Below are 57,671 nucleotides of genomic sequence, written 5' to 3'. Positions count from 1 at the left end.
CCTCGGCTCCCATGACGGCGATCTCGCCGGTCGGCCACGCCACGTTGTAGTCGCTGCGGATGTGCTTGCTGGACATGACGCAGTAGGCGCCGCCGTAGGCCTTGCGCGTGATGACGGTCAGCTTGGGGACGGTCGCCTCGCAGTAGGCGAAGATGAGCTTGGCGCCGTGCTTGATGATCCCGTTCCATTCCTGGTCGGTGCCGGGAAGGAATCCGGGCACGTCCTCGAAGGTGATGAGCGGGATGTTGAACGCGTCGCAGAACCGGATGAAGCGGGCGCCCTTGATCGAGGAGTCGATGTCGAGGACGCCGGCGAGATGGTTCGGCTGGTTCGCGACGATGCCCACCGAATGGCCGTTGAGACGGCCGAACCCGACGACGATGTTCTGGGCGTGATCGGCCTGCACCTCGAAGAACTCCCCGTCGTCCACGATCAGGTGGATGGCGTCCTTGATGTCGTATGGCGCGCGGGGATCCTCGGGGACGAGTTCGTTCAGGCGCGGCTCGACGCGGCCCGGATCGTCCGTCGGCTCGAGGTAGGGGGGATCCTCCATGTTGTTCTGCGGCACGAAGGAGAGGAGTGTCTTGATCATCTCGATGCAATCCTCGTCGTCGGCCGCCATGAAGTGCGCCACCCCGCTCTTCGTATTGTGGGTGAGCGCGCCCCCGAGATCCTCCTGGCTGACCTCCTCGTGCGTCACCTGCTTGATGACGTTCGGGCCCGTGATGAACATGTGGCTCGTCCGGTCGACCATGAAGATGAAGTCGGTGAGGGCTGGGGAGTAGACGGCGCCGCCCGCGCAGGGACCCATGATCGCGGAGATCTGCGGGATGACCCCCGATGCGAGTGTGTTGCGCAGGAAGATGCTCGCGTAGCCGGCGAGGCTCTTCACGCCTTCCTGGATGCGGGCGCCCCCGGAATCGTTGATCCCGATGAGGGGCGCGCCGTTCTCGAGCGCCATCTCCTGCAGCCGGATGATCTTGCCGGCGTTCGACATGCTCAGCGAACCGCCGATCACCGTGAAATCCTGCGCGAAGGCGTAGACCGTCCGGCCGCGGACGAGACCGTGGCCGCAGACGACGCCGTCTCCGACCGGCTTGTTGTCCTTCAGCCCCGGCCAGTCGGAGTCGTGCGTCACGAAGACGCCGAGCTCCTGGAAGGTTCCCTCGTCGAAAAGGATGTGGATGCGCTCGCGGGCGGTGAGCCGCCCGGACTCGTGGATCTTCTCGATGCGCTTGCGCCCGCCGCCGAGCAGCGCCTGTTCGCGTTTCCTCGCGAGGTGCTCGAATTTCTCGTTCCTGTTTTTCATCGGATCATGCTCCTTCGAACGAAGACAAGGGAGACGGTGCGGGGGGCAACGCGCCGGCCGGATCGGGTGCGATGAAGTCGATATTTCATCTCTTTGCCGGATAACGAGATGCGGAGTGCGGCCGGCGGCCCTCCTCCCACGTCGATACTCGTCATAATCTATGTAATCGCCGTGGGGGCGTCAATCGGAAATGCACCGATATTCATTGTCAAACAAACGGTTGAAGGCTATCATGCCTGCGTCCAGGCTTGTGCGCCGGAACCCGACGTTGCATCTTTACGACAAGGGGGAGAAGGATGAACGTATTTCGGATCACCGTGCTGTCCCTGTTCGCGGCGGCCTGTTTCTGCGGAGCCCTCTCGTGCGCGAAGGAGGAGCCCGCGAAGAAGGAGGAGCCCGCCATCACCAAAGACGACGGTCTCATCTCCTACGTGAACGAGAACGTGGTCTTCGGCGTCTACTTCGACGCCGAGGGGACGAAGCGCACCATCAAGCTCGACCGGGACGTGCGGGAGTTCGACGTTCACGTCATCGTCCACTTCCCCGAGGAGATGCAGATCGCCGCGACCGAGTTCAAGCTGATCCTTCCCGATGGCGTCTCCATCGTCAACGACAAGTACAGCCAGGATCGCGTGATGTCGCTCGGCACGTTCGATGGCGGCCTGAGCGAGCGGTTCCCCTGCCGCCCCGGACCGATGATGGTGGTCCACACCCTCACCCTTCGCGCCGACAAGCCGCTCGAGAATGCGATCATCGGTCTCGGCCCGTCCGAGAACGCGCAGTTCATCGGCGTGGCCGAATGCGAGGAAGGGTACCCCCGGGCCCGGGCGCGCGCGTATCGTGCAGTGATCAACCCGACGGAATGAGAACAAGGCGTGCGTGACAGGACGGCATCACCTGGCCGGCGGCGTATCGTCGCCCCGGCCGTTCTGGCGGTGCTGCTTTTCGTCGCAGGCTCCGCCGGCGGTGGTATCGTCCCGCCCAGGGGCGGTGGCCCCCTTCCCGACGCCTACCGTCGACTGCGGGAGAAGAACCGGTCCGCCTTCACCGTCTCGCACGGATGGGTCGCGCGCGCCCGCCGGGCACGGTCCTCCAACGCGGATGTCTCCGCCATGGCCCTCGATCGGGTCATCCCGGTCGCCGGATCGCTTCGCGTCCCCGTTCTCTCCGCGCGCTATGCCGACACCGACGAGGTCGTCTCCACCGCGGCCCTGCGTCGCGTCCTTTTCGAGGGACCGATGAGGTACGGCACCGTCGCGGACTACTACGACGAGGTCTCGCGCAAACGCTTCGGCGTCGCGGGAGAGGTGTCGGGCTGGTACGATCTCGATAACGCGGAGTCCTTCTACGTCGGATTGTTCAACGGCCTCGACCCCGTCTATTCGCGCACCGGCGAGCTGATACGCGAGACGGTCTCCGCGGCTGATCCCGGCATCGACTTCGGGCGATTCGACAACGACGGCCCCGACGGAGTACCCAACTCGGGGGACGACGACGGTTTCGTCGACGTCCTCATCATCGTCCACTCGACGCGGGGAGGCGAGTGCGGCGGCACCTCGCTCTGGTCGCACTCGTGGGGCTACAGCAACTGGAACGCATCGGGGGGCGAGCCGTACCCAACCGACGATGCGGCCTTCGGGGGCGGGACGATACTCATCGAGGACTACATCGTCGCGCCCTCCCGCTCGTGCGACGGCGAAACGATCGAGATCGCCGTCTTCTGCCACGAACTGGGGCACACCCTGGGGCTTCCCGATCTCTACGATTTCAACGGGGGCGGATACGGGATCGGCCACTGGGGTCTCATGGGGTCGGGGAACTGGAACTCGCCCGATTCGCCCGCCCATCTCTGCGGGTGGAGCAAGAACCAACTCGGATGGGTCGAAACGATCGACGTCGGGGCCGACCCCCTCTCGCTCGATCTCGCGCCGGTGGAGGAAGGGGGAGCGATCCTGCGGCTCGACCTGCCCGGCGAGCGGTTCGGCCGGGCGCGCGACCCGGAGAATCTCGCCGACCACGCGCTCGCCTGTTTCTACGACGAAACGGCTGCCGGGATCCGGAACTGGCCCGGGGGGGCGGGGTACGGGAACGGCTGGCACGAATCGGTCTACCGCGATTTCACCCATGCGGGGGGTGGCGCCGCGGTGTCCGTCTCCTACGTCTACGAGGTGGATCTCGAGGAGGGATACGATTTCGCGCGGCTCCTCCTCGAACAGCCGGGCGGAACGGACACGCTGCGCGTCTACACGGGCGAGACGGTATTCGCGAACGATTCCGTCGATCTCGGCCTTCTGCTTTCGCCGTTTGGCGGCGTGTTCAGGCTGCGCTTCGAGGTGACGAGCGACTACAACTTCAGTGACGAGGACGGCCGGTACGATTCGGGACCTGGGGCGCCCTTCCTCGTGGACGACATCGTCGTCTCCGGTTTGCCGGAGGGAACCGTCGTGTGCGGATTCGACGAACACGACTGCGGCTGGCGCGGCGGCGGCGAACCCGCCGAATACTTCGTCGTCGAGCATCGCCGGCGGATCGGGTTCGACCGCCACCTCCACGGGGAAGGACTCGTCGTCTGGCACGCGGAGAACAGCACGGCCTTCACGGCGCTCGGCAATTCGGGGGGATTTTCCAACGTCCAGGCGCGGGGCGTGGTCCTCCAGGAGGCCGACGGCCGGTACGATCTCCTCGCGGGGGCGAACAGCGGGGACGCCGGGGATCCCTTTCCCGGCAGGGCCGGCAACATCCTCTTCGACGCATCGACCCTGCCGTCGAGCAGGGACAACGGGGGACGGGCGACTCCCGTGCGCATCGACCGGATCTCCGAGGGGGGGCGGAACATCGAGGCGCGTTTCGTGGCGGGGGCGTGGCCGCCGGAGATCGCCGCGGTCCGCCCCGATTCGATCTTCGGAGAGGGCGGCGACGTCCGCCTCGACGTTCGCGGCAGGCACTTCCAGCCGGGAGCGGCCTGTTTCCTGCGCAGACAGGGGATCGAGACGGCGGCTGCGGTCGAGTGGCTCGGCGGTGAGGCGCTCCTCGTCGATCTCGCGACCGGTCCGCTCACCGCGGGCGCCTACGATATCATCGTCCGGAACCCCGACGGCCAGACGACCTCGGCAAACGGGGCCGTCGTCGTCTTGTCGCGTTTCACCGTGGCAGGCGTGAAGATCGGACGCTCCTTCGTCCGGATCGACTGGGGCGTCTCGCCGGCAGGGCTGATCGGCTGCCTGCTCCGCCGCGGCGCGGAGGACGGCGGATGGACGCTGCTGACGCCCGACACGCTCCGCGACGAATCGGGAGTGTTCTCCTTCACCGACAGGACGGCGGCGCCGGGGGAGGCGTACGCCTACGGGATCGAGGCTTTCTTCTCCGGCGGGGAGCGGGGGGCGCTGGCCCTGCCGGGTCCCTGGACGGTCCCCCCATTGCCCTTCCTCGTGGAACCGCCCCGGCCCAATCCCTTCAACGGGGCGGTAACGACCTCCTTCTTCGTGCCCGAGCGGCGCCGCGTCTCGATCGACGTCATCGACGTCGCCGGGCGCCTCGTCGCTCCGCTCGGCGAGCGGTTCTACGATCGCGGGACGCACGAGGTCTCGTGGGAACCGTCGCCCGGCGAGGCCGCCCCGGGCGTCTATTTCCTCGTCTTCCGCGCGGGCGACCTGTCGCGGACGGTCAAGCTCGTTCTCGTCCGCTGACCGGGCGCGTGCCGTTCGTTTTGCACAAACCGGCGCTAGAAGACGTAGGAGACGCCGAGGGAGATGCCGAGGTGGAAGAACTGGCGGGGATCATCCTCGACCCGCTGGCGATCGAACGAGTAGACCCGGTACTTGTAGGGCGTGATCATCGCGTCGACGGCGAGTTCCGCGGCGAAATCCTCCTTGAAGGATCGCACGACGCCGGCGCCGGCGACGAGGTAGACGGTCGTCTGGGCGGGCCTGAAGGTGTCGATGGGGGTCACGGTCACCGGGTCGGCGGTGAGGAACGCGAGTCCGCCGCGGACGAGCGGCCGCCACGGGATGAAGTAGGGAAGGATCGCCGTCATGCCGAACTGGTAGGAGAGAACGTTGACCGAGAGGCCGTCCTGCGAGGTGCGGATGGCGCCGAGCCGGTTCTCGAAGAAGACATTGTCCTTGAGCTCGTACCGGAAGGACGCGGCGAGCCCCGGAGCGTCGTCGAGTTTGAAAAAGCCGCCGTCGAACAGGTAGTACTCGAAGCGGAGCGTGCCCCCGATGCGGCGGGCGTTTCCGGCGAGCGCCGGGGCGGGAACGAGGGACGGCAGGATCAGGCACGACACGGCGAGGGCGACGAGCGCGGACGCGACATGGCGTTCCCGGCATTCGACCATGATCGGTTTCCTTTTGTGTTGGATGATCGCCTGTTTCACTCCCCGGTCGGTCTTCGCCCGTAATATACAAAAAGGCAAAGGGGTTAGAAAGCGTATTGTGATCGACAGCGGATTTTGCCATCATTAGGCTCGTCTGAATCCTGGACGGAGGCATCATGATGATCGAACGGAATCGCTCGCTGCACGACCCCGTCGAAGAGGCCCTCGAGGCGGTCTGGGTGCTCGACGAGGAGGGGAGAGCGGCGACGCTCGAGACGGTGCGGATGACCTGCATCGACGACCGGGCCGACGCCGGCCTGCTCGCACGGCTCGTCGAGGACGGCCTGCTCGAGCGGACGGGCGACGTCTACTCGATGACGGCGAAGGGACGGGAACTGGGCGAGGCGGTCGTCCGGCGCCACCGTCTGGCCGAACGGCTCATGGTCGACGTCCTGCAGATGCCCGACCCCGATCTCGAGGACAACGCCTGCCGTTTCGAGCATTTCCTTTCACCCGAGGTGACCGATCATATCTGCACACTGCTCGGGCATCCGAAGGTCTGTCCGCACAACAAGCAGATTCCACCGGGACCGTGCTGCCGCGGCGCGGGTCGGACCGTCGAGACGGCGGTCGGGCCCCTGCGCGGGCTCAGGTCTGGCGAGCGGGGACGGATACGGTACATCGCCACCGGCCGGCATCAGCGGCTCGACCGGCTCACCGCCCTGGGGCTTTTTCCGGGCCGCATCGTGAGGGTCCACCAGCGGGAGCCGCTGTTCGTCGTCATGCTCGACGAGACGCAGATCGCCCTGGACAAGGACATCGTCGACGACATCTACGTTGTGAAGGTGTGAAGGGACGGCGTCGCCGCCGCCCCGCCCGCAGTGAAAGACACAGGCTCGAACAGCATCCTCCTCGTCGGCAATCCCAATGTCGGCAAGAGCGTCATCTTCGCCTTCCTCACGGGGCGGTACGCCATCGTATCGAACTACCCCGGGACGACGGTGGAGGTCTCGACCGGCTGGTTCGGCCACGACCGTTCCCGCGAGGTCATCGATACGCCCGGCGTGGACTCGCTGATCCCGCGAAGCGAGGACGAACGGGTCACCCGTGACATACTGCTGCGATACCCCGAGGCGACGGTCGTGCAGGTGGCCGACGCGAAGAACCTCTTCCGCGCGCTGGTTTTGACCACGCAGCTCGCCGAGATGGGACGCCGCGTGATCCTCGTGCTCAACATGATGGACGAGGCCCGGCAGCGGGGGCTCGGGATCGACGCGAAGCGCCTGTCGGGGGAACTCGGGATCGAGGTCGTCGAGACGGTGGCCGTCGAGAAACGGGGCCTCTCCCGGCTCGATCGGGTCCTCGAGGAGCGGGGAGAGGCGACGCCGCGGACCGTCGTCGAGTACACCCCCGACGTCCGTTCGGCGATCGCCGCTTGCGACGAGGCGGCGGGGGAGGCGAACCGGCACGGGATCTTCGGCGCCCTGACCGCCCTGAGCGGCGAATTCGATCTGCTCGAGAAGGCGGGCGCCCCGCCCGGCACCCTCGAGGCGGTCTCGTCTCTCGTCAGGGAACGCGGCGCGCGGCGGCCGAATCCCTTCTCCTACGGCATCGCTTCGGCGCGCAAGGAGACGGCCGAGAGACTGTTGTCGCGATCGCTGAGGCGCGGCGCCGCGAAAAGCGAGACGGCGCGTTGGCGCGCCTTCGCGCCCGCGGCGCTCGTGACCGGCGCCGCGATCCTCCTCTATCTCGTTTTCGGCCGAGAGGCGCTCGGGACGGTCGGCCTGCACCCGACCCTTCTCCTCCTCGCCGCGGTTGTCTGGGGCATGGGGGCGGCCGGAGCAGACCGAATGAACCGCTTCACCTTGCACCCGGTCACCGGGACGTTCTTCCTGCTGTTCGTCCTCTGGCTCGTCTACCGGTTCGTCGGCGTCTTCGCGGCCGGGGCGATCGTCGACCTGCTCGAAACGCGGCTCTTCGGCGATCTCGTCATCCCGGCCGTCTCGCGTGTCGCTCCGACCGGCTGGATCCATGCGCTGCTCGTCGGCGATTACGGGCTCGTGAGCATGGGGCTCAACTACTCGATCTCGATCGTTCTGCCGATCGTCGTCGTCTTCTTCCTCGTCTTCGGCCTGCTCGAGGACAGCGGTTACTTTCCCCGCCTCACCGTGCTGACCAACAACATCTTCCGCGCCGTCGGCGTGAACGGGAAGGCGACGCTTCCCATGGTGCTCGGGTTCGGGTGCGTGACCATGGCCGTCCTCGCCACGCGCATACTCGAGACGAGGCGCGAACGGATCATCGCCGTGACGCTCCTCGCGCTCGCTGTGCCGTGCTCGGCGCAACTCGGCGTGATCCTCGCCCTGATGTCCACCGTCTCCGCCGCGGCGGTCGCCGTGATCGCCGGCATCATCACGGCCGAGTTCTTTCTCGTCGGCGCGCTCCTCTCGCGCATCCTGAAGGGGGGCACGACCGATTTCATTCTCGAACTGCCCCCGCTGCGGACGCCCCGGGCGGGCAACATCCTCATCAAGACGGGCGCCCGGGTGAAGTGGTTCCTCCGGGAGGCGCTGCCCTTCTTCCTCCTCGCCACCTTCATCCTCTTCCTCCTCGACACCACCGGCGCGCTGCGGATACTCTTCCGCGCCGCGGAGCCCGTGACCGGGACGCTCCTCGGACTTCCTTCCGAGACGGCGGGCGTCTTCATCCTCGGGTTCTTCAGGCGCGATTACGGCGCAGCGGGGCTCTACAAGCTCTGGGAAAGCGGCGCGATCGCGGGCAACCAGATCGTCGTGGCTCTCGTGGTGATGAGTCTCTTCCTGCCGTGCCTCGCCACCCTGATCGTCATGATAAAGGAACTCGGTCTGCGGTGGGCCCTCTCGATCCTCGGCTTCGTCCTCGCCGTCTCGCTTCTCACCGGGGGAGCGCTCAATCTCGTCTTGTCCCTGACCGGCGCGAGGCTGTGATCCGCTCTCAGCGGACGACGAGCACCGAGTTGAATCCCCCGAATCCGTCGGGTTCGGAGCGTTCGCACGCGGGATCGGTGATGCGGAGCCTGCCGTCGACGACGAACTTGTACTCGTACCGTCCGGGAAGCAGGGGGATGCTTGCCGACCATGCCCCGTCGTCTGAACGGGACATCGGCGTCGCCCCGGGGTCCCAGTTGTTGAACGTGCCGACGAGGTGCACCGAGGCGGCGTCGGGTGCATGGAACGAGAGCGTCGTCTCACGCGGCCTGTCGGGCTCCGTGACGACGCCGGCGGGCGCCGCGGGCGCCGCGAGGAGTTCGAAGCCGTCGATCAGCCGATCGAGATCGTTGCCGAGATCGGCCACGGGATAGCCGTTCTCGTCGGTGATCGTGAAGAGGAGCGGGGCGGGGGAGCGTTCCCATGCGATCGCCACGAGGATCGCGTTCGCTCCCGAACGGAACAGCGTCGTGCCGCCCGCTCGTCCCGCGCCCGATTCCGCCGGTTCGAGAACGCGGTCGCCGTTGATCCAGACAGCCGCCCGGTCGGGCGTCTCGATCCTCCAGACGACCGTCGCGGCCCTGGGCGCGTCGAGGAGGGAATAGAAGATCATGCCGCCGTCCGGCGCCGTGCCGGAGAGGCGGCCGGGCAGGATCGATCCGGCGGCGTCGCAGGCTCCCGCGGGGACTTCCCGCCACCGGAGTTCGTTTCCGTCGGTCGTCCGGTGGATCCGCAGGAGGTCGTCCTGGAACCCCGGCGCTCCGCGGAGGGCGGAGGAGGCGTCGGGGAGGGGTCCGAGGTAGAAGAAGGACATCGGACGCACCAGCTCGTCCTCGAAGCGCGCCACGGTGCGTCCGTGCAGGCGAAGAAAGACGGCGATCGGGTAGACGCCGGGCGGCAGGGTGCCGGCGGGGCGCACGAGGAGCGGAAGCGTTGTGAGCGGCTCGCCTGCCCGGACGTGGAAGCGCGCGGGCAGCTCCGGATCGGTCGCGAGCTCGCGGGGCAGGACGCCTTCGATCGTGCCCTGGATGTCGCTCGCGGAGACGTGGCGGAGCGTGACGGTCACGGGCACGCCGTCGCCGGCGATGAGGCGCCCCCGCGGCAGGTCCATTGTCGCGGCGCAGCCGCGCGAGAGGGAGAGCGTCTCCGTGCCGTGCAATTCGATCCGTCCGTTCTCGCCTCGCGCGTCGACGAACCACGGCACGACGAGCAGCCCCGGCTCCGTGCCCGGCGGGACGGCGAAGGGGCGGGTCGTCTTCCACGGCGCGCCGCCCGCCTCGGACAGGATCCCGCCGGCCGCCTCGTCGAGCCGCCAGCGTTTCGTGCCGACCTGGAGGTAGACGTCGCGGAGCGGCAGGGCAACGCCCCCGCCGCGGAGGAACAGCTCCAGCTCGACGGGCGAGCCGAGGGGGATCGGTCCGTCCGGCAGACGGAGTTCCGCCGCGATACCCGTTCCCCTTTCCAGGCCGTCGGTGAGCGCCGCCTTCGCCGCCATGAGCTCGCCCCTGGCGGCGTCGATCGCGGCGACGAGGAGCTTCCGCGTGCGCGGCGAGAGTCCGCGCCAGGCGTTCTCGTCCATCGCTTTCCAGATGCGCGTCTCTTCCTCGATCACCGCCGAGAGCCGCGATACGGCGGCGAGCAGCCTGTTGGCCGCGGAGACGGCCTCGAGGTAATCGTCGAGGTCGAGCGCGCCGGCGTCGAGCCGGGCCTCGAAAAGGCCGATATCCTGGCCGAGCGGCCCGGCGGTTCCGGGAAGGAGGAGGGATTCCCGGAGGGCGATCCGGTTGAAGAGCTCGAGGGAGGCGATCGTGACCGCCGCCGGCCGGAGGCGTTCGACAGGCGCCTCGCGCCAGAAGTCGATCCAGGCGCCGTGCGCCTCGTCAAACGGTTTCCCCGGCCCGGCAAACGCGGCGATGCGCTTGGCGGTCATTCCGGGGACCGCCTCGAGCAGCCTTTTGACGAGGGGGCGCGAGGCCGGGTCGTCCCACAGGCCCCCGCCCGGGGGAGGCGCCGCACGCACGGCGGCGGCGAACCGGTCGGCGAGGCGACCGGCCGCACGAGGCGCGAGTTCCGTCGTCACGAGGGGAAGCAACTGCTCGGGACGGTACGCGAAGACGAACGTGCCGTCCTCGCGGCGGGGAAAGAACCCCTCGCGATCGGGATCGAAGCAGGCGTTCCGGATGGCCGTCGCGTAGTCTCTCGACCACGCGAACAGTTCGAGGGCGTCCTCGCTCTTGTCGATCCGGCCGGCGATGAGGGCGAGGCTGCGCAGTTCGAGCGCGAGGAGCCCGTTGACGGCGGGAGAGATCGCCGCGCCGTCACCCGGCGCGAAGCTGCCGGTCAGCAGGCCCGTATGTATCTCGGCACCCCGCTCGAACGGAGCGGTGACCATCCGCGCGAGAGACGGGTAGATCGCTCCGAGCGCCGCCGGGTCATCCTCGAAAAGCAGCCAGACGGTCGTCGCGAGGACGGGCGTGCGCCGGAGCGGATGGAGAGCGTTCGAGGGAGGCAGGTCGGCGAGGGTCGTGCCCCCCTGGAAGAATGCGGCGATCCGGTTCCGGAGCTCGATCGCGGCCGCCGTGCCGTCGGACGTCGCCGGAGCGGTTGCGACAGGCGACGCGGAGGACGTGGAAACGACTCCAAGCAGAAGCGATAATCCTATGATAAAATGAATAATACGTGCATGCATGGTGCGTTGTCCGCCGCGGTCGTACGTCTGTCCCGGCTCCGGGCGCGGCGACCCGTCTGGGGCCCCTTTTCTGTTGACATCCCCTCGCCGCGCGGCTTTCAATAGGCCGCGTGCACGGGAAAGGAGAGGGAAATGCCCTTCGAATACGTACTTATGCAAAAAGAGGGCCGTATCGCGAAAATATCGATCGATCGGCCCGACAAGCTCAACGCGCTGAACATCCAAACGATCAGCGAGCTGACCGCCGCGTTCGAGGCGGTTCGCGACGACGACGAAACGGCCGTCGTCATCCTGACCGGCGCGGGCGGCAAGTCCTTCGCCGCGGGGGCGGACATCGGCGAACTGGCGGAACTCGACGCGGCGGGCGGGAAGGCGTTCGCCGAGCGGGGCCACCGGCTCTGCAACCTCATGGAGAATCTCGGCAAGCCGATCATCGCCTGCGTCAACGGCTTCGCGCTCGGCGGCGGATGCGAGCTGGCGATGGCCTGCGACATCCGCATCGCAGGCGAGAAGGCCAAGCTCGGGCAGCCGGAGATCAATCTCGGCACGATCCCCGGCTACGGCGGCACCCAGCGCCTGCCGCGGCTCGTGCCGCGCGGCATCGCGATGGACCTGCTCCTCACCGGGAGGATCGTGGGGGCCGAGGAGGCGCTGCGCATCGGTCTCGTCGACCGGGTCGTTTCGCAGGCGGAGCTCGAGGAAGAGACGATGAAGCTCGCCGAGTCCCTTGTCCTCAAGCCGGCCTTCGCACTGAAGGCGATCATCGAGGCGGTGAACCGCGGCGGGGACATGTCCTTCGAGGACGCGTCCCGCCTCGAGGCCTCCCTGTTCGGCCTCACCTGCGGCACGGCGGACATGAAGGAGGGAACGGCGGCCTTCCTCGAGAAGCGGAAGGCGACATTCACCGGGCGATGACGGGCGGCCCGCCCGGGACGCGGGATCGCGGGCGAGAGTGGCGGAACTGGCAGACGCGTCGGATTTAGGATCCGGTGGGGAGACCCGTGGGGGTTCGAATCCCCCCTCTCGCATTACCTATCGTCGAAGCCGTTACCGGAACCCGTCCCGCGACGGGTCCCGGTACCCGGGACGGCAGGTCGTTTCGTCATCTCGATACGACGGGCCTGAATCCGAGCAGCCAGATGGTGTCCGACGGCGGATTCCAGCTCCTCGTGGCCGAGGTGCAGTTCGACGCCTGGTAGCTCCAGCTGCCCCCGCGCACGATGCGGTAGGCCCCGCTGGCGGCGCCCGTCGGGTCGGTCTCGTCGCCCGCGTAATCGGCGTACCAGTCGTTGCACCATTCCCAGAGATTGCCGTGCATGTCGTACAGGCCGAACGCATTGGACGCATAGCCGCCCACGGGGACGATATCGCCGACGAACGGCCCGGCGGGGCATCCCGTGTAGGGCCGTGTGCCGTCGTAGTTCGCTTCCGTCGCGGCATCGAGGCAGTCGCCGGTATTGAACGTGGTCTGCGTGCCGGCGCGGCACGCGTACTCCCATTCCGCCTCGGTCGGCAGGCGGAATCCACGGGCGTCATATGGGTCGTTCCCGTTGCACTGCCAGGTGGCGTGGTCGTAGGCGCGCGGCAAGCCCTCACGCAGGCTCAGCCAGTCGCAATAGGCCGCAGCCCCGTACCAGTTCGCGCATCTCACCGGGTGCTCCTCCCTGCCCGCGTCCACGGTGAACGTATCCGCGCCGAAGGAGATCGCACAGGAGGAATTGCTGAAGGACATCAGCACTTCTGTGGAACCGTCCATGGCGTCCAGCAGGCTGGCGGCCGACGCGGTGCAGTGGCCGTGGTCGTACGCCCACTGGGCCAGTTCCGCGAACTGGCCGTTCGTCACCTCCGTCTCGGAGATGCAGAACGGCGTCGTCAAGATGACCGTATGCTGGACGACGCCTCCCATCAGGAAGGTGTCCGCCGGGATCGCGGCGAAATAGCCGGGCGGCGTGTACGGTCCTGGGTGGGGGCGGGCGACGTCGTCATCCCCGCAGCCCGCGAATATCGCGGCGACGCCCATGACGAACACCGTCAGGCATCGGGATCCCGTTTTTGTCTTGAAAAGATCCATTGCATCCTCCGATGCGTTCGGAACGGTATGCCTGCGGGACCTTCCCGCAGAAGCGTATACTGCACCAGCGTGGATACGGAGGCAACCCCTATTCAGGCGGTTCGAGGCGAAAGCGCTCCCGCCGGCAGGCGTGGAATCGTCCTTGCACATCGGCGGGTGGATGGTTTACTTTGTCGGGTGCATCCGCCGGAAGCGGCCCGATAACGACCGCGCCGGCGCGCCGGGAGAATCGATCGCAATCCATTCTCCATATTGAGGATATGAACATCCCGGCGTCACGATCCTCACACCCGGAACGGCGGCGACGGGTCGCCGCGCGGCGCGGCGCCGTTCCGGCCGACACGGCCCGACCGGCAAAAATCAACCGGTCCGTGGAAAATCCATCCACCACAGACAGCGAGGAAGACATGCAGGGCAAGCTCGACGAAACCGACATTACCATCGATATCAGCCACGAAAAGGAGTGCAGGAAGGTCGTCTCCGTCGAGGTCGCCCGGGAGCGGTTCCTCGGCGAGAAGGAGACGGTGGCGAACTCGATCGCGAAAGAAGCCGCCCTCCCCGGTTTCCGCAAGGGGAAGGCCCCGAAGGATCTGATTTACAGCCGGTACGCCGACGCGATCCACGCCGAGGCGATCAAGTCGATCCTTCCGATCGCCTACGAGCGCATTCTCGCCACGGGGAAGCTCCGGCCGCTCGGCGAGCCGGTCTTCAGCGGGATCGAGGCGAAAAACAACGAGCCGCTCCGGTTCACCGTCGAGATCGAGACGGTTCCGGAGATCGAAATCGAGGACTACCGGGAACTTGACGTTCCCGTCGAGCCGGTCGATGTCCCGCCTGCCGAGATCGACGATGTTCTCGGGAACATACGGGAACGGAACGCCGATTTCGTCGACGTCGAACGCCCGGCGGCTGTCGGCGATGTCGTTGTCATGGACTACGCTCCCGTCGGGCTCGACGACAAGCCGGACGAGGAGAAGCGCGTCACCGAGTACGCCGTCCAGCTCGGCGCGGGGCAGCTCATGGAGGAGTTCGAGCTCGCCCTGACCGGCGCGGTGGCGGGAAAGACCGGACGGGTCGATCTCGTCTATCCGGCGGACTACAAGCCGGAGCATCTCGCCGGCAGGACGGTGCCCTACGAGTTCACCGTGCGCGCGGTGAAGGAGAAGCGCCTCCCCGCTCTCGACGACGCGTTCGCCGCGAAGGTCGACGAGAAATTCACCACCCTCGACGAGCTCCGCGCCGACGTCGGCAAGCGGCTCCGCGAGGAGAAGGAGAAGGAGGCCCGACGCGTCCGGCAGGAGAAGGCGATCGATCTCCTGCTCGAAAAGCACCCCTTCGAGGTGCCGAAGAGCATGGTCGAGCGTTTCACCGCCGAGCTCCGGTCCCAGGAGGAGCGCCGCCGCGAGGCCGCCGGCGTCGGTGCCGAGGAGGACGAGGAGCGCAGGAAGCAGCTCGAGGAGATCCTCGGCCGGATCGCGCTCAGGAACATCAGGCGCTATTTCCTGATCGAGCACGTCGTCGACCGCGAGAAGGTCGACGTCGCGCGCGAGGACCTCGAGCGGGAGTACGAAACGATCGCCGAAGAGGCGGGGCGCGACGTCGCGGAGGTCCGCAAGGCCTTCGCCCCCGGGAGCGAGAACCTCAACGGACTCAGAAACCACCTCCGCGAGCGGAAGGTGTTCGGGATACTGCTCGGAGAAACCGGCGCCAGCGCCGAATGAACACGAAGGAGTGGCGATGAGCGACAAGACCGCATACATGCCCATCCCGACCGTCATCGAGCAGACGGGGCGGGTCGAACGGGCGTACGACATCTATTCGAGGCTGCTGAAAGACCGCATCATATTCGTCGGGACGGCGATCGATGATCACGTGTCCAACCTGATCATCGCCCAGCTCCTCTTCCTCGAGGCGCAGGAACCGGAGAGGGACATCTTCCTCTACATCAACAGCCCCGGAGGCGTCGTCTCCTCGGGCCTCGGGATCTACGACACGATGCAGTACATCTCCTGCGACGTCGCGACGATCTGCATGGGACAGGCGGCGAGCATGGCGGCGGTCCTCCTCGCGGCGGGAACGGCCGGCAAGCGCTCGATCCTGCCTCACGCACGCGTCATGATCCACCAGCCTTCGGGCGGTTCGCAGGGACAGGCGTCGGCGATCGAGATCTACACGAAGGAGATCCTCAAGCTGCGCGAGCGCCTGAACCACATCCTCGCCCGGCACAGCGGCCAGACCCTCAAGAAGATCGCCAAGGACACGGACCGCGACTTTTTCATGTCGGCCGATGAGGCCAGGGACTACGGGATCGTGGACAACGTCCTCGTCTCGAAGAAGGAATTGAAAAAATAGCGAAAATCGGTGAACCTTGTCGTCCGGGGTTGTATATTCGAAGTGGGCCCTGGAGTCAGGAGACGTCATCGCATGAAGAAGAAATCTCAATCACCGCGGCCGATCAAGTGCTCGTTCTGCGGGCGCGGCCAGGACGAGGTCGCGAAGCTCGTCTCCGGGCCTTCCGTGTACATCTGCAACGAGTGCATCCGTCTCTGCATGGACATCCTCGAGGAGGAGATGGCGGGGACCCTGATGTACGAGATGGAGCATTTCCCGAAGCCCCGCGAGGTGAAGGAGAATCTGGACCAGTACGTCATCGGGCAGGAGCAGGCGAAGATCACGCTCGCCGTCGCCGTCTACAACCACTACAAGCGGATCCGGCACGAGCGGAGCACCGACGACATCGAGATCGAGAAGAGCAACATCCTCCTCGTCGGGCCGACCGGCGTGGGGAAGACCCTGCTCGCCCAGACGCTCGCGCGCTTCCTCAAGGTCCCGTTCGCGATCGCCGACGCGACGAGCCTCACCGAGGCGGGGTACGTGGGGGAGGACGTCGAGAACATCCTCGTCCGGCTGCTCCAGAACGCCGAGTACAACGTCCAGGCGGCCGAGCGCGGCATCATCTACATCGACGAGATCGACAAGATCGCCCGCAAGAGCGAGAATCCCTCGATCACGAGGGACGTCTCGGGCGAGGGTGTCCAGCAGGCCCTGCTCAAGATTCTCGAGGGGACGGTCGCCAACGTGCCGCCGCAGGGCGGCAGGAAGCATCCCCAGCAGAAGTTCCTCGAGGTCGACACGAAGAACATCCTCTTCGTCTGCGGCGGGGCCTTCGACGGACTCCAGGAGATCGTCGAGCGGCGGGTCGGCAAGAAGATCGTCGGTTTCGGGGCCGACCGCGGTCCGGGAGCCGGCGACCGCGCCGAGCCGATGAAGCATGTCCAGCCCGAGGACCTCATCAAGTACGGGCTGATCCCCGAACTGGTCGGACGCCTGCCGATCGTCGCCCCCCTGACGGAACTCGACGAGCAGGCGCTGATAGAGATCATGCTCAAGCCGAAGAATTCCCTGATCAAGCAGTACAAGAAGCTCTTCGACATGGAAGACGTGGAGCTCGAGTTCACCCCCGGGGCGCTTCAGGCGATTGCGCGGCTGGCGATGGAACGCAAGACCGGCGCGCGCGGTCTGCGGGCGATCCTCGAGGGGACGATGCTGCATATCATGTACGACGTGCCTTCCCGGACGAACGTGAGCAAGATCCTCATCACCGAGGAGACGATCGTCAACCGGGACGAGCCGGAGTTCCAGCTCGAGGGCGAACGCCGTCGCCGGGCTCAGTAACAATCGACAACGAACGTCCCTGTTGGGACGGTGGTGGAAATGACAAAGGAATTCGACGAGTCGCACGTTGACGACTTCGCATCCGGGTATCCCGTGGTTCCCCTGCGGGACGTCGTGGTATTCCCCTCGATGACGACCGCCATCCTCGTCGGACGCCAGCCGAGCGTCAACGCCGTCGAACGGGCGATCGAGAACGATCGGCGGATCGTCGTCGTCACGCAGAAGAGCCCGGCCGTGAACGAGCCGGGAGCGGACGATCTCTACCGCGTCGGGACGCGCGTCCAGATCGGGCTCTTCTTCAGGCTTCCCGACGGAACGATCAAGCTGATGCTCGAGGGGCTCGATCGCGTGCGCGTGAAGGAATTCACGGAGACGGACAACTATCTCTCCGCCAGCGTGGAGCCGATCGAGACGGTCGACCGGATGACGCGCGAGATCGAGGCGCTGGCGCGGCGTATCGAGAGCCTCTTCTACGATTACGTCCAGCTCAATCCGCGGGTGCCGAACGAGGTGCTTCTCACCGTGCAGTCGATCGAGGAACGTTCCGCCCTCGTCGACGTCGTGGCGGCGAACCTCCGCATCCGCAACAGCGTCAAGCAGCAGATCCTCGAGACGGAAGACCTCGAGGAGCGGTTCTACCTGCTCAGCCGCATCCTCTCCGAGGAGCTCCAGATCCTCCAGCTGGAGAAGGATATCGACGAGAAGGTCACCAGCCAGGTCCAGAAGAGCCAGAAGGAGATCTTTCTCCACGAGAAGATGCGGGCGATCAAGAGCGAGCTGGGGCAGGGCGAGGACGGGGATTCCCTGCAGGACATCAAGCGGAAGATCCGCAAGGCGGGGATGACGCGCGAGGCGGAGAAGACCGCGTACAAGGAGCTCGACCGCCTGAAGATGATGTCGTCGATGACCCCCGAATCGACCGTCGTCCGAAACTACATCGATATCCTCACCTCGCTGCCGTGGCGCAAGCGCACGCAGGACAACCTCGACATCAAAGAGGTGAAGAAGAAGCTCGACGCCGACCACTACGGCCTCGACAAGGTCAAGGAGCGGATCCTCGAGTTCCTCTCGGTCGTCAAGCTGACGAAGAACCTCAAGAGCCCGATCCTCTGCTTCGTCGGGCCGCCCGGCGTGGGGAAGACCTCGCTCGGACGTTCGATCGCGGACGCGATCGGCCGTCGGTTCGTGCGCATCTCCCTCGGCGGCACGCGGGACGAGGCGGAGATCAGGGGGCACCGGCGCACCTATATCGGCTCGATGCCGGGCCGGATCATACAGGGCGTCCGCAAGGCGGGCACGAAGAATCCCGTCTTCCTCCTCGACGAGATCGACAAGCTGAGCTCCGATTTCCGCGGCGACCCGGCCGCGGCGCTGCTCGAGGTGCTCGATCCCGAGCAGAACCGCCATTTCAGCGACAACTTCCTCGAGGTCGATTTCGACGTGAGCGAAGTCATGTTCATCACGACGGCGAACGTCATCTATACGATACCGCCGGCTCTGATCGACCGCATGGAGATCATCCGCCTGCCGGGGTACCTGCTCCACGAGAAGATGGAGATCGCCCGCCGGTTCCTGCTTCCCAAGCAGATGGAGGCGCACGGGATCGCCGAGGGTCGGCTTCTCATCTCCTCTCCCGTGCTGAAGGAGCTCACCCAGAAATACACGCGCGAGTCGGGCGTTCGGAATCTCGAGCGGGAGATCGCCTCGATCTGCCGCAAGATCGCCAAGAAACTGGCGATGAGCGAGAACGAGCGCGCGCTGCGGATCACGAAGAAGAACCTCGAGAGCTATCTCGGCATCCCGCGCTTCACCGAGGGCGAGATCGACGAGACCCTCACCGTCGGCATGGCGACCGGCCTCGCCTGGACCGAGGCGGGCGGCGAGATCCTCAACATCGAAGTGACGATCATGCCGGGCAAGGGCGAGTTGATACTCACCGGCCAGCTCGGCGAGGTCATGCAGGAGTCGGCCAAGATCGCCCTCTCCTTCGCCAGGAGCACCTCGCGGATGCTCGATCTGCCGAACGATTTCTTCTCGACGGTCGACGTGCACATCCACGTGCCCGAGGGCGCCATTCCAAAGGACGGTCCCAGCGCGGGGACGTCCATCTCGACGGCGCTCGTTTCGGCCTTCTTCGACATCCCCGTCCGGCGCGACGTCGCCATGACGGGCGAGGTGACCCTCCGCGGCAAGATCCTCCCGATCGGCGGCGTCAACGAGAAATCGGTCGCGGCGCTGCGCGCGGGCGTCAAGACGCTCCTCTTGCCGAAGGGGAACGAGAAGAACATCAAGGAGCTTCCCGCCGAGGTCCGGAAGAACATGGAGATCATCGTCGTCGAGACGATGGACGATGTCCTCGCGCGCGCCCTCTCGAAACGTCTCGACTGGGGCGTGAAGCATCGCCGCAAGATCGGCGGATTCTTCGGCGACAGCCACCCGAAATCAGCGAACTGAGTTCCCGTGAAGGTTCGGAGCCTCAGACTGGCAGCGACCGTTCTCGACCCGGGACTGTTCCCGAACACCCCCTTTCCCGAGATCGCCGTCGCCGGCCGCTCGAACGTCGGCAAATCATCGCTGCTCAACACCCTGCTGGGCCGCCGCAATCTCGCCCGCGTCTCGAAGGAGCCGGGCAAGACGAGGACGGTCAACTTCTATCTCCTCAACGACCGGTTCTACCTCGTCGACCTTCCCGGCTACGGCTACGCGAAAGTCGCAGGCACGATGCGTCGCCAGTGGCGGACGGTCATCGAGGGCTACCTCGGATCGAGGGAAGCCCTCGTCGGCGTCGTCCATATCGTCGACGCCCGCCATGCCCCGACCGCCCAGGACATCGAGATGTTCGCCGCGACGATCGGGGCCGGCGTCGTGTTCGTCATCGTCCTCACGAAGATCGACAAGGTCCCCAGGGCCAGGCGCGCGCGGGCCCTTCACGAGGTGCGAGAGCTCTTCGAGGAGGAGACGATCGTGGGCGAATACGGACGGATGACGCCCCCGGCGGAGGGCGACGATGCGGCGCGGGTGCCGGTGATCTTCTTCTCCTCGAAGACGGGCGAGGGGAAGGAGGCCCTCTGGCGCTGGGCGGAGGAGACGATCGATGCCCGATGAGATCCCCGTTCCGCTGCTCGCCGCTCCCGGACCGGTCCACGTGGCGCCGGAGCGGTGGCGCGCCGTCCGACCGATGCACCACCGGACCGGCGAATACCGCCGGTTGCACCTGGATGTCTCCCGATTGGCCGGCGAGGCGATCGGAACGACCCGGGCCGTCCACATCGTCACCGCCTCGGGCACGGGGGCGATGGAGGCCGCCGTGGCCAATCTCGTCGATCGCGACGAACGCCTGCTCGCCGTCTCATGCGGCAAGTTCGGCGACCGGTGGGGGGAGATCGGCAAGGCGCTGGGTTGCGGGACGACGGTCGTCCGATTCGAACCGGGCAGGGCGGTCGATCCGGCCGCCGTCGCCTCGAGAGTGCGGGAAACGCGCCCGGACGCGATCGCCCTCACGCACGTCGAATCCTCCACCGGCGTGCTGGTATCGCCGGCCGCCATCCTCGACGCGCTGACCCCTCCCCGGCCCCTCGTTCTCCTCGATGCCATCGCCTCCTTCGCCGTCGACGAGGTCGCGATGGACCTCAACGGCATCGATGCCGTCGTCGCCGCGTCACAGAAGGCCATCGCGGTGCCTCCCGGGCTGGGATTCGTCGCCTTCTCGGCCCGCGCGTCCGAACGGATGGCCAGGGTGGAGCGGGAACGGTACTATCTCGATCTCCGGCGATACGAATCGGTCCGGGACGGAACGCGCGCGCCCTTCACGCCGGCGGTCCATCTCGTGCAGATGGTGCACGAATCGCTCGAACGGATGCGGGAGGTGGGGTGGAAGGAGACGCGCGAACGTCACCGGCGCGCGGCGGCGGCCTTCACCGCCGCGATGGAGGCGCTCGGGATGGGTTTCGTCTCCGAATCCCCCTCGGCCGCCGTTCTCGTCATGCGGCCGCCGGACGGCGTGGACGCGAACGCCCTTCTCGCCGATCTCGCCGAACGTCACGGCATCGTCATGGCAGGCGGCCAGGGAGCACTCGCCGGATCCGTCCTCCGCACCGGGTTTCTCGGATCCTTCCCCGGTCGGACGATCCGGCGGCTCGCGGGAGCCGTGGCCGACTCGCTCGAGCGCCTCGGGGCGCCGGGAGACGCGGCGGCATCCGATGCCGCCCTGGCGGGGGTGGCGGAGCAGGAGGGGCTCTTTGATGCGACTTGACAGAACTCCTTGTCGTTGCTATACTTTATCTGAAAGCAAGGAGGTAGCGGTGCGCCCGTTGCGACTGAGGCGCGGGTTGTTCGCCGTCGTTCTGTGCGCGATCGCCTTCTCGGCGAGCGCGCTCCTGGGAACGAACGACTACATGACGAGATTGCCCGCGCACACGAAATACAACTGCACCATCTGCCACTTTTCGCAGAGTCCGGTCTCCGGGAACGATCTCAACAAGTTCGGGATCGATTTCAAGGAGAACGCGTTTGCGTGGAACGGGACGCTTGCGCAGGAGGATTCCGACGGCGACGGCCAGACGAACGGATGGGAGCTGGGGGACACGGACGGCGACGGGCTCATGGACGCCGGGCAGAGCGACGAACGCAGCAATCCGGGCGTTCGTCCGAGTTCGATCGACCAGGAGACGTGGGGCGTCATCAAACGACTCTTCGCCGACTGACCGGATCAAACGAACGGCATCGGCGCGTTTCGACCGCTTCCCGAAGCGGTTATTTTTTTGCCCCCGGGCCCGGGCCAGAATGAGGTTGCGCAGGGGGAGGCGACACGATACACTCCACACCCGGGTGAGCGTCGCTATTTCGAGGACAGGAGAGAACATATGCCCGCAACCGTGATCCTGGGAGGACAGTGGGGAGACGAGGGGAAGGCGAAGGTCGTCGATTACCTGATGAGAGACCACGACGTGGTCGTCAGGTACCAGGGCGGCGCGAACGCCGGTCACACCGTCGTTACCGACGAGGGCGTCTTCAAGTTTCACCAGATACCCTCCGGCGTGCTCTATCCGGACACGATCGCCGTCATGGGGAACGGGATGGTCGTCGATCCCTTCGCTTTCCTCGACGAGATGCAGGGGTTGATGCAGCGAGGCATCTCTCTCGACGGCAGACTCTACATCTCGTCGGCCGCGGCCGTGGTCATGCCCTTCCACCGGCTGCTTGACAACCTCCACGAAGCCGACCTGCAGGGGGAGAGCATCGGGAGCACGGGAAAGGGGATCGGTCCCACCTACGCGGACAAGTATACGCGGCGGGGTCTCAGGATGGGGGATTTCCTCCTTCCCAAGGAGGAACTCTTCGATCTCGTGACCCGGAAGGTCGAATACACCAACCGCGTGATGGAGGTCTTCAACGCCCCCGCGGTCTCGCCGCACAAGATCGCGACGGACATCATCAACGTGCGCGACCTCTTCGCGCATTTCATTGCCGACACGCAATCGCTCCTGCACGGATTCCGTGCGGACGGGCGCAGGATACTGCTCGAGGGCGCGCAGGGCGCCCTGCTCGACATCGATCACGGCACCTATCCGTTCGTCACGTCGAGCTCCTGTTCGATCGGCGGCGCGATCACGGGGACGGGGCTCGCCCCCGGGGATATCGGCCGGATCGTGGGCATCTACAAGGCGTATACGACGCGCGTGGGAAACGGTCCCTTTCCGACGGAGCTCGACGACGTCGACGGGGCGAGTATCCGCGACCGCGGAAGGGAGTTCGGGACGACTACCGGCCGGCCGAGACGATGCGGCTGGTTCGACGCCGTCGCGGCGAGCTACACCGTCCGCCTCAACGGGATATCGGAGATCGCGCTGATGAAGCTGGACGTCCTGGACGGCTTCGACACCGTTCGCGTCTGCACCGCGTACCGAACGCCGGATGGGGAAACGCGTGAATTCCCCCAGCACGCGACGACGCTCGAGTCGTGCGAGCCGGTGTACGAGGAGTATCCCGGGTGGGGCGGGGCGGCCTCGAAGGCGCGTTCCTTCGACGAGTTGCCGCCGGAGGCCCGGCGGTACGTCGAGGCGCTCGAGGAGATGATCGGCGCCCGTATCACCTTCGTTTCCGTCGGCCCGGACCGCTCGCAGACGATCCTGCGCGAGCCGGCCTATTCGTTTGACACGGCCGGCGGGACCGATTAGATTACCGCCGCGACCGGCCGGCCGGGTGATCTCCCGGCCGCCGTTACATCCGGACCGGAGAGGGAGAGATTGGGCCGCTAGCTCATCCGGTAGAGCACCTGACTTTTAATCAGGTGGTGCCAGGTTCGAGTCCTGGGCGGCTCATTTTTATCTTCACGGAATTCCCGGCGTGTGGTACACGGTCGGGATACGCAGCGGCCGGCGTCGATGATGCCGGTTGACAACCCGTTGGAGCGGGTGGTACACTGCGTGGCATGCAGGGCTGCTTGGCAGCCGGAATCACTTTTGCTGGAGGTACAGGAGTACCATGAAGATCTATGTCGGGAACCTGTCCTACACCACGAACGAGGACTCGGTTCGAGAGGTATTCACCGCTCATGGTGAAGTTTCGGAAGTCGCGCTGCCGACCGATCGGGATACGGGAAGGCCTCGCGGGTTCGGATTTGTGACCATGCCGAACGACGACGAAGGCAGGAATGCCATCGAGGCGCTCAACGGTACGGAGCTCGACGGACGCACGCTCACCGTGAACGAAGCTCGTCCTCGGCGCGATTCCGGCGGCGGCGGCTCTCGCAACAGACGCTGGTAACCGACCGTCCTGCGGTCGGAGAGACACATAACCGGTCGACACAGGCCGGGCGGAACTGAAGGAATCGGGCCGGCCGTCGCGTCGCCCCCGCACGAGTGGGAGCGCGCGGCGGCCCGGCCCGTTTCCGTCCGGGATCGCGGATGTCAGCGGCGGATTCCGGCGGCCGGACGCTCATCGCGGTCGGGCGGAGACGATTGACTTCGGTTATCGACGATGCTACACTTCCACCGGCGCGGCACGACACTCGACATGACAACCGAATGGCGACGGCGGGCATCCCGCCGGCCGCCGCAGCGCGTCCATGGGCCTGTCACGCGGGAGGGAAGGTCATGCCGGCACGGAAACTCAAGAAGTTTCTCGACGAGCAGGACGTGAAGTACGTCGTCATCAGGCATTCCCCGGCATACACGGCGCAGGAGATCGCCTCCTCGGCCCACATCAGGGGCAAGGAGGTCGCGAAGACGGTGATGGTCGAGATAGACGGCGCGATGGCGATGGCCGTCGTTCCGGCCTCGTACCGCGTCGACCTTGCGGCGTTGAAGAAGGCCGCGGACGCCGATTCGGTGGAACTCGCCACGGAAAAGGAATTCCGCGACCTCTTCCCCGAGTGCGAGACGGGGGCGATGCCCCCCTTCGGCAATCTCTACGACATGGCGGTCTACGTATCGTCGAGCCTCGCCGAGGACGACGAGATCGCGTTCAACGCCGGCTCGCACATGGAACTCGTCCGGATGAGCTATCACGATTTCGAGCGGCTCGTCAAGCCCCGGGTGCTCCACTTCTCCGTGAAGGGACACTGATCAGGGTCTTTCCCGCGACGATGTTCCGGACGTTCTCGATGCCGGTCGCAAAGGGGTCTTTTCTCCCCGCGCCGGTCATTGACTCTCGTAGACGACGTAGTACTGCTCCGGCAGGAAGTCGTGCTCGTCGGCTACGACGAATCCCGCGCGCCGCAGATCCTCGTTCAGCGTCTCTTTCGGAATCTGCTGCACTTCGGGCGGCCCCCACGGCCGCTCTTTCCACGGCTTCGGCCGGTAATCGATGACGACGAGCCGGCCGCCGGGAGCGAGGCCCTCGCGGAGCTTTTCGGCGTACGCGGTCCGCTCCTGGATATAGTGGATCGTGTCGACCATGAGGATCAGGTCGACGCCGCCGGGAGGAAGCTCGGGGTCGTCCCGCCCGACCTTGAAGAGTTCCACGTTACCGATCTTCTCTATCTCGATGCGGCGGGAGATGTGGTCGAGCATCTCCTGCGAGGCGTCGATGGCGAGGATCCGGCCGTCCGCGCCGACCATTTTCGACATCGGGATCGTGAAGTATCCCGAACCGGCGCCGATGTCGGCGATCGTCATGCCGGCGGTGATGCCGAGGGTCTCCAGCACTCGTTCCTTGTGCTGGAACGTTTCGCGGTCGTCGCGCTCGAGCATGGCGAGATATCCGTTCGACCAAATCTTCCGGACCAGCTTCCGGAAGAGGGGTTCCTCGCGGAAGGCGGCGAAGACCTCGTCGTCGCGCAGGCGCCGGGCGTCCCAGAAACCGGCGTCGGAGAGAGCGTAGAGATACTCGAACATCTCGGGGATCATGCCGCCTTTCGCATGGAGGGCGGCGAGAGCGTACAGCGTTTCCCAGTATGCCTCGCCGGTCACCCACACCAGTTCCTTCGCGGCCTCGATCGCGGCGACGTCGTCGCCGGCGACCATCGCCGAGTCGTAGCGGGCCTGGAGCGAGTCGTAAATCCCCGGTCGTTCTTCCTGTGCCGGCGCGCCCGCGGGGAGGAGGACGGCGGTCAGGATACAGATCGCGATCATCGCGAGGAAAACGCGCGAAAAGGCAGCCACGTGATTCTCCATGATACCTCACTTTCGTCGCTGGCGTGCCGGGTCGTCGCGCCGGCGGTCTTTCAGCGCCGGCAGTCACAGGATACTACGGCAGGCGTGCCGGGGTGTTCCACGAAACAAGCCGCGAAAAAGGAGAATTTTCCGGTGGAGAGGAACATTCCGGGGGCCGGCTTCGTGTTACAGTACGATCATCGACCCCGTGGCGAGGGAGAAGCCGGAGGAACGGGATGACGAAGCCGACTGTTGGACATGTCAGGAGGGAGCTCGGCGCCTTCTCCGCGACGAGCATCGTCGTGGCCAACATCATCGGAGCGGGCATCTTCACGACGACCGGCATCATGGCCGGCCAGTTGCCGGGCCCGTGGTGGATTCTCGGCTGTTGGACCCTCGGCGGCTGCATCGCCCTCGCGGGCGCTCTCTGCTACGCCGAGCTGGCGACGCGGATGCCGGAGGAGGGGGCGGAATACACGTACCTGAAACGGCTCTACCACCCGTCGCTCGGGTTCCTCACCGGCTGGACGAGTCTCTTCGTCGGTTTCTCGGCGCCGATCGCCGCCTCGGCGATCGGTTTCTCCGAGTACCTTTTCGCCGGCGTCGACGGACCGCTGCTCTCGCTCGGTCCCGCGGGGCTCGTCGCCGTGAAGAAGGGAGCGTCCGCCCTCGTGATCGTCCTGTTAACGGGACTGCACTACTCGGGCCTGCGGGTCGGTTCCCGGGTGCAGAACGTTCTCACCGTGTTGAAGATACTCATCGTCGTCGGGCTCGCGGGCGCCGGTCTTCTCCTGGGGGACGGAAAAGCGGGATCCTTCGCATCGGGAAGCGGGAACGGGTTCTCCTGGCCGGCGCTCGGCACGGCGATGATGCTCGTGATGTTCTCGTACAGCGGATGGAACGCCAGCGCCTACATCGCGGGCGAAGTGCGCCGGCCGCGCCGGACGCTCCCCGTCTCGCTCCTGACCGGTACGGCGATCGTCATCGTCCTCTACGTCGCGGTGAACCTCTTCATCCTGCACGCGCTTTCCTTCGAGGAGATCCGCGGCACGATCCCCGTGGTGGAGCGCGCGGCCGTCAGGTCCTTCGGACCGTGGATGGGACGAACACTCAGCATGCTCGTCGGCGTCGCGCTCCTCTCGTCGCTCAGCGCGTACATCATCATCGGCCCGCGTGTCTACTTCGCGATGGCCCGGGACCGACTCTTCTTCTCCTTCGCGGCGAACGTGAATCCGCGTCACGGCGTCCCCGGACGCTCGATCCTCGTACAGGGCGTTCTCGCCATGGCGATGGTGCTCGTCGGGTCCTTCGAACAGCTGCTCGTCTATCTCGGGTTCGCTCTCGGCATCTTCCCCTGGCTCGCCGTCTTCGGTCTCTTCATCGCACGGCGCCGGCGGATAGGAGAGGAAACGGCCGTCAGGGCATGGGGATATCCCTGGGTGCCGGTCTTCTTCCTCGCGAGCACCTTCCTGCTCATGGTCGTCGCATGGATGAATCGCCCCGCCGAATCGACGGCGGCGATCGTCACCGTGCTGCTGGGCATTCCCTGCTACGCCCTGTGGACGAGGAGGATCCGACACTCCGTTCCCCCGGATGCGCGGGGGTTCGTCGGGGATCGCGTCGATGCGGACTGACCGGGAATCCGGCGCCGGAAACTCCTTCCTGCTTGCCACGGATCGCGTTACGCGATACAATCCCCGGACGGAACGCGGCTGTCTCCGATTCTTCAATCTACCGGGTGACGACATGAACAAGCGATCATCGGGATTTCTCTACGGGTTTCTCGCCGGTGCGGCGATCGGCCTGATCGCGGGATTCATCCTCGGCGATTACGTGCGCTGGCCGGCGATCGGGGCGGTCGCCGGATTCTTTCTGGGAGGAATCGTCGGGCGGCTGTCCTCGTAGTCGACGGGTGCCCGGCTCCTGTTCCCGCCCGCGGGGAGAAACACATGAGCCCGACACGCATGCTCCGCACGGCCGCCCTGGCGGCGGCCGCCGCGGTTTTCGCGCTCGTCGCTATCGAAATCGCGTCCTTCGCGTTCTTTTCCTTCTTCCGCGACCGGTTCACCTTCCACGACATCGGACAGCTGCTCATGCGTTCCGAGGAGATCCCCGCGTTCGCCGAACGCTTCGATCCCGATCTCGGCTGGGATACGCGTTTCGATACGCCGATGGGCGAGCGACCCCGGACGACGGATTACGGAAGCCCGCTCGTCGCGACATTCGGCGATTCGTACACGTACTGCAGCGATGTCGAGCACAACGAGACCTGGCAGACCGCACTGGCCGCGAGGCTGGAACGGGACGTCTACAATTTCGGCGTTCCCGGGTTCGGGACCGACCAGGCCTATCTCAAGTATCTCCGTGTCAGGCAGGAATTCAGGACGCCCGTCGTCGTGCTCGGGATCATCACGGAAAACATCAACCGGGTCGTCTGCGTCTACCGGCCCTTCTACTTTCCGCTCACCGGCATCAGGCTTCCGAAGCCGCGGTTCGTTCTGGAGGAGGGAGAGCTCCAACTCGTGCGGAACCCGCTCGGCGAACCCGGCGACATCGCGCGTCTCACGGACGAGGACTTCGTCAGGTCGCTCGGAAAGCGGGACGAGTGGTACAACCGCGACCGCCATCCCGTGTTCGGATTCCCCTATGCGAAGATCCTGTTCAACCGCCGCATCTGGCGGGAGGCGACAGGCGGAAGAAAGGCCTCGCCCCCTGACGACGTCGCCCCGCGACCGTGGGAGAATCTCTGGAAGCAGGAGGCCCACACGGCTCTCATGTTCGCGATCATCGACGCCTTCGTCGCCGCCGCCGCGGCCGACGGGGCCACGCCCGTCGTCCTCGTGCTCCCCATGCAGGACCAGGTCTTCGAGATCTTCTGCACGGGGAAAATGCCCGCCGACGTCGCGGCGGTCGTCTCACACTGCGACGGGCGCGGGTACCACTGCATCAACACGATTCCCGCGATGGCCGCGTCCGTCGGGCGGATGGAAGAGATACCCGGCCTCTACACGGTCCACGTGTCGCCCCGGGGCAACAGGATCATCGCCGATTCCATCCACGAATACTGCCTGTCGCGGCTCGGCATGTAGTATAATCAAAGGACGGGGTGATCACATGAAGCGACGGGAGAAGACGATACTGGGAATCGAGGTATCCAGATCGCGGGATCGCGATACGGGGATGGCGGCGGCGCTCGTTTTCGTGCTTCTCGCCGCCTGGACCGGCCGCATGGTCTACGCTCGCGCCGCGGCGGTTGTCCTCATCCTGACGATGGTCTGGCCGCGGCCGTTCCGGCCCGTGTCCGTGGCGTGGTTCGGCTTCGCCAGGGCGCTCGGTTTCGTCGTGTCGAATGCGCTCCTGAGCGTGATCTTCTTCGTCGTGGTCACGCCCGTCGGGCTCGTCAGGCGCCTGATGGGCCGGGATCCGCTGATGCGGCGGCGGTTCGGCGCGGAAGACGGTTCGGTTTTCACCGGACGCGACCGGCTCTTCGGACCGGACGATATCGAGAGGCCGTACTGAACAAAGAGGAGCGTCGATGGATTTCCTGCGGGACCTCTGGGGATTCCTGAAAGTCCGGAAGAAGTTCTGGCTGCTGCCGATCATCCTGGTACTCCTCCTCTTCGGCATCCTCGTCGTCTTGACGGGCGGGTCGGCGATCGCACCCTTCATCTACACGATCTTCTAGGAAGGAAGAGGTCGGTGCCGGAACGGATCCTCGGTATCTCCGCATACTACCACGATAGCGCGGCGGCGCTCGTCGAGGACGGCCGGATCGTCGCCGCAGCCCAGGAGGAACGGTTCTCCCGGGTCAAGCATGACGCATCCTTTCCATCCGGCGCGGTTGCCTACGTCCTCGGCGAGGCCGGGCTGCGCTGCGGCGATCTCGACGCGGTCGCGTTCTACGACAAGCCGTACCTGAAATTCGAGCGCCTCCTCGAGACGTACCATGCCTTCGCGCCGCGCGGCCTGCGCTCCTTCCTCGCCGCGGCTCCCGTCTGGATCAAGGAGAAACTCTTCATCCGGAAGTACATCAGGGAGGAACTGGGGCGTTTCGGCGAGGGACGTCCGCCGATCCTCTTCCCCGAGCATCACCTCTCCCACGCGGCGAGCGCGTTCTACCCCTCGCCCTTCGAGGATGCGGCGATCTTGACGATCGACGGCGTGGGCGAATGGGCGACGACGACGATCGGGCGGGGAACGGGAGGCGATATCGAGATACTCCGCGAGCTCCATTTCCCGCACTCTCTCGGTCTGCTCTATTCGGCATTCACCTACTACACCGGTTTCCGCGTCAACAGCGGCGAGTACAAGCTCATGGGACTGGCGCCGTACGGCGACCGCGTCGGAGAGCGGACGAGGCGATTCCGACGCGCGATACTCGATGAACTGATCGATCTCCGCGAGGACGGTTCGCTGCTGCTCGACATGGACTATTTCCGGTTCGCCACGGGGCTGCGGATGACCGAAAACCGCCGGTGGAAAGCGCTCTTCGGTGTGCCCCCGCGGAGACCGGGCGATCCGATCGATCAGGTCCACATGGATATGGCCGCGGCGATCCAGAGCGTTACGGAAGAGATCGTCATGCGACTCGCTCGCACGGCGAAAAGACTCGCCGGCTCGAATCGTTTCTGCCTCGCCGGGGGCGTCGCCCTGAACAGCGTCGCGAACGGACTCCTCCTTCGCGAGGGGCTCTTCGACGACATCTGGATCCAGCCGGCCGCGGGCGACGCGGGCGGGGCGCTCGGGGCCGCGCTCGCGGCGCGTTGCATCTGGAAGGGGTCCCCGCGGGTGCGCGACGAGCGACCCGACGGCATGCAGGGCGCCTGTCTCGGGCCCTCCTTCGACGAGCGTGCGATCGAACGGGACGTGCGCCGGTACGGTGCGACGTTTCGCCGGATCGATGATTTCGGGGAACTGGCGCGTCACGCGGCCGGGCTCATCGCCGGGGGCAGCGTCGTCGGGTGGTTCCAGGGACGGATGGAGTACGGCCCGCGCGCCCTCGGCAACAGGAGCATCCTCGGCGACGCGCGTTCTCCGGACATGCAGCGGAAGCTCAACATGAAGGTGAAGTTCCGCGAGGAGTTCAGGCCCTTCGCCCCGACCGTCCTCGAGGAGGAGATCGGAACCTTCTTCGAGCTCGATCGCCCGTCGCCCTACATGCTCCTCGTCGTCCCGGTGCGGGAGAGCCGACGGAACGAGCTCCCCGGGGATTTCGGGGAGAAAGGAATGTACGAACGGCTGTATTTCCGCCGATCGGACATCCCCGCCGTCACGCACGTCGATTTCTCGGCCCGCGTGCAGAGCGTGGCCCGGGAGACGAATCCTCGATACTGGCGGCTGATAGAGGAATTCCGCCTCCTCACGGGATACGGCGTGATCGTCAACACGAGCTTCAACGTCCGCGGCGAGCCGATCGTCTGCACCCCGGGGGACGCGTACCGGTGTTTCATGCGGACCGGCATGGATTATCTCGTCATGGAGAACCTTCTCTTCGACAAGAAGGAACAGTCGGAGCCGCCGAGCGGGCTCCACTTCGACGACGTCTTCCCGCCCGATTGAGTCTCCGATCGAGCCCCTTGCGCCGTCGAGGGGGATCGTATAGATTTATTCCCGTTCGGTGGGGGAGTCTGCCCGGAACGTCGACTCATGGGAAAGGAGGAGACGGAACGCCTCCCCGCGCATCGAGATCCGCAACGTAGGCCACGAATCTCCGAGTCGAGCTTCCTACCGGCGCAGCCCACGGAGGCCGACCGAAAGGGTACGGCCGGAAACAGCCGTGCCTCCCGTGTTTGGAAAGGAGCATTCGCCATGCACAGCGCACCGCGCACAGCGAGCCGCGTTCTCCTCGCCGCGCTCGCGATCCTCTTCGTCGCCCTTCTCGCCGGTTGCAGCAAGGATGACGATCCCGTCGCCGCCTTGCCGGGCGGTTTCCTCATGGTGTACCACGAGGGCGATTCGTCGGCGGTCTTCTTCGCCGACCTGCCCTCCTTCGACGTCGAGGGGCTCGATGCGATCCTTCTCGACGCATTCGTCGACACCTTCCTCGTTCCCCCGTACTACGACCGCGACCAGGCGATGTACGACTCGCGCCCGCTCTACGCGTACCGCATAGAGGGCGAGGACGGGTTCTCCGCGTCGGTGAAGGGGTATCCCGACAACGCCTGGGAGCACCTCGAACTCGGCTACCTGCTCGTCGCCGCCCGGCAGGTCGTTTTCCCCGACGACGTGATCGACCTTCCCGGCGCCTACAACGTGAAGGACGCCGCGCGGGTGATCGTGCTGCGCAAGTTCGACGTCGTCTACGCCGACACGACGGCGGTGCGCGAGATCGCCGATCTTTCCGTCGTCCAGGTCGAGAATCACGACGGAGCGCTCGAGGACGCCGTCCGACTCTCCGATCTCGTGGAGACCACGATCGTTCCGGACCCCTCGACGATGCAGTACAACATCGTCGCCCTCGACGGGTACGGACCATCGACGCCCATGAGCTGGGCCGAATTCGGAACGGGATACTGGCTGCTCGATTCGAAGCGGACGATCTTCACCGATCCCGACCTGTCGACCGGCGCATACGAGCTCCGGGTGCTCGAGCAAATACTCGTGCAATGATCGCCGCGATGAGAACAGCTATTTTCGCGTTCGCGGCCTCGGCGTTCCTCTTGCCGGAACACGCGGGGGCAGTCGAACGACCGGATACGCTCCGGTACGTCATGGAGGAGATCGTCGTCTTCGGCCGCCGGTCGGTCACGCCTCCCGCGACGGTGTCCGAGATCGACGCGGGCGGGATCGCGAGGCGGCTCGGATCGACGGTGGCCGACATGCTCGCGGTCGATCCGGGGCTCCGGATCACGACGGGAGCGAAGGCCGAGACCGCTACGGGCATACGCGGCTTCCCGGCGCGCGATATACTGGTGCTCCTCGACGGGCGGCCACTCAATCCCGGCTATTACGGCACCGTCGATCTCTCGATGCTTCCCGTCGACAACGTCGCCAGGATCAAGGTGATCAAGGGTCCGTCGTCGGTCGCCTACGGGGCGAACAGCATGGGGGGCGTCATCAACATCGTCACGAAAAACGGCTGGGAAGAACCGCGAACGACCTTCATGGCCGAGGGGGGGACGGGAGGATACCGCCGCGAGACGCTCGATCACGGCGGCCGGAGCGGACGGCTGAACTGGTGGATGACCGCGTACGAGTCCGTCGCGGACGGGTATCCGCTCAGCGACGATTTCGAGGCGACGTCGCTCGAGGACGGCGGGACACGAGACAACGCATCCTGGCGGAAGGCCGGGGTGAGCGGCAAGATCGGGTTCGAGGCGACGCCGGCGGCCGAATACGCGCTGACCCTCGGGCTCCACGCGGCGGAGAAGGACGTGCCGGCGACCGTCTATTCATGGGACGATCCGCGGTACAGGGAATTCCCGGAGTGGTTCCGGTACCACGCGGCCGTGAACGGCCGATGGTTCAGGGACGATCGTGTCGAAGCCTCCACCGTAATCTTCGCCGACGCCTACCGCGATCGCCTGATCGAGTACGCGGGACCGGAGCGCGATCCCGCTGACGTCGCCTACGACTCCGACCTCGAGAACTGGACCGTCGGCGGTTCGGCGGACGCGTCGCTGGCGACCGGTCCGCACCGTCTGCGGGCCGGCGTCGGCGCGAGGCGGGATCTCTTCAACAAGCGTTCCGACGTCGACGAGCCGTGGGAGTCCCACCACGTGCTTTCGGGAAATCTCTTCGCGGAGGAGGTCTGGTTGCCCCGCCCGGGCACCGAGGCGATCGCCGGGCTCGGTTGGGCCTTCTTCGGCATCGAGAATCAGCGGGACGGACGCGGACGTCTCTGCCCGATGGCCTCCGTCCGGCAGGAGATGCCCGGGCGGATCGTCGTCCGCGGGTCGTGGGCCCGCGCCGTCCGTTTCCCGACCCTGCACCATCTCTACAGCGCCTCGTCGGGCAATCCCGAACTCGAGCCGGAAGAGGCGGACAAGATGGAGATCGGTATCGAGCGCGTCTTCGGGCGCGACGGTTCGCCCCGGCTGTCCGTGGCGTGCGCCTTCTTCAGGAACGACCTGACGAACCTGATCTACCGGGGGGCGCGTACGTACCGCTACGAGAACATCGGCGAGGCGATGTCGCAGGGGATCGAGACGAGAATCGCCTGGAACTGGTCGGAACGGTTCAGGGGCTCGATCGGGTACGCGTGGATCGATCCGGATCGCTCGACCGCCGAACTGATGGAGGAGACGCCCCCGCACAAGGTGGACGTCAATCTCGGTGTTTCACCGGTCGCCGGGATGACGATCGACTACTGGATCGATCGCCTGGACGAACGATCGACGCGCATCGACGGATTCGTGTTGACCGCCTGCACCGTTCACGGTATATCGGTGTCGCAGGCCGTCGGGGACCAACTGTCGATCAGGCTGCAGGTCTCCAACATCGCGGACACCCGGTACGAGGACGAGCTCGGCTACCCCTCGCCGGGGCGGCGCGTCGTCGTCGGGCTCGCCTGGTCGCCGTGGGCGGCGGCCGGGGAAAGGAGCGGAATCCGTTGAGGCAGTATATCCTCTTCGCCATTCTCGCCGGCGCCGCATGGGGCGTGGGCGGGTATTTCGAGAAAGCGGGGCTTCACCAGCTCAGGATGCCGGCGATCGCCGGGATCGCCCTGCGCACGGCAGTCGCTCTCGTCATCCTCGGGATCTTCTCCGTTCCGGCGTGGAAGTCCGTCGGACATCCCGGCGACGCGCGGGGGTGGATCCTGATCGTCGTCGGCGGGGGCGTCATCGCCGGGTCGCTCGGCATGTGGTGCTTCTACTCATCGCTCGCGACGACGGAGAACCTCGGCGTCACCCTGGCGATCGCCTTCGCCCTGTCGCCGGTCGCCGGCGTCTTGACGGGGCTCGCCAGGGGAGAGGGGCGTCTCGACCTGAAGACCGGAATCGGTCTCGTGGCGATCGTCACGGGGATCGTGCTCGTCCAGCTCGGACGCCGACCCGGCCGATAGCGGACGGTCGTCGTTTTCGTCTTGCGCATCCACCGTGCGCGATCGTAGATTTACGCATGGACTGGCCAGCCCACCCCCGTATCCTTTTCAGGTACAGTTGCCCATGAACTTCGTATTTCGAGAGGATCCGCCCGATCGGGACGACTTCTTCGCGCTCTTCGAATCCACCGGATGGAACGAAGCGTATCGACTCGACGCGGACGCCCTCGCCAGGGCGATCGACGCGAGCTGGTACCGCGTCAGCGCGTACGACGGGGATCGGCTCGTCGGATTCGGACGCGTGATCAGCGACGGTCGCGTCCACGCGCTCATCGTCGACCTGATCGTCGATGCCGGATGGCGGAGACGGCACCTCGGTTCGCTGATTCTCGAACGTCTCGTCGACCGCTGCCTCGAGCACGGCATACGCGACGTGCAACTCTTCTGCGCGCGCGACATGGCGCCCTTCTACGAGAAAAACGGGTTCGAACGACGGCCGGAGGACATGCCGGGCATGCAATACCGTCGCCCCGGAGATCGCCGATGATGCGGCTGCCGCGTGCGTGGCTCGTTTTCGCCCTGTCGGTGGCGGTCGTCGCACGCGCCGCCGCGGCGGACGCGGAGAATCGGGGCGCGGCGCGGGAAGGACCGGTGAAGGCGCTTTCGCCGCCCGGCGCGGCGCCGGTCGCATCGACGGTCTGGGCCCTGCGGATCCCGGCGGCACTCAGCGGGTACCTGGAAGAAAAGATCGGAGGCGCCGGCGAGCCGTTCGGTGTCGACGGGCCGCGCCTCTCGCGCGTGTCCGGTGCGAGACACACGGCACCGGCGATCCCGGTCCTTCTTGAAGACGCCACGTTTCTTCCCGTCCTCGCCGGCCGGCTGGGCGACCTGCTCGTCGCGACGCCGACGGACCTGTTGCGCCCCGTCCATCTGGGCTTCAGGCTCCTCGGAGCGCCGGCGGGCGGGTACGGCCCGCCGACAACGGACACGCCCGGGATCCGATCGCTCCCCGCGACCGAACGGGAGGCCGCGGCGGCGATCATCGAGCTGACCGGAGAAAACCGCGTCCCCGATGGATGGGAGCGGCTGCCGATCGGCGCCCGGCGGATCGTCGTCGGAATGCTCCGCGCCGCCCGCGCCGCCTCTGCGCGCATCGAGGAATCGCGCGTCGATGCGATCGCAGCCCTCGGCACGGCCCCGGCAGGTGGCGGGAGGGAGGAGAACGCCGGAATGATCGATCTGGCAACGGCGCCGTGGCGAGACCGCAACACGGCCGGCCGCGGTGGCTTCGATGCGATCGATGCCTTCGACCTGCGGGCCCTTTCACACGGGACGCGACTCTTCCTCGAACACATGCGGCCCTGTCTCGCGGACACCGTGCCGGTGTCATCGGGTTTCGACGGGGAGCCGGTATTCTTCGATACCCCCTTCGGCGGCGTCGCGATATTCGGCGTCGGCGACGATCTCATCGATACGGACCGGGCCTTCATCGTCGATCTCGGCGGTGACGATCTCTACCGGGGCGCGCCCGGCTCGACCGGACCCGGACGGCCGCCGGTCGCCGTCGTCGTCGATCTCGGCGGGGACGACCGGTACGAGTGCGCATACGGGCCGGCGCTGGGCTTCTTCGGCCTGGGCGCGCTTTTCGACCTCGGCGGTGACGATCGGTACCGGACTGAGACGCACGGCATCGGCGCCGGTTTCTTCGGCAGCGGGATTCTCGTCGATCGAGACGGCGACGACCGGTACGCGGGCGGTGGATTCGTCACGCAGGGCGCCGGACGGATCGGGCTCGGTTTTCTCGCCGATCTCGCCGGCGACGACGAATATCGATGCGCCGGGCGCGGACAGGGATTCGGATCGACACTCGGATGCGGGATCCTGTTCGACGCCGGCGGATCCGATCTCTATGCGTCGAGGCCGGACGATCGCGGTTCATACGGCGCCTTCGTCCAGGGCGCGTCGCTCGGGCGGCGCGCCGATCTCGCCGACGGGCGGAGCCTCGCCGGCGGGTTCGGTTTGCTCGTGGACGCCGCGGGCGACGACCGCTACGACGCCGGGGACTGGAGTCTCGGCGCCGCATACTGGTGGGGGATCGGCCTCGTGGAGGACCGGGACGGCAGCGACCGATGGCGGTCCGGCTCCTACTCGCTCGGTGCCGCGGCGCATTACGGCGCGGGCTGCTGCGTGGATCTGAACGGTGACGACGTCTACAACGACCCGGACGACGATCGCGCGTCGGCGCAGTTCCAGGGCTACGCCCATGACGGATCCGTCGCCGCGTTCGTTGACCTGTCGGGCGATGACGGTTACACGCACCGGAACCGGTCAGCCGGCTCCGCGGACCGGCACGCGGTCGCACTCTTCTGGGACCGCAGCGGCGATGACAGGTACCTCTGCATGCCCGGCGGCCGATTCGCCGGCGACCGGGCGTACGGGGCGGTTCCGCCCGGGGAGACCCCGTCCGGCGAGCACGGGCTGCTCCTGCGGGAGACGTGGTCCGCGACGGGGATCTTTCTCGATACCGGCGGCCGGGACGAGTACGTGTCGGCGACGCCCTCGACGCCGCCGCTCCTTTTCGGGGAGGGCGGACGGTGGCGGCACGGGAGGGGGATCGGTGTCGATGCCGAACTCGTTCCGCCGGGGCCCGTCGCGAAACAAAACACGGCGCGAGAGGCATTCTGAACGAAAATGCGACGGGGAGCTCCCCGGGAAAGGACGGGACGCGATGCGGCGCATGCTCGGTCTTGCGGTGGCGGCCGCGATTGTCGCCGGAATCGTTCCAGGCGGTATCGAAGCCGACACGGTGCCCTTCGATTCCGATCGGTGGAAGCGGCAGGGAGCGGTGGTCGGGGAGCATCTCGGCCGGAACGCATTGACGGGAAACGCCTTCCTGCCGGACGCGGCGTTCGGCGACGGCGTCATCGAGTTCGATATCGCCCTGACGGGCGAACGGGGCTACCCGGGCATCATATTTCGCGCCCGGGACATGGAGAATTACGAGCGCTTCTACATACGCCCGCATCGCCTGGGGCTCTATCCGGATGCCCTCCAGTACGTGCCGTCGATCAACGGCATCTCCGGCTGGCAGCTCTACAACGGAGACGGTTTCACCGCGGGTCGCGAGATGCCCGTCGGAAAGTGGGTCCATCTTCGCCTCGAGGTGTCGGGGAGCCGTGCGCGACTCTTCGTCGGGGACGAGACCGCTCCGGCCCTCGTCATGGATCATCTCAAGCATGGCGAAAGCAGCGGCTGGCTCGGGCTGATGAGCAGCGGCAGCGATGCCTGGTTCTCGAATTTCTCCTACCGGGAGGATGACGGACTCGATCTGCCCGTCGCCATCCCCGAGGATCGCCCACCCGGCGTCCTGCTCGACTGGGAGATCTCGCAGGTCTTCTCCATCGGGGGGATCGAGGTCGACACGTATCCGGCCGACCAGGGTCTCGAACTCGCCTGGCGGGCGATCGCGGCCGAACCAAACGGGCTCGTCGATATCGCCCGCGTCCAGAAACGGACGTCCCGCGAGCCCGACGTCGTCTACGCGAGGACGGTCATCCATGCCGACGAACCGCGGACGATGCAGCTCGAGTTCGGCTACAGCGACGCCGTTCTCGTCTTCCTCGACGGGCGGCGGATCTTCTCCGGCACGAGCGCCTACCGGCAGCGGGACCCCTCCTTCCTCGGCATCGTCGGTCTCTTCGATACCGTCTATCTTCCTCTCGAGCGTGGAGAGAACGAGCTGGTTCTGCTCGTCGCGGAGGGATTCGGCGGCTGGGGCTTCATCGCGCGCGACGCCGAGGCGGTCTTCGCCGCCGAGGGCGTGGAACGGGCGTGGGAGACACCGCGCGAATTCAGGACGCCCGAGTCGATCGTCCTCGACGAACGCCGGGCCGTCCTGTACGTGACAGACTACGACCAGTATCGACGGGAGTCGGACGGCCAGGCGATCGCCGCGGTTTCTCTCGACGGCGAGATCCTCGATCCCCGCTGGGTCGGCGGACTGTCGAACCCGCTGGGGATGGCGCTCGCGAACGACCGGCTCTGGGTCGTCGAACGGGGCCACCTCGCCGAGATCGACATCGAGAACCGTTCGATCGTTTCGCGTCACCCCTTCCCGTCGCCGGGCTTCCCCAACGACGTGGCAGCCGGCGGCGACGGCGCACTGTATGTCACCGATTCGGGGAAGAACGCGATCTACCGCTTCGCCGGCGGGGAGATGTCGGTCTGGCTCTCCGGCGAGGAGATCTCCTCGCCGAACGGAGCCCATGTGCTCGGAAACGAGGTTTTCTGGGCGAACAACGGCGACCGCAGGATAAAGGCGGCGAAGATCGGAAACGGCCGGATCCGGACGATCGCCAGGCTCGGCGAGGGCGTCATCGACGGGATCGAGGATGACGGCAGGGGCAACCTGCTCGTCTCCCACTGGCAGGGCCGGCTCTACCGGATCGCTCCGGACGGTTCGTTCGAGAAGGTGCTCGATACGAGCGCGGTCGGCAACATCGCCAATTTCGCCTTCTCGCCCGAACGCGCGACGGCGTTCATTCCCACGTACAATTCGGGACGAGTGATCGCCTACCGGCTGCCCTGACGCGGGAAGACGAGAGACGAGGAAAATGCCCGTCGCGGGAGCGATGTGTGATACAATCGCTCCCGCCGTTTTTCGTGGTGCCCGCACCGATAAACGAAGGGACGCGTCATGGTCACGTTGAAGATCCGCATCCTCGCGCTCGCGATGCTTTTGTGCGCTGTCGCGGGCGCCGCCGCGGCGGAGAAGCCCGTCTCTCCCGCCGAACATTTCGGATTCGAGCCCGGAGCGGACGGGATGCTCTTCGATTACGAGGAACTGATCGGGTATCTCCGCGGGCTCGAAGCGGCGTCGCCGCGCGCCGCGCTCGTTGAGATCGGTTCATCGCCCCGGAACCGGCCGATGTACGTCCTTCTCGTCTCTGCCCCGGGGAACATCGATCGCATCGATCGGCTGCGGGAGATAAACCGGAGACTCGCGCTCGATACGTTGCTGGCCGGCCCGGAACGCGATGCCCTGATCGAGGAGGGCCGCGTCTTCCTGCTCTCGACGCTCTCGATGCATTCCTCCGAGGTGGCTCCCTCGCAGGCGCTGCCACTCATCGGATGGCGCCTCTCGACGACGGAGGATCCCGACACCCTTCGCTGGCTCGACGACGTCGTCTGCATGTTCGTTCCGAGCCACAACCCGGACGGCATGGACATGGTCGTCGAGCATTACCGGAAAAACCGCGGGACCCGCCTGGAGGGATCGAGGATGCCGGGGGTCTACCACGAATACGTCGGGCACGACAACAACCGGGATTTCATCTCGCTCACGCAGTCGGACACGCGGGCCGTGGCGCGCATCTACAATCTCGACTGGTTTCCGCAGGTCATGGTCGAGAAGCACCAGATGGGGTCGACGGGAGCGAGATTCTTCGTGCCCCCCAACCACGACCCGATCGCCGAGAACGTGGACGCGGGGATCTGGAGCTGGATCGGCGTCTTCGGATCGAACCTCATGAAGGACATGACGGCGAGCGGGCTGGCCGGCGTCTCCCAGCACTACCTCTTCGACAACTACTGGCCGGGTTCGACCGAGACGTGCATCTGGAAGAACGTCATCGGATTCCTCACCGAGGCGGCGAGCGCGCAGTACGCCAGGCCCGTCTTCGTCGAGCCGACAGAGCTCCAGGCATGGGGAAAAGGGCTCGCCGAGTACAAGAAGAGCGTGAACATGCCGAAGCCCTGGCCCGGCGGCTGGTGGCGTCTCGCCGACATCGTCGAATACGAGATCGTCTCGACGATGTCGATCCTCAAGACCTGCTCGGCACACCGGGAGGAGATCCTGCGTTTCAGGAACGACATCTGCCGCGCCGAGACGGAGCGCGGGCGGAGCCGTGCGCCGTACTATTTCATCATGCCTCGAGCGCAGCGGGACGTCGGCGAGCTGGCCGGGATCGTCCGACTGCTCGGCGAGCACGGCGTCGAGGTGTCCGTGCTCGAATCGGCCGTGACGATCGACGGACGGCGGTTCGAGGCGGGGGACGTCGTCGTCTCGATGGCGCAGCCCTTCCGGCCGTTCGCGAAGGAGGTCCTCGAGGCGCAGGTCTATCCCGTCAGGCACTACACGCCGGGGGGGAAGATGATCCGCCCGTACGACATCACGAGCTGGTCTTTGCCGCTCCACCGCGGCGTTGAGTGTGTGCGGATCGACGAGCGGTCGCTCGAGCTCGAGACATCGATCGCGCCGGTCGGGGATTCTTTCGCCGAGGCCGTTTTCGTCGCCGCCGGCGCAGCTGGAGCGATTCTCGGTGCGGAATCGAACGAGAGCTACCGGGCGGCATTCGTCGCCGCCTCGCAAGGTCTCGATGTCCTGCGGCTCGAACACGAAATCGAGGCCGGTGGACGACTCTTTCCCGCCGGGTCCTTCCTGCTGCGTGCCGATCGGGGCGGGACGCGCCTGCGGGAGGCGACCGAAGGTCTCGCCAAAGCGTGTCTTCCGGTGGACGACGGGGAATACGAACGGATCGCCGCGGCATGCCGGGTCGTCGAGATGCCGCGCATCGCGCTCATCGAGACGTGGTTCCACGACATGGACGCCGGGTGGACGCGCTACGTGTTCGACCGGTACGGCATCGATTACGACGTCCTCCGTCCCGCCGACATCACCGAGACGGACATCGGGCGCAGGTACGACGTCGTCGTCGTACCGGGTTCGCCGGCGTCGATCCTTCTCGAGGGCAAACGGGAGCGGGCGGGCTCCTACGTCTCGAGCGGCATGCCGCCCGCATACGAGGTGGGGATGGGGAAGGAGGGTCACCGGCGGCTTGTCTCCTTCGTCGAGGAGGGAGGCATCGTCGTCTCGTGGGGGGCGTCGACCGCGCTCTTCACCGGGGATCTCTCCCTCGCCGGAAACGAGGATGCGCCGACCTTCCGCCTCCCCGTCCAGGACGAGGGGGACGCTCTCGCGAAGAAGGGCCTTTTCTGCCCGGGCGCCCTCCTCCGGGTCCGGCTCCTCGAAAACCATCCGCTCACGCTGGGCATGCCGACGGAGGCGGGCGTCTTCTACAGGGGGAAACCGGTCTTCTCGACGAGCATCCCCTCGTTCGACATGGACCGGCGCGTCATCGCCTCGTTTCCCGAGACAAACCAGCTGATGAGCGGCTACCTCGAGGGCGGGGAGCACCTGGGGAACAAGGCCGCCCTGGTCTGGCTCGCGAAGGGCAGGGGACAGATCGTCCTCTTCGCGTTCCACCCCCAGTACCGGGCCTCGATGCAGGGAACCTACAAGCTGCTGTTCAACGCGATCCTGCTGCCCCGGGGCCGCTGACGTCGGTGACGGACGGGCACAGGGAACGCGGTCAGCGTTGTCCGGCGATTTCGTAGACGGTCACGCAGTCGTGGGACGTGCCGCAATCCCCCCGGTAGTCGTAGAAGGCGCGGTAGGTCCCCGTGAAGGAGTCCTGCGCGAAGAAATCCACCTCGATCTCGTACCACGAGCAGGTCGTACAGGCGTACGACGGTGGTAGCGGGATGCACCGCACACTGCTCGAGGCCGATCCCGCCGTGGCGAGGGAATCCCAGGTCCCGTTGACATCCGTGTTCACCACCAGTTCCGATCCCGAGACGTACAGATGGATCGCGGCGCCCGGGTCGGGCGCGGGGAAGAGGCAGTCGCTCGAGACGAAGGTGCTCGTCAGGGCATAGCTGCCGCTGTACGGGTTCTCCGGCTCGTCGTTCTCGTCGGCGGGAGTCGCCGGGTCGTCGTCGAAGCAGGAGACGAGCATCAGTGCGAGCAGCAGGATCAACGCCGGAATTCTCATCGATCGATCACCTCCGTTTTCGTCCGCAGTCTCGCCGCGGAAACGCATGCGGCCGCTCTCGCGTGGATTCCGGTCAGCGCGCGTGCCGCGTAGACGATCAGGAGAGCGCTCAGCGGCAACCTGAGAGGCACCTCGAATCGCGTGAACAAGACGAGCAGCGTCGTTCCGAGGAGCAGGGGGAGCGTCGCGTCGAGATGGCGGCGCGAATGGTACCTCGCCAGCCCGGCGATTCCCAGAAGCATCATCGCTGTCCACGCGTAACTCGCGACGTACGTGCTGGTGCGCATCTCGTCGCTGATCGTCTTGAGTTCGCCCGCATGCCATGCCTTGCCGAAGAGCATGTCGAGGTTGCCGTAACACCGGTGTACGTATCCCCAGCCGTCCCCCATGCGTCCGGACGAACCGACGTCGAGCCCGTAGGCCCAGGTTGTGTACACCGGGACCGGACGACGCCGCACCGCACTGTTTCTGACCGCGAGGGGCAGGAGAATGACACAGAGGACGACGACGAAAAGACGTTTCCGGCGGGCGGAAAGGAAGGCCCCGGGCAGGAAGAAGGCGAAAACCGGAGCCACGAGCATGCCCAGGCCGGAGATGAGCGCGAGGGGAACCGTTGCGTCTTTTCGCCGACGGCCGGTCGCGGCTGCGGTCAACGCGGTCGCGGCGGCGAGAAGGAGAAGATGGGGAAGTATGGAATGCTGGAAGATGATGTAGTCGGGGTAGACCGCCGCGATCGCGCCGGCCACGAATCCCGTTCGCCGGTCGAAGAGACGGGTGCCGATGAACCAGACGAGGATGACGATCGATGCGCCGACGAGGCCCTGCATCGCGACGACGGCCGTCCGGTTCTCCGCGCCGAAAAGTCGGTATACGATGGCGAGGAGATAGACGTGGATCGGGCCGTTCGTCGTCGAAAGACTGCCCGTTCTGGCGAGGGAATCGATGAAATGCTCCGCCCCTCCCTTGTCGCCGACCGGGGAAAGAGACGTCGTGCCGGCGAGGACGAGGCGGATGGCGACGGCGGCCATGAAAAGAATCAGGAGATACTCCCATCCCTCGGGTAAACGGATCGTCCGGAAGCGTTTCATGTTTCGTCTCCGTGGATCGATCGCCGGCATTCCGTGAACGCACGCGTGAGAAGTATCGACGCGAAGACGATCAGCATCGGTTCGATGAGGAGGCGGTAGCGCCATTTGAAGACGGAGAGGAGCACGTTCAGGACGGTGTAGCTGACGAGCATCGCCGTCACGGGGCTCGCCGGGCCTCCGGCGTAACGAACGAGACCGACGAGACCGAGGACCATCACCGGCAGGTAGGCGTACATGAAGACGTTCGTCATGAAGGGTCCGTCGCCGATGACCTCGTGGAGAATGAACGTGTCGAATCCGCGCGAGACGAGGACCGAGGCCTTGTTGTAGACGATATCGACCGTGCGCCATCCGTGTCGCAGGATGAAGCGCAGTGCCGCCGAAAGGTAGACGGAGGCGGGCAGATCGTCTTTTCCGATGGCGGTGTCCTCGATGTCGACGTAGTGGCGTCCGTCGGATGTCTCGTTGTACGTCTTGTAGAAGAGGACCGCGCCGATTCCTCCTCCGTGGGAAACGCCGGCGACGATGACCGGCGCGAGAAGAGCGGCCGCGGTGATAACGAAGACGACCCGCCGGCGGGTTGCGACGAGAACTCCCGGCCCGAAGAAGGCGAAGGCGGGGCGCACGAGAAAACCGATGACCAGCAGCGCGGCGACGGCGGCGGAACGGACTCGTTCCCCGCCCTTTCCGCAGAGGATGTCGAGGATGAGAAGCGCGATGAAGACGCTGAGTGTCTCGGTGAGCGTCGTCAGGCCGTACGCGACGAGGTTCGGATAGAAGGCGGCGACCGCCGCCGCGACGAGGCCGGCGGCGCGGCCGCCGGCTCGCTCGGCGATGCGATAGACGAGAAGGACACTGATCGCCCCGAGCACGCCCTGGACGGCGAAGACGGCGGTATAGGCCTGCTGACCGAAGATCCCGTAGATTCCCCTCAAGAAGAGGGGATAGACCGGGGGAGGAAAGAGGCTGAATTCGGGGGAGAGGGCGAGGTTGTTGTAGACCGCCATGTCGCTGAAGTCCGGCACGGCCTCGCATCGGAGGGCGAGCCAGAGCCGCAACGCCAACCCGGCGACGCAGGTCGCGACGAGGATGATTCGTGCCGGTCTCAAGAAGGCGCCCCCGGAAGAAGCCACGGCCGATCAGGCCGCCACACTACCAGTTTATCATCGAGCTGTAAAGCGGAGAGACACGGCGAGGGGCCCTTCCAGCCCTGAAAGGAAGGGCCCCTCCGGTCGGGATATGGCGGGTACGGGTCCCGTCTACTCGATGGTCATCCGTTTGATCGCGCTCCAGCTGTTGTCCTGCGTGGGCACCTTCTTCGGGTTGAGGATCGATGTGAGGCCGACGATGTTGAAGAGGTCGTTGTTCGGATAGGAGGACGCCCGGATGTGCCCGCTCGTCGGATCGGGTCCGATCACGAGCGGGAAGTCGTACGTCTCGCACAGGACTCCGACGGGCGGCGGCAGCATCACCGCGCGGATCGTGCAGACGTGGCAATATTCGTCGGACCCCGTCAAGGGGGGCCAGAACGCGATCTGGTGCCCCGAGAACGGATGTCCCATGATGAGCGACATGTTGTCGGGATACTGGACGCCGACAACCGTGAAGAGGACGTGGTCCGGGTCGTCGGGAGTGGTGAGACGGTACTCGACGGCGGTCACGTAGCACTGCGACCCGCGAAGGAACAGGTACATGTCGAAGACGATCCCCTCGTCGAGAGGCCGGTAGTGCATGACCGGCTGTTCCCACTCGAAGTACAGTCCCATCGTCTGTGCGGCCGCCGAACCGGGAAGGAGCAGAACGAGCGCAAACAGTATGATCTTCCGCATTGTATTCCCCTCCCCTGCAGCGAAAACGGAATTCAGACTGTCTTGAAACGGCTGTTGCCGTTCGTCGATGCTCTCCCGCCGGCATCATCTCCTCTCGCTCGCAGGCCATCGCGCGTGCGCCGCTTCCGTCGCCGTGGCGAGACTGCGACGGCACGATTCGAATCCCCATGTCCCGATGTGCCGTCCCATTCATAGTATAGGCCGGGATCGGCCGGTCGGCCAGTGGGAGCGATGCCGGATCGTTCGGCGTCGTCCAGACAAACGGGGGAGGCGGGGGGCCGCTTCGTACGCCTCGAAGCGGGAACGCGCGTCTCCTCGAGAACGATCGTTTTGCTGCGATAGCGGCGCGTCATCGCCGCAACGGCGGGAATTCCTCCACCCGCGTTCGCCACATGCCCACTTCGTCCCGCGCCGTATCGAGCGTGTACGATTCGATGCACACGCCGGCCGTCGACGCCTGCGTTCATCGCGATCGACTCCCGGCCGCCCGGTCCAGGCGGGTGGAAGGTTCTTGCGTGTAATGTCTTGCAGAGTTCCTTCCGACCCACTACCATGTTCCGCGAACGCGTTCAACCATCCGGGACGGACGATGACCTACGTACCGCTCCACGTTCACAGCCTGTACAGTCCCTTCGAGGGCATGCTCTCCGTGCGGGAACTCGTCGAGCGCGCCGTCTTCTACGGGATGCCGGCGATCGGGCTCGCCGACCACCAGACGACGTACGGGCATCACGAGCTCGCCCGGGAGGCGGCCGCGGCGGGGATCAGGCCCGTGTTCGGCGCGGAACTGTCGCATGCCTCGGTGCTCGGGGCGGGAGGCGTCTTCCACCTCACGGCATTCGCCGAGACGGACGCAGGCTACCGCAATCTCGTCGCCCTCGTCGGCCTGCACGATGCCGGCGGGCGCGAGCGCCATGTGTCCCTGGAGGATCTCGAACGGCACGCCGGCGGCCTCGTCGTCCTCACCGGGTGCATGCGCGGCGAGGCCGCCCAGGCCGTCCTGCACGGGAATCTGGGCCGGGAACGGCAGGCGGTCGAACGTCTCGCCGGGATCTTCGGCGACGGCCGACTCTACGTCGAGCTCCAGTACCACAATGACGAGAAGGAGGCCTTCGTCAACGAGAACCTCCTCCGGCTCGCCGCTTCTCTCGGTCTTCCGGTCGTCGTGACGAACAACGACCGTTTTCTCAAACGCGAGGAAAGCGAGCATTTCCGGATCCTGGCCATGCTCGGCGGAGAACGCGGCGAGGAAGAGCCCCGGTACGGCGAGCCGGGGGAATACCATCTCAAGCGAGGGAAGGATCTCGAGACGTTCTTCTACACGGTGCCCGGGGCACTCGACGCCTCCGGGGAGATCGCCGAGCGGTGCGACGTCTCGATCGGCAGGCGCGGACGGATCGTCTTCGCTCCCGATCCGGATCCCGACGACACGCTGGCGACGATGTGCCGCCGGCGGTCCCTGCTGAAGTTCCACGGTCGGGGCGCCGGGGAGGAGGCGCGCCTCGAAACGCTCGTCGCGCGGGAACTCGCGAGCGCTGCATGCTGCGGCGCGTCGGGGTACCTTCTCTTCCTGCGGAAGCTCTTCCTCTACTGTGCCGAGAGCGGGATCTGGCTGGAGGTCGCCGGTGGCGACCTGCTCGGAAGCATCCTGGCGTACCTTCTCGACATCGTCCCGCTCGACCCGACGGGGCACGGCCTCGTGTGCGAGACCTTCGCCGCGGAGACGGGAGCGCCGCCGGCGCTCGATCTCGTGAAGTCGAAGGGGACGCGCGACCGGTTCCTCGGGATTCTCGCGGGGCTCCTGCCCGCCTGCCGCATCCAGTATCTCGTCGTCTTCGAGCGGATGGGATTCCCGACGCTCGTCAAGGAGATCGCCGGATCGGTGGAGATGCCTTCGGGGATACTCGACGAGCTGGTGCGGGCCGTCGGCACGCTGCGGCGCGAATCGAGCCTCGCCGAGATGCTCGAAACCTCGGAACGGCTCCGGCAGCTCTACCGGGCGGAGAAGACGGTGCGCGAGACCCTCCACGCGGCGCAATCGCTGCACGGTCGCGCGGGGCGCTTCCACTACACCACCTCGCGCATCGCCATCCTGCCGGCGGCTGCCGGGCGGGAGATCGCCGTCCTTCGCGCCGGCGGCGACGAGCGTTTCGCGATGGCGAGCGCGGAGACGGTCGCCGCCCTCGGCGGCTGGATCGTCGGCGTCCAGCACAGTCATTATCTGCTCGCGCTGGAGAAGAGCGTGGCGGCGATTCTCGGGAAGGGAGGGCGGTCGGCCTCCGGCCGCGTCGTCGACCGGGGCCTCTCGGGGCGCTGGGCCCCGGAGACGCTCGACGACCCCGAGACGTGGCGACTCATCGGCGCGGCGGACACGACGGGGATCTTCGGCCTGGAGAGCCAGGGCATCCGGGATCTGCTTCTCACGATACGGCCGGACTCCTTCGACGAGCTCGTCAACGTCATCTCCCTCTACCGGCCGGCGCCGCTCGAGGGGAACCTGTGGCAGAAGTACATCGAGAACGCCGAGAAGAAGGGCAGGGTGTTTCTGCCGCACCATTCCCTCGCCGCGCCGCTCGAGAGCACGCGCGGACTGCTTTTGTTCGACGAGCAGGTCCGCGAGATCCTTTCCCTGTCGGCGGGGATAACCGGCGACCGGGCGGTCGCCGTCGACCGCGCCCTGCGCACCAGGCGGCCCGGGGAACTCTCCCGGGCTCGGCTGGAGTTCATCCACGGCGCGATGGACCGGGACGTCGACGAGGAGGAGGCACAGAAGATATTCGATTTCCTGCTCTATGCGATTCCTTTCACGCACGCCCGGTCGCTCAGCGTCTTCCAGGCGTATCTCGGATACCGGATCGCCTTCCTCAAGGCGCATTTCCCCGTCGAGTACCTGGCCCAGCTCCTCAACAGCAACTTCGACGTGCGCGAGCGTTCGGACCGGTACGCAGCGTACATGTCGGGTCGGGGAATCGTCTTCTTTCCTCCCGACATGAACAAAAGCGGGGAGGAGTACCTCGTCGAGGCGGGGGGCGTGCGCGCGCCACTGCGCAACCTCGCCTTCCTCGATGTCACCGAGAGGGAGGCGATCGTGGAGGAACGGGCGCGGGGAGGCGAGTACGACTCGATGCGCGATTTCCTCGAACGGCTCGCCGGGAGGATCGATTACGCGACCGCCGGCACGCTCGTCGAGACGGGGTTCTTCGACGACGACGGGCGCCCGCGCGACGTGCTCATGGACGAGTGCGACGCGGTCTTCCGGGGAGAGGCGGGCGCGCTCTTCCGCGCGCCGATCGTGCCGCGGGCGCCCGCCTCGAAGAGGAAACCGGACGACTCGGGGCAGCTCGATCTCTTCGGCGACGACGAGGGTTGATCCCGGCCGGCGCTGCCGGGCGAGGGGAAATGCTTTTCGGTTGACTGGCCGGGGGGCGATTGCTACATTCCATCCGTTCCAAAACCGCGTATTCTGGCGTCCCCATCGTCTAGCCAGGTCCAGGACACCGCCCTTTCACGGCGGCAACACGGGTTCGAATCCCGTTGGGGACGCCATTCGCACATATCATCGAAGAACATGTGAGTCCCGTGGTTTCGTTGGGGACGCCATTCGCACATGTGAGTCCCGTGGTTTCGTTGGGGACGCCATTTTCTTTTCCGCCGAAATTGTGTTATACTGAATTGTCCGCCCGGATTCCCGGCAACGAGCGAACCCGTTTACATATCCAGGGAGTGTCCCATGCGCCGTTCGTGGATCACCGCATATGCCATCGGAGGCGTCGTCTTCCTCCTGCTTCTCCTCGTCTTCCCGATGACCGCCCGCTGCTCGAGCCAGGACGGCGATATCGAGTGGGACGGTATCTCCCACGTGCCGTGGCAGGACCGACGCCCCCTCTGCCCGGTCGACAACAAGTCCTTCGCCGTTCGTTTCCAGGCCTTCAAGGGCGATCTCACCGGCGCGCGCGTCTTCCTCGACGACGGCGGCGCGACGTCGTGGATCGCGGCCGCGGTGACGGGGGAACGGGGACCGTACTACATCTGGGAGGCGACGATCCCCACCACGGCCGCAAGCGGCATCGGCTACTACATCGAACTGACCGACGGCGCCGACACCGACTTCGTCAGCGTGTCGGGAATCTCCGACGAAACCCCCGTCGACGGCGGCTGGCGCCTGGACTTCGCCACGCTCGGGCACGCCCCGCTCGGGGCCACGCCGATCGCCGGCGGGACGGTCTTCAGGGTATGGGCGCCGGGAGCGGCGACCTGCCACGTCCGCGGCGATTTCAACGGATGGAATCTCGACGACGAGATGACGCGCGATGGCGAATACTTCGCCCTGCGCGTGGCGGGCGCGTCGGCGGGGCAGGAGTATAAGTACTTCTTCGGTCCGGGAGACCTGTGGAAGCCCGACGCGCGGTCGCGCGCCTTCGATTCGGGCAGCAACATGAACAGCATCATCGTCGACCCCTTCGCCTACGCGTGGCAGGAGGAAGACTTCCGGACGCCGCCGAAGGAGGAGATGATCGTCTACCAGCTGCATGTCGGGCAGTTCGCCGGGCGGAACGATCCGCTCGGGAGCGCCCCGCATCCCTCGAGGTACGTCGACGTGGCGGCGCGCGCGGACCATCTCGCCGAGCTGGGCGTGAACACGGTGATGGTCAACCCGGTCACCGAGTTTCCCGGCGACTACTCGGGAGGCTACAACCCGGTCACCGCGTGGGCGCCGGAGTGGATCTTCGGCTCGGTCGACGATTTCAGGTACATGGTCGACGAGCTGCACCGGCGCGGCATCGCCGTCCTCGTCGACATCGTCTGGAACCATTTCAGCGTCGACGACAACTACCTGTGGTACTACGACGGCACGCAGATCTATTTCGACGATCCGGCGGTCGATACGCCCTGGGGCTCGCAGGCCGACTTCGATCGCGCCGCGGTCCGCGCCTATTTCCTCGACGCCGCGATGCACTGGCTGGAGGAGTGCCGGATCGACGGCTTCCGCATGGACGCCACGTCGTACATGAGCATCCAGCCGGGCGGCTGGAGCCTCATGCAGGAGCTGAACGACCTCGTCGACAACCGGTACGCCGGCAGGGTGCTCGTGGCCGAGCAGCTCCCCGACGATGCCTGGATCACCCGGCCGACCGGTCTCGGCGGCGCGGGATTCGACGCGCAGTACTACGACTACTTCAAGAACTCGATCCGGAGCGAGATACTCGACGCGGCCTTCGGCGATCCCGAGATGTGGCGGATCCGCGACATCGTCAACGGGAGCGGCGCCTACCTGAACGGCGGGTCGGTCTTCAACTACCTCGAGCTTCACGACGAGGCCTGGCCGATGAGCGGCGGGCAGCGCATCGTCAAGACGATCGACACTACCTTCCCGCACGACGACGTCTACGCCCGGGGACGGGTCAAGCTCGCCCAGGGCATCGTCACGCTCGCCCCGGGGATCCCCGCCTTCCTCATGGGGCTCGAGTGGCTCGAGGACGCCGATTTCGGCACCGGCGAGGCGGAGAGGATCGACTGGGCGAAGAAGGTCGCCTACGCCGACCACTTCGCATTCTTCCGGGATCTTCTCACACTGCGGAAGAACGACTCCTTCAGGTCGGACGCCCTGCGGACCGTGCACCACCTCGACGAGGCGGGGAACGTGATCGGTTTCCGGCGCTGGGACGGCGTCGACGATTACGTCGTCGTCGCCAATTTCCGGAACGACGACTGCACCGCATACCGGATCGGGATGCCCGCGGCGGGGGATTGGCGGGAGGTGCTGAACAGCCAGGATCCCGTCTACGGCGGTTCGGGGCCGGTGAACGGCGGCACGCTCTCGACCGAGGCGGTTCCCCTGGACGGCTACGCCCAGTCGATCGTCGTCGACCTGCCGATGATGGGCCTCGTCGTGTTCAGGAAGGGAAGCGCTCCGACCGGTGCGGAGGAGGAAACCGTGCCGGCCGCCGACAGGCTGGAGGCAAGCTTTCCGAACCCCTTCAACCCGATGACGACCATCCGGTTTTCCCTCGCCGCCTCGCGGCACGTCTCGCTGCGGATCTACGACGTCTCCGGGCGTCTCGTTCGGACGCTCGTCGACGGCACCTTTCCCGTGGGGCGGCACGAGACGCGATGGGACGGCCGGAACGATCGCGGCGAGAGGGTGGCCTCAGGCGTCTATTTCTCCCGGCTCGCCACGGCTTCGGGCGCGATGACGAAACGGATGGTCCTGTTGAGGTAGCGCCGCCCGAGAGGCATGCACCGCACGCCGCCGGGCCGCGAACCCGGAGCATGTCCTCTATCGAGGACGATTTTCGGGGCCTTCTGGTTTTCCGGGGACATCGGCACTGTGTGCATCCACGCCATCGAATCCCATAACTATCCTTATGATAAGTGATTGCAGTGACGTTTCGCGCGGGCACGGCGTATGCGTTTGCATATTCACGGAACGGATAACCGGAAAAGGAGGCGAGTCATGAAACGGAGAATGATCACCATCGCCATCGCTGGCCTGGTCGTCGCGGGGCTCGCGGGCGGCGCCGAAGCGGGCCGGATCGCCGCGAAGAGGAAGACGGTCCGCGTGGACGCGAAGCGGGAGACGCGCCGGGAGGCGAGGCGGGAAACAGGCCGCGAAGCGAGCCGGGAGGTGCGCCGCGACGTCCGGCGGGACGACGTGCGGCGGGATGCGCCCACGCGACGGCGAACGCTGAGGACCTTGCCCCGGCAACACACCGTCGTCAGAACGAACGCACGAACCTATTATTACACGGATGGCGTCTTCTACCGGGGCGAGCGTGACCGGTACGTCGCCGTCGGGGCGCCGGTCGGGGCGTTCGTCGGCCGCCTGCCCGCGCGGCACCGGATCCTGTTCGTCGGCGGTCGCCGTTACTGGTATGCCGGCGGTGTTTTCTACGTCGGCGTACGGGGCGGGTTCCGGGTCGTGTATGCGCCCCTTGGCGCGCGCCTGGCCCGGCTGCCCGTCGGATGCGAGAAGGTGCGGGTGCGAAACGGGATCTACTTCTACTGCGACGGCGTGTATTTCCGGTTCGACCGGCGCGAGGGGCTGTACGTCGTCGTGCGCGCACCGATCGGGGCCGTGGTGAGGTATCTCCCGGACAGTTGCGAGATGCGGGGCAGGGGACACGACCGGTACGCATGCTACGGCGGCGTCGGGTACCGGCCCGTCATCCGCGACGGTTTCACCTTCTGGCTCGTCTTCGATCTGTAGACCGGTCGATGGGCGGTTGCGAGAGAAAGGGAGCGCCACGGGGAGCGCTCCCTTCGACTATGACGAGGTGCGGATCCGCATCGAGTTCGCGCCTCCAGGCGCGGGCTCGGATAGAGTATATCACGACAATGTCTTTCCAGTCAATACTATACGGATAGCACCTCATGTATATTCAAGGGGCGATTGCGGTTGAACGCCGACCCCGCGGGCGTGTATCATGAGCGGCGTCACACCACACACGGGGAGAAGCCGATGAATACGCGATCGCTTTGCCTGGTTGCTCTCGTGCTCGCCTGTATCGCCTTTTCCAGCTCCGCGTCCTGCGAGGAGGCGGATTCCTCCGGCGCCCGGCCGCTGCCGGCCGATGTCGCCGCCGCCGCCCGCATCGTCGACCTGGTCTTCACGCAGGTGGAGATCGACTCCATGCTCGACGAGCTCGGGACGAGTCTCGGGCAATACCGGTCGATGCGGCGCTACCCGCTGAACAACGGCGTGGCGCCTTCGCTGCGCTTCGATCCCGAGCCGGCCGGATTCCGCCAACGGCCGGTGCGCGAGGAACTCAGGCCCGCTTTGCCGAAGCGGACCGGACGTCCCGAGCGCATCGGGGATCTCGCCTTCTACACGGTCCGGGAGCTCGGCGAGCTCATCCGCACGGGCGAGATCACCTCCATGGAACTGACGAGGCTCTGTCTCGACCGTCTGCGCGAGTACGGGCCCGCGCTCGAGTGCGTGATCACCCTGACCGAGGATCTCGCGCTCGAACAGGCCCGCCGGGCCGACGAGGAGATCGCCGCTGGCCGGTACCGGGGCCCCCTGCACGGGATCCCGTGGGGAGCGAAGGATCTGCTCGCCGTCCGGGGATATCCCACGACGTGGGGGGCCGAGCCCTACAGAACGCAGCGGATCGACCAAAACGCGGCCGTCGTCGAAAGACTCGAGGAGGCGGGGGCCGTCCTCGTCGCCAAGCTCACGCTCGGCGCCCTCGCCTGGGGCGACGTCTGGTTCGGGGGCACGACGCGGAATCCCTGGGATCTCGAACAGGGATCGAGCGGCTCGTCGGCGGGATCCGCGTCGGCGACGGCCGCCGGGCTCGTCCCCTTCGCCATCGGCACCGAGACGTGGGGATCGATCGTGTCGCCCTCGACGCGTTGCGGCGTGACGGGGCTCAGGCCGACCTTCGGGCGCGTGAGCCGCGACGGTGCCATGGCCCTGAGCTGGTCGATGGACAAGATCGGACCGATCTGCCGCACGGCCGAGGACTGCGCCATCGTCTTCGACGCGATCCGCGGGGCAGACCCCGCCGACGCGACGACCGTCGACCGTCCGTTCGGGTACGACGCCACGATCGATCTGGCCTCGCTCCGTATCGGGCTCCTCGACGACGTCGTCGAGAGCGAGTATCCCTTCAAGGAGAACGATCTCGCAGCCCTCGACGTTCTCCGCGGCCTGGGCGCGAGTTTCGTGACGGTCTCCCTCCCCGATCTTCCCGTCGACGCGATCTCCTTCGTATTGAGCGCGGAGGCGGCAGCCGCCTTCGACGAGTTGACCAGATCGAACCGGGACGATCTCATGACGCGCCAGGTGAAGAACGCCTGGCCGAACGTCTTCCGCGCGGCGCGGCTCATACCCGCCGTCGAATACATCCAGGCGAACCGTCTCCGCCTGCTGCTCGTCCAGGCGATGGGCCGGCTCTTCGACGAGGTGGATCTCTACGTGGCGCCCTCCTTCGAGGGAGACAACCTGCTGCTCACCAACCTGACCGGGCATCCCTGCATCGTTCTGCCGACCGGATTCGACGACGGGGGACATCCGACGAGCATCACGATCGTCGGCGGGCTGTACGACGAGGGTTTGATCCTCGCTCTGGCGGCGGCCTACCAGGACGCGACCGGTTGGGACGAGACGCATCCGCCGCGTTTCGTCGAGTAGGACGTCTCCGCCGGAGAAGGGATTTTCACGGTTGATTCCGGTGCCCTGGGCGCGTAGACTGTGGCACCGGTTTTTCCTTGAAGGAGAGAGAGATGAACCACGTACCCGTCATCGCCCTGATCGCCCTGTTCGCCATGATCACGCCCCAGGCGACGCATGCCGGCAAAACCCCCGCATGGATGTCGTCCGCCGTCGCCGCGATGGAGACGGAGCTCGCCGGCCGGTTCGGCGACGAACGGGAGGCGGACATCCACCGCGGTCTGTCGCAGGTATCCTCGTTCTGGCGGGAGGAGGACGGCGACCGCAAGACCTTCGAGACCTTCGTCCGCGCGAACTTCGCGCGAGACGAGGAGATGCGGGACGCGATGTTCGATCGCTTCCAGCTCGTCCTCGAGAAGATCGGCGGACACATGGTCGAGATCGGGCACGTGATGCGGCGGCAGGCGGAACTCGATCTCGGCCTCGTCTACGACTTCGACGGGATCATGTCCGGCTATGCGCCCGGCGCGCACATCACCGACGATTTCTTCGCCGACAAGCTCGCGTTCGTCGTGCTCCTCAACTTCCCTCTCACGACCCTCGATGAGCGGCTCGGCGAGGGTTCGACGTGGTCGCGCCGCCGGTGGGCCGAGGCCCGTCTCGCGCAGCGGTTCGCCAAGCGTGTTCCCGCCGCGGTCAATCTCGAGATCGCGAAGGCCGACGCGAGGAGCGACAACTACATCGCGGGGTACAACATCTGGATGCATCACCTCGTCGATGACGACGGCGAGCGTCTCTTCCCGCCGAAGATGCGGCTCTTGTCGCACTGGAACCTCCGCGATGAGCTCAAGGCCGATTACGCGGACGAGAACCGCGGACTCGAGAAACAGCAAATGATCGTCAAGGTGATGGAACGGATCGTCGACCAGACGATCCCGGCGATCGTCGTCGACAACCCCCACGTCGACTGGAATCCCTTCACGAACGCCGTGACGCCCGCCGCGGTGAACGACGCGGGCGACCCGCCGCCGGACGGCGTCGCCGTCTCCGGCGACCGCGAACCGGATACCCGGTACGAGGTGCTTCTCGGATCGTTCCGCGCGCAGCGGCTCCTCGACGAGTACTCGCCGACGGCGCCAACCCTGATCAGGCGGCGATTCGACGAGCACCGCGAGATCCCCGAGGAACGTGTGCGGAAGATGATGGAGGACGTCTGCTCCTCGCCGCTCGCGAAGCGGGTGGCGGCCCTGATACGCGAGCGTCTCGGGCGCGATCTCGAAGCGCACGACATCTGGTTTAACGGGTTCCGCGCGATGGGACCCTACACGCAGGAGGAGCTCGACCGGATAACCCGCGAGCGATATCCCGACCCGGCAGCCTACGAGGCCGACATCCCGCGGATGCTGCGCAAGCTCGGTTTCGCCGGGGAACGCGCCGACTACATCGCCGGCATGATACGGGTCGATCCGGCGCGCGGTTCGGGCCATGCCTCGGGCGCCGGCATGCGCGGCGAGCCGGCGCTGCTCCGCACGCGCGTGGGGAGCGAGGGGATGGACTACAAGGGCTTCAATATCGCCGTGCACGAGATGGGACACAACGTCGAGCAGGTCCTCTCGCTGAACGACGTCGATTACACCCTTCTCGAAGGCGTGCCGAATACCGCGTTCACCGAGGCCTTCGCATTCACATTCCAGGCGAACGATCTCATGCTGCTCGATCTCGATGTGCCCGAGGATCCGAAGAGCGAGGCGATCAAGACGCTCAACGACTTCTGGATGACCTGGGAGATCGCCGGCGTCTCGCTCGTCGACATCGATATCTGGCACTGGATGTACGACCATCCCGAGGCGACCGCAGCCGAACTCAGGGAGGCGGCGCTCTCGATCTCGAAGAGGATCTGGAACGAGTACTATGCTCCCGTTCTCGGCCCGGAAGACTCGACGATTCTCGGCATCTACTCGCACATCATCCATTCCAACCTCTACCTGCCCGATTACCCGATGGGCCATCTCATCGCATTCCAGGTGCAGGAGAAGATGCGTGAGGCGGGGGCGATCGGCCCCGAGTTCGAGCGGATGGCCGTGCAGGGGAACATCGCGCCCGACCTGTGGATGATGGGCGCGACCGGCACGCCCGTCGGCGCGGAGGCGCTGCTCGAAGCGACAGGGCGGGCGCTCGGGGAGTTCTAGACGGACGCTTGACCGGTGCGGACCGGAATGATATTTTAACCTCTCCCGCGGCGGCGCGGCCGGGTTGTCGAAGCCCGGCGGCGCCGCGCGCGCGACGCGGCCGGGACGGTCGGAGAAGCGACGGCACGAGACGATCCACAGACGAAAGAAGAGCCATATGGGTGCGACATCCGGGAAGAGGGTCCTCGTAACGGGTTCGTTGGGACAGATCGGCTCCGAGCTCGCGCTTGCGCTGCGCGACCGCTACGGCGAGCAAAACGTCGTGGCGAGCGACGTTCGTTCCGACGAGGAGCGCGTGCTGTCCGGGAAGGGGCCGTTCGTTGCGCTCGACGTGCTCGATGCAAACGCGTTCGACGCGGTCGTCGCCGACAACCGCATCGATACGATCTACCATCTCGCGGCGATCCTCTCGGCGGTCGCCGAACAGGATCCCCTCCGGGCGTGGAAAATAAACATCGACGGGCTGTGCAACGCGCTCGAATCCGCGCGTCGCCACGGGTGCAGCCTCTTCGTGCCCAGCTCGATCGGGGCGTTCGGTCCGACGACGCCGCTCGACGCGACGCCGCAGGAGACGATCATGCGACCGACGTCGATGTACGGCGTCACCAAGGTGTCGGGGGAACTCCTCTGCGACTATTACCACGGACGGTTCGGCGTCGACACGCGGGGCGTCCGGTATCCCGGTATCATCTCGAACGTCACGATGCCCGGCGGCGGCACGACGGACTACGCCGTCGAGATCTACTACGCGGCCGTCATGAACGGATCGTTCACCTGCCCGCTCGCCGCGGACACGTCGCTCGACATGATGTACATGCCGGATGCGATCAAGGCGGCGATCGACGTGATGGAGGCCGATCCGGAAAGCCTGCAACACCGGAACGCCTTCAACGTGACCGCGATGCACTTCACCCCCGAGGAGATCGCCGCGGAGATCCGCAAGCATATTCCGGGCTTCGAGATCGATTACCGGATCGACCCGGTCCGGCAGGCGATCGCCGATTCGTGGCCGAATT

43 protein-coding genes, 3 tRNA genes and 1 riboswitch (1 of these 47 running past the window's edge) are annotated in these 57,671 nt (G+C 66.2%); of the genes, 37 read left to right on the top strand and 9 right to left on the bottom strand.

Going from position 1 to position 57,671, the window contains the following annotated elements; genetic code table 11:
- Positions 1–1,309, bottom strand: the 5' portion of a protein-coding gene (locus JW876_09345; protein MBN1885708.1) for an acyl-CoA carboxylase subunit beta. 245 nt of this gene lie to the left of the window's left edge; the window shows 1,309 of its 1,554 coding nt (coding positions 1–1,309); it begins with the start codon at positions 1,307–1,309; its stop codon lies beyond the left edge, outside the window.
- Between the two features lie 296 nt (positions 1,310–1,605).
- Between JW876_09345 and JW876_09340 the strand changes: the two genes are divergently transcribed.
- Together JW876_09340 and JW876_09335 are read left to right on the top strand one after the other, a co-directional pair.
- Positions 1,606–2,175 carry a hypothetical protein gene (locus tag JW876_09340; GenBank protein ID MBN1885707.1) on the top strand — a complete coding sequence of 190 codons (570 nt, stop codon included), beginning with the start codon at positions 1,606–1,608 and terminating at the stop codon, positions 2,173–2,175.
- A gap of 9 nt (positions 2,176–2,184) precedes the next feature.
- Entirely contained in the window at positions 2,185–4,995 is a 2,811-nt protein-coding gene (locus JW876_09335; protein ID MBN1885706.1) for a M6 family metalloprotease domain-containing protein, read from the top strand.
- Between the two features lie 35 nt (positions 4,996–5,030).
- Here JW876_09335 and JW876_09330 read toward each other — a convergent pair whose 3' ends face one another.
- Positions 5,031–5,645, bottom strand: a complete 615-nt coding sequence (locus JW876_09330) for a hypothetical protein (GenBank protein ID MBN1885705.1) — start codon at positions 5,643–5,645, stop codon at positions 5,031–5,033.
- Between the two features lie 158 nt (positions 5,646–5,803).
- On the opposite strand from JW876_09330, the gene JW876_09325 reads away from it, so the two are divergent.
- Both JW876_09325 and JW876_09320 read left to right on the top strand, forming a co-directional pair.
- Positions 5,804–6,475, top strand: a complete 672-nt coding sequence (locus JW876_09325; GenBank protein MBN1885704.1) for a FeoA domain-containing protein — start codon at positions 5,804–5,806, stop codon at positions 6,473–6,475.
- A 30-nt stretch (positions 6,476–6,505) separates the two neighbouring features.
- On the top strand, positions 6,506–8,590 hold the full coding sequence (locus tag JW876_09320; GenBank protein MBN1885703.1) for a ferrous iron transporter B: 2,085 nt from the start codon (positions 6,506–6,508) through the stop codon (positions 8,588–8,590).
- A gap of 7 nt (positions 8,591–8,597) precedes the next feature.
- Here the strand turns inward: JW876_09320 and JW876_09315 are convergent, their stop codons facing one another.
- Positions 8,598–9,203 (bottom strand): glycogen-binding domain-containing protein, encoded by a 606-nt coding sequence (locus JW876_09315; GenBank protein ID MBN1885702.1) that lies wholly within the window; start codon positions 9,201–9,203, stop codon positions 8,598–8,600.
- A gap of 2,208 nt (positions 9,204–11,411) precedes the next feature.
- Here JW876_09315 and JW876_09310 point away from each other — a divergent pair.
- Positions 11,412–12,194, top strand: coding sequence for an enoyl-CoA hydratase/isomerase family protein (locus tag JW876_09310; protein MBN1885701.1), 783 nt, complete (start codon positions 11,412–11,414; stop codon positions 12,192–12,194).
- Between the two features lie 31 nt (positions 12,195–12,225).
- Positions 12,226–12,307: transfer RNA gene (locus tag JW876_09305), tRNA-Leu, on the top strand.
- A 74-nt stretch (positions 12,308–12,381) separates the two neighbouring features.
- On the opposite strand, the gene JW876_09300 is transcribed toward JW876_09305, so the two are convergent.
- Positions 12,382–13,350, bottom strand: a complete 969-nt coding sequence (locus tag JW876_09300; GenBank protein MBN1885700.1) for an SUMF1/EgtB/PvdO family nonheme iron enzyme — start codon at positions 13,348–13,350, stop codon at positions 12,382–12,384.
- Between the two features lie 407 nt (positions 13,351–13,757).
- Between JW876_09300 and tig the strand changes: the two genes are divergently transcribed.
- From tig to JW876_09245, 11 genes are all read left to right on the top strand, one after another.
- Positions 13,758–15,071 carry a trigger factor gene (gene tig / locus JW876_09295; protein ID MBN1885699.1) on the top strand — a complete coding sequence of 438 codons (1,314 nt, stop codon included), beginning with the start codon at positions 13,758–13,760 and terminating at the stop codon, positions 15,069–15,071.
- Positions 15,072–15,108: 37 nt separating this feature from the next.
- The gene (gene clpP, locus JW876_09290; protein ID MBN1885698.1) at positions 15,109–15,702 is read left to right on the top strand and encodes an ATP-dependent Clp endopeptidase proteolytic subunit ClpP; all 594 of its coding nucleotides are present in this window, start codon (positions 15,109–15,111) and stop codon (positions 15,700–15,702) included.
- A 72-nt stretch (positions 15,703–15,774) separates the two neighbouring features.
- Positions 15,775–17,025 carry an ATP-dependent Clp protease ATP-binding subunit ClpX gene (clpX, locus tag JW876_09285; protein ID MBN1885697.1) on the top strand — a complete coding sequence of 417 codons (1,251 nt, stop codon included), beginning with the start codon at positions 15,775–15,777 and terminating at the stop codon, positions 17,023–17,025.
- 39 nt (positions 17,026–17,064) lie between these two features.
- Positions 17,065–19,479: an endopeptidase La gene (gene lon, locus JW876_09280; GenBank protein ID MBN1885696.1), complete on the top strand. Its 2,415-nt coding sequence runs from the start codon at positions 17,065–17,067 to the stop codon at positions 19,477–19,479.
- Positions 19,480–19,485: 6 nt separating this feature from the next.
- Positions 19,486–20,130, top strand: a complete 645-nt coding sequence (locus JW876_09275; protein MBN1885695.1) for a YihA family ribosome biogenesis GTP-binding protein — start codon at positions 19,486–19,488, stop codon at positions 20,128–20,130.
- Positions 20,120–21,277, top strand: a complete 1,158-nt coding sequence (locus JW876_09270) for an alanine--glyoxylate aminotransferase family protein (GenBank protein ID MBN1885694.1) — start codon at positions 20,120–20,122, stop codon at positions 21,275–21,277. The genes JW876_09275 and JW876_09270 overlap by 11 nt, the downstream gene beginning before the upstream one ends.
- Positions 21,278–21,326: 49 nt before the next feature.
- Positions 21,327–21,728, top strand: coding sequence for a hypothetical protein (locus JW876_09265; protein ID MBN1885693.1), 402 nt, complete (start codon positions 21,327–21,329; stop codon positions 21,726–21,728).
- Between the two features lie 159 nt (positions 21,729–21,887).
- Positions 21,888–23,201 carry an adenylosuccinate synthase gene (locus JW876_09260; GenBank protein MBN1885692.1) on the top strand — a complete coding sequence of 438 codons (1,314 nt, stop codon included), beginning with the start codon at positions 21,888–21,890 and terminating at the stop codon, positions 23,199–23,201.
- Positions 23,202–23,272: 71 nt separating this feature from the next.
- Positions 23,273–23,345: transfer RNA gene (locus JW876_09255), tRNA-Lys, on the top strand.
- 163 nt (positions 23,346–23,508) lie between these two features.
- Positions 23,509–23,790, top strand: a complete 282-nt coding sequence (locus JW876_09250; protein MBN1885691.1) for an RNA-binding protein — start codon at positions 23,509–23,511, stop codon at positions 23,788–23,790.
- A gap of 329 nt (positions 23,791–24,119) precedes the next feature.
- Positions 24,120–24,590, top strand: coding sequence for a YbaK/EbsC family protein (locus tag JW876_09245; GenBank protein ID MBN1885690.1), 471 nt, complete (start codon positions 24,120–24,122; stop codon positions 24,588–24,590).
- A gap of 75 nt (positions 24,591–24,665) precedes the next feature.
- Here JW876_09245 and JW876_09240 read toward each other — a convergent pair whose 3' ends face one another.
- Complete coding sequence (locus tag JW876_09240) at positions 24,666–25,640, bottom strand: methyltransferase domain-containing protein (protein MBN1885689.1); 975 nt, start codon at positions 25,638–25,640, stop codon at positions 24,666–24,668.
- A gap of 215 nt (positions 25,641–25,855) precedes the next feature.
- On the opposite strand from JW876_09240, the gene JW876_09235 reads away from it, so the two are divergent.
- The 13 genes from JW876_09235 to JW876_09175 all read left to right on the top strand — a co-directional run bounded on the left by JW876_09235 (position 25,856) and on the right by JW876_09175 (position 41,941).
- Positions 25,856–27,253 carry an amino acid permease gene (locus JW876_09235; protein ID MBN1885688.1) on the top strand — a complete coding sequence of 466 codons (1,398 nt, stop codon included), beginning with the start codon at positions 25,856–25,858 and terminating at the stop codon, positions 27,251–27,253.
- 112 nt (positions 27,254–27,365) lie between these two features.
- Positions 27,366–27,524, top strand: a complete 159-nt coding sequence (locus JW876_09230; protein ID MBN1885687.1) for a hypothetical protein — start codon at positions 27,366–27,368, stop codon at positions 27,522–27,524.
- 44 nt (positions 27,525–27,568) lie between these two features.
- Positions 27,569–28,708 carry an SGNH/GDSL hydrolase family protein gene (locus JW876_09225; GenBank protein ID MBN1885686.1) on the top strand — a complete coding sequence of 380 codons (1,140 nt, stop codon included), beginning with the start codon at positions 27,569–27,571 and terminating at the stop codon, positions 28,706–28,708.
- 25 nt (positions 28,709–28,733) lie between these two features.
- Positions 28,734–29,138, top strand: coding sequence for a hypothetical protein (locus JW876_09220; protein MBN1885685.1), 405 nt, complete (start codon positions 28,734–28,736; stop codon positions 29,136–29,138).
- Positions 29,139–29,154: 16 nt separating this feature from the next.
- Positions 29,155–29,304, top strand: a complete 150-nt coding sequence (locus JW876_09215) for a hypothetical protein (protein ID MBN1885684.1) — start codon at positions 29,155–29,157, stop codon at positions 29,302–29,304.
- A 14-nt stretch (positions 29,305–29,318) separates the two neighbouring features.
- Positions 29,319–31,178, top strand: a complete 1,860-nt coding sequence (locus tag JW876_09210; GenBank protein MBN1885683.1) for a carbamoyltransferase — start codon at positions 29,319–29,321, stop codon at positions 31,176–31,178.
- Between the two features lie 137 nt (positions 31,179–31,315).
- Positions 31,316–31,433: riboswitch (molybdenum cofactor riboswitch) on the top strand.
- A complete protein-coding gene (locus JW876_09205) occupies positions 31,428–32,228 on the top strand; it encodes a hypothetical protein (protein ID MBN1885682.1) in 801 nt (266 codons plus the stop codon). Its footprint overlaps the riboswitch before it by 6 nt.
- An 8-nt stretch (positions 32,229–32,236) precedes the next feature.
- On the top strand, positions 32,237–34,174 hold the full coding sequence (locus JW876_09200) for a TonB-dependent receptor (protein ID MBN1885681.1): 1,938 nt from the start codon (positions 32,237–32,239) through the stop codon (positions 34,172–34,174).
- Positions 34,171–34,623 carry a DMT family transporter gene (locus JW876_09195; GenBank protein ID MBN1885680.1) on the top strand — a complete coding sequence of 151 codons (453 nt, stop codon included), beginning with the start codon at positions 34,171–34,173 and terminating at the stop codon, positions 34,621–34,623. The genes JW876_09200 and JW876_09195 overlap by 4 nt, the downstream gene beginning before the upstream one ends.
- 103 nt (positions 34,624–34,726) lie before the next feature.
- Positions 34,727–35,149 carry a GNAT family N-acetyltransferase gene (locus tag JW876_09190; GenBank protein ID MBN1885679.1) on the top strand — a complete coding sequence of 141 codons (423 nt, stop codon included), beginning with the start codon at positions 34,727–34,729 and terminating at the stop codon, positions 35,147–35,149.
- Positions 35,146–37,287, top strand: a complete 2,142-nt coding sequence (locus JW876_09185; GenBank protein MBN1885678.1) for a hypothetical protein — start codon at positions 35,146–35,148, stop codon at positions 37,285–37,287. Before JW876_09190 ends, JW876_09185 begins: the two co-directional genes overlap by 4 nt.
- Positions 37,288–37,330: 43 nt before the next feature.
- On the top strand, positions 37,331–39,190 hold the full coding sequence (locus tag JW876_09180) for an SMP-30/gluconolactonase/LRE family protein (protein ID MBN1885677.1): 1,860 nt from the start codon (positions 37,331–37,333) through the stop codon (positions 39,188–39,190).
- 108 nt (positions 39,191–39,298) lie between these two features.
- Positions 39,299–41,941 carry a hypothetical protein gene (locus tag JW876_09175; protein MBN1885676.1) on the top strand — a complete coding sequence of 881 codons (2,643 nt, stop codon included), beginning with the start codon at positions 39,299–39,301 and terminating at the stop codon, positions 41,939–41,941.
- 31 nt (positions 41,942–41,972) lie between these two features.
- On the opposite strand, the gene JW876_09170 is transcribed toward JW876_09175, so the two are convergent.
- The 4 genes from JW876_09170 to JW876_09155 all read right to left on the bottom strand — a co-directional run bounded on the left by JW876_09170 (position 41,973) and on the right by JW876_09155 (position 45,351).
- Positions 41,973–42,434, bottom strand: a complete 462-nt coding sequence (locus JW876_09170) for a hypothetical protein (GenBank protein ID MBN1885675.1) — start codon at positions 42,432–42,434, stop codon at positions 41,973–41,975.
- Positions 42,431–43,522, bottom strand: a complete 1,092-nt coding sequence (locus JW876_09165; protein MBN1885674.1) for a glycosyltransferase family 39 protein — start codon at positions 43,520–43,522, stop codon at positions 42,431–42,433. Before JW876_09165 ends, JW876_09170 begins: the two co-directional genes overlap by 4 nt.
- Complete coding sequence (locus tag JW876_09160) at positions 43,519–44,631, bottom strand: glycosyltransferase family 39 protein (protein MBN1885673.1); 1,113 nt, start codon at positions 44,629–44,631, stop codon at positions 43,519–43,521. The genes JW876_09165 and JW876_09160 overlap by 4 nt, the downstream gene beginning before the upstream one ends.
- Positions 44,632–44,781: 150 nt before the next feature.
- Positions 44,782–45,351, bottom strand: a complete 570-nt coding sequence (locus JW876_09155; protein MBN1885672.1) for a hypothetical protein — start codon at positions 45,349–45,351, stop codon at positions 44,782–44,784.
- A gap of 589 nt (positions 45,352–45,940) precedes the next feature.
- On the opposite strand from JW876_09155, the gene JW876_09150 reads away from it, so the two are divergent.
- The 7 genes from JW876_09150 to JW876_09120 all read left to right on the top strand — a co-directional run.
- Positions 45,941–48,721: a PHP domain-containing protein gene (locus JW876_09150; GenBank protein ID MBN1885671.1), complete on the top strand. Its 2,781-nt coding sequence runs from the start codon at positions 45,941–45,943 to the stop codon at positions 48,719–48,721.
- A gap of 98 nt (positions 48,722–48,819) precedes the next feature.
- Positions 48,820–48,897, top strand: a tRNA-Glu gene (locus tag JW876_09145).
- A 184-nt stretch (positions 48,898–49,081) separates the two neighbouring features.
- Positions 49,082–51,571, top strand: coding sequence for an alpha amylase C-terminal domain-containing protein (locus tag JW876_09140; GenBank protein MBN1885670.1), 2,490 nt, complete (start codon positions 49,082–49,084; stop codon positions 51,569–51,571).
- A gap of 234 nt (positions 51,572–51,805) precedes the next feature.
- Positions 51,806–52,558, top strand: coding sequence for a hypothetical protein (locus JW876_09135; protein MBN1885669.1), 753 nt, complete (start codon positions 51,806–51,808; stop codon positions 52,556–52,558).
- A 252-nt stretch (positions 52,559–52,810) separates the two neighbouring features.
- Positions 52,811–54,487, top strand: coding sequence for an amidase (locus JW876_09130; protein ID MBN1885668.1), 1,677 nt, complete (start codon positions 52,811–52,813; stop codon positions 54,485–54,487).
- A 179-nt stretch (positions 54,488–54,666) separates the two neighbouring features.
- On the top strand, positions 54,667–56,655 hold the full coding sequence (locus JW876_09125) for a hypothetical protein (protein MBN1885667.1): 1,989 nt from the start codon (positions 54,667–54,669) through the stop codon (positions 56,653–56,655).
- 157 nt (positions 56,656–56,812) lie between these two features.
- Positions 56,813–57,671 (top strand): NAD-dependent epimerase/dehydratase family protein (locus tag JW876_09120; protein MBN1885666.1); only part of this gene is annotated, 859 nt, incomplete at its 3' end.

The sequence above is a fragment of the Candidatus Krumholzibacteriota bacterium genome (assembly GCA_016931295.1).
Lineage (GTDB): Bacteria > Krumholzibacteriota > Krumholzibacteriia > Krumholzibacteriales > Krumholzibacteriaceae > JAFGEZ01.
The sequence above is the reverse complement of the archived record's forward strand: the minus strand, read 5'-3'. Positions and strand labels throughout refer to the sequence as shown.

Coding starts and splice junctions, on each gene's coding strand:
- JW876_09325 (MBN1885704.1), top strand. CDS start 5,804: ATGATCGAACGGAATCGCTCGCTGCACGACCCCGTCGAAGAGGCCCTC.
- JW876_09185 (MBN1885678.1), top strand. CDS start 35,146: ATGATGCGGCTGCCGCGTGCGTGGCTCGTTTTCGCCCTGTCGGTGGCG.
- JW876_09310 (MBN1885701.1), top strand. CDS start 11,412: ATGCCCTTCGAATACGTACTTATGCAAAAAGAGGGCCGTATCGCGAAA.
- clpX (MBN1885697.1), top strand. CDS start 15,775: ATGAAGAAGAAATCTCAATCACCGCGGCCGATCAAGTGCTCGTTCTGC.
- JW876_09140 (MBN1885670.1), top strand. CDS start 49,082: ATGCGCCGTTCGTGGATCACCGCATATGCCATCGGAGGCGTCGTCTTC.
- JW876_09130 (MBN1885668.1), top strand. CDS start 52,811: ATGAATACGCGATCGCTTTGCCTGGTTGCTCTCGTGCTCGCCTGTATC.
- tig (MBN1885699.1), top strand. CDS start 13,758: ATGCAGGGCAAGCTCGACGAAACCGACATTACCATCGATATCAGCCAC.
- JW876_09180 (MBN1885677.1), top strand. CDS start 37,331: ATGCGGCGCATGCTCGGTCTTGCGGTGGCGGCCGCGATTGTCGCCGGA.
- JW876_09225 (MBN1885686.1), top strand. CDS start 27,569: ATGAGCCCGACACGCATGCTCCGCACGGCCGCCCTGGCGGCGGCCGCC.
- JW876_09170 (MBN1885675.1), bottom strand. CDS start 42,434: ATGAGAATTCCGGCGTTGATCCTGCTGCTCGCACTGATGCTCGTCTCC.
- JW876_09215 (MBN1885684.1), top strand. CDS start 29,155: ATGGATTTCCTGCGGGACCTCTGGGGATTCCTGAAAGTCCGGAAGAAG.
- JW876_09300 (MBN1885700.1), bottom strand. CDS start 13,350: ATGGATCTTTTCAAGACAAAAACGGGATCCCGATGCCTGACGGTGTTC.
- JW876_09190 (MBN1885679.1), top strand. CDS start 34,727: ATGAACTTCGTATTTCGAGAGGATCCGCCCGATCGGGACGACTTCTTC.
- JW876_09220 (MBN1885685.1), top strand. CDS start 28,734: ATGAAGCGACGGGAGAAGACGATACTGGGAATCGAGGTATCCAGATCG.
- JW876_09235 (MBN1885688.1), top strand. CDS start 25,856: ATGACGAAGCCGACTGTTGGACATGTCAGGAGGGAGCTCGGCGCCTTC.
- JW876_09330 (MBN1885705.1), bottom strand. CDS start 5,645: ATGGTCGAATGCCGGGAACGCCATGTCGCGTCCGCGCTCGTCGCCCTC.
- JW876_09165 (MBN1885674.1), bottom strand. CDS start 43,522: ATGAAACGCTTCCGGACGATCCGTTTACCCGAGGGATGGGAGTATCTC.
- JW876_09125 (MBN1885667.1), top strand. CDS start 54,667: ATGTCGTCCGCCGTCGCCGCGATGGAGACGGAGCTCGCCGGCCGGTTC.
- JW876_09245 (MBN1885690.1), top strand. CDS start 24,120: ATGCCGGCACGGAAACTCAAGAAGTTTCTCGACGAGCAGGACGTGAAG.
- clpP (MBN1885698.1), top strand. CDS start 15,109: ATGCCCATCCCGACCGTCATCGAGCAGACGGGGCGGGTCGAACGGGCG.
- JW876_09200 (MBN1885681.1), top strand. CDS start 32,237: ATGAGAACAGCTATTTTCGCGTTCGCGGCCTCGGCGTTCCTCTTGCCG.
- JW876_09175 (MBN1885676.1), top strand. CDS start 39,299: ATGGTCACGTTGAAGATCCGCATCCTCGCGCTCGCGATGCTTTTGTGC.
- JW876_09205 (MBN1885682.1), top strand. CDS start 31,428: ATGCACAGCGCACCGCGCACAGCGAGCCGCGTTCTCCTCGCCGCGCTC.
- JW876_09150 (MBN1885671.1), top strand. CDS start 45,941: ATGACCTACGTACCGCTCCACGTTCACAGCCTGTACAGTCCCTTCGAG.
- lon (MBN1885696.1), top strand. CDS start 17,065: ATGACAAAGGAATTCGACGAGTCGCACGTTGACGACTTCGCATCCGGG.
- JW876_09260 (MBN1885692.1), top strand. CDS start 21,888: ATGCCCGCAACCGTGATCCTGGGAGGACAGTGGGGAGACGAGGGGAAG.
- JW876_09250 (MBN1885691.1), top strand. CDS start 23,509: ATGAAGATCTATGTCGGGAACCTGTCCTACACCACGAACGAGGACTCG.
- JW876_09230 (MBN1885687.1), top strand. CDS start 27,366: ATGAACAAGCGATCATCGGGATTTCTCTACGGGTTTCTCGCCGGTGCG.
- JW876_09155 (MBN1885672.1), bottom strand. CDS start 45,351: ATGCGGAAGATCATACTGTTTGCGCTCGTTCTGCTCCTTCCCGGTTCG.
- JW876_09315 (MBN1885702.1), bottom strand. CDS start 9,203: ATGATCTTCTATTCCCTCCTCGACGCGCCCAGGGCCGCGACGGTCGTC.
- JW876_09240 (MBN1885689.1), bottom strand. CDS start 25,640: ATGGAGAATCACGTGGCTGCCTTTTCGCGCGTTTTCCTCGCGATGATC.
- JW876_09340 (MBN1885707.1), top strand. CDS start 1,606: ATGAACGTATTTCGGATCACCGTGCTGTCCCTGTTCGCGGCGGCCTGT.
- JW876_09135 (MBN1885669.1), top strand. CDS start 51,806: ATGAAACGGAGAATGATCACCATCGCCATCGCTGGCCTGGTCGTCGCG.
- JW876_09270 (MBN1885694.1), top strand. CDS start 20,120: ATGCCCGATGAGATCCCCGTTCCGCTGCTCGCCGCTCCCGGACCGGTC.